This is a genomic window from Blastococcus mobilis (assembly GCF_900188025.1).
Taxonomy (GTDB): Bacteria; Actinomycetota; Actinomycetes; order Mycobacteriales; family Geodermatophilaceae; genus Blastococcus_B; species Blastococcus_B mobilis.
The window spans coordinates 56,221-105,369 of record NZ_FZNO01000021.1 but is presented as its reverse complement, the minus strand read 5'-3'; the positions used below and the strand labels follow the sequence as shown (position 1 = coordinate 105,369).

Sequence of the window (49,149 nt, the reverse complement as noted above, 5' to 3'; positions counted from 1 at the left end):
AAGGGCAGCGCGATGATGTAGACCTCGGGGTGGCCGAAGAACCAGAACAGGTGCTGCCACAGCATCGGCCCGCCGTTCTCATCCGAGTAGATGAGCGCACCGAGCTGGCGGTCGGCCAGCATGCCGAAGATGGCGGCGGTCAGGATCGGGAACGCCAGCAGGATCAGCACGCTGGTGACGAGCGCGTTCCAGGTGAAGATCGGCATCCGGAACAGCGTCATGCCCGGGGCCCGCAGGCAGACGATCGTGGTGATGAAGTTGACGCCACCGAGGATGGTGCCCAGGCCGCTGACGGCCAGGCCGGCGAACCAGAGGTTCGCGCCGGCACCCGGCGAGTGCACGCCGTTGGAGAGGGGTGCGTAGGCGTACCAGCCGAAGTCCGCGGCGCCGCCCGGGGTCAGGAAGCCCGACACCGCGATCAGGCTGCCGAAGAGGAACAGCCAGTAGGAGAACGCGTTCAGCCGCGGAAAGGCGACGTCAGGAGCGCCGATCTGCAGCGGCATGATGAGGTTCGCGAAGGCGAAGAACAGCGGCGTCGCGAACATCAGCAGCATGACCGTGCCGTGCATGGTGACCAGCTGGTTGTACTGCTCCGGCGACAGGAACTGCAGGTCCGGCCGGGCCAGCTCCCCACGCATGAGGAGGGCCATCAGCCCGCCCGCCACGAAGAAGGCGAACGAGGTGACCATGTACATCAGGCCGATGGTCTTGTGGTCGGTCGTCCGCAGCAGGTTGGACAGCCGCGAACCCTTCTCCGCCACGTGGACCGGACTCGGCCGACTCACGATGGGCGCCGGTGCAATCGTCACGGAGCGCAGCTTAGACGGTGCCCGCGCGGCACCTCCGACCGACGAGCGAGGCGCGCCGGTGACCCTCCGCGCATCCGCGCTCGCTCCGGCGAGACGCTCGCGGTCGTCACCTGACGGTGATCTCCGGCCGGTTTCCGATCATGCGGGCGGGGGCACCCCGTCCCCCGCGCCCGGAGATCCCGGCGCAGGTCCGTGTCCGCGGACCCCTGCCCGGAGGTCCATCCATGTCCGTCGGTGGCATCGTTCTCGCGCTCGTCATCGGCCTCGTCGCAGGCCTCATCGCCCGGGCGGTCATCCCGGGCAAGCAGGACCTCGGCCTCGTCGCCACGATCGTCCTGGGTCTGATCGGCTCCGTCGTCGGCAACCTGCTCGCCGGCCTGCTCCTCCGCGGAGAGCTGGAGTTCGACCTCGGCGGATGGTGGGCCTCCATCCTGGGCGCGATCCTCGTCCTGGGGGTCTACGTCGCCGTGGCGGGTCGCGGCCGCCGGTCGGTCACCCGTTGAGCCATCCGCACGGGTCCATCGCTCTCAGCTGGCCGGCCGGTAGGTGGTCACGTCGACCGAGACGGTGACCACGAGCGGATCGGGTAGCGCGGCGAGCTTCGCCCCGATCGCCGCAGGGGTCGTGTGCCTGGCGTGCGGACCCATGCCGACCAGGCTCGTCGCGGCCGGACGCGACAGGGTGAGCCGCCGGCGGTAGGTCGTGCTCCGCACGCGGGTGAGCTGAGGTTCCAGCGTGGCGGCCAGGCGGGCCGACTTGTCCGGGTCCACGCGCAACAGCTCCAGGGGTCCGACGAGCTCGGCCAGGTGGTCGGCGGCCGGTGTCACCACGAGCAGCCGGCCGTCCGGACGCAGGACGCGCGCGATCTCCGGGCCGTTGCGTGGGGCGAACACGACCAGCACCCGGTCGACGGCGTCGTCCCGCACCGGCAGTCGCGCCCAGCTGTCCGCGACGACCGCCACCGCTCGCGTGTGCGCACGGGCCGCCCGGCGGGCGGCGTAGGGCGACGAGTCGAGGACCACGCCCACCGCCTCCGGCGCCCGGTCCAGGACGCCGGCCAGGTGGTGCCCGGTTCCGCCGCCGAGGTCCAGCAGCGCCGCCGGGGGCCCGTCGGCCAGGACGGCGTCGGCAAGGGCGGCGGTGATCCCGGCGTAGTGGCCCGACCCGAGGAAGGCGACCCGGTCCGCGACCATCTCGGCCGAGTCGCCCGAGGGCGGACGGTGGGCCGGCGCCAGCAGGGTGACGTGGCCGTGGCGCGCCCGGTCGAACAGATGACCCACCTCGCAGCGCAGGCCCGTCCCGCCCGGCACCACGGCCAGGGCGCTGCGGCACACCGGGCAGGCGAGGAGTGCGACGGCCCGATCGTCGAGCGGGATGCGCCCGCTCACGACCGGGGTGGGACGACGTGGAAGGTGACGTCGCGCAACTGCCCGTCGTCGGCAACGGCCGTGACGTAGGTGCCGTGCGGCTGCCGGCGCCGGTCGGTGGGCGAGCCCGGGTTGAGCAACCGCAGCCCCGACGGCGCGGTGGTGTCCCACGGGATGTGGCTGTGCCCGAACACGAGGACGTCGGCGTCGGGGAACCGGGCCGCGCAGCGCAGCTCGCGGCCTTCCGCGTCCCCGGTCTCGTGGACGACGGCGAAGCGGATGCCCTCGATCTCCGCGCGGGCGATCTCGGGCAGCCGCTCGCGGAGCGTTCCGTGGTCGTTGTTGCCGTACACCGCCAGGAGCCGCCGGGAGCGGGCCTCGAACTGGTCGAGCAGGGCGGCGTCGACCCAGTCCCCGGCGTGGACGACGACGTCGGCCCCGGAAATCGCCGTCCACAGGGAATGAGGTAGGTCACGCGACCGCTTCGGAACGTGCGTGTCCGAGGTCAACACCAGCGAAACAGGCACGACGACATGATCGCAGGCCGATAGCTTCCCCTCGGCCGGCGACCCGGCCCATCCGCACGACCCTGAGGAACCCTCCGTGACCGCACCCCGTCCCACGACCTCGGCCGCCGTCGCGGCGCCCGGCGCCGACGAGCCGTACGAGAAGCGCTGGCTGGCGCTCGGGGTCATCGCCATGACCGTCCTGCTGGTGATCCTGGACGCGACGATCGTCAACATCGCGCTGCCCGCCGTCACCGCGGACCTGGGCATCAGCGCGGCGTCCCAGCAGTGGATCGTCACCGCCTACACCCTCACCTTCGGCGGCTTCCTCCTCCTGGGCGGTCGCATCGCCGACTTCTGGGGCCGCAAGCGCACGTACCTGGTCGGCGCTGCCGGCTTCGCCGTGGCCTCGGCGCTCGGCGGCGTCGCCCAGAACGAGGCCATGCTCTTCGCCGCCCGCGCGCTGCAGGGTGTGTTCGGCGCGCTGCTGGCCCCGGCCTCGCTGGCGCTGCTGACCGTGTTGTTCACCGACCCCAGGGAGCGGGCCAAGGCCTTCGGCGTCTACGGCGCCATCGCCGGTGGCGGCTCGGCCGTCGGCCTGCTGCTGGGCGGCGTGCTCACCGAGTACGCCGACTGGCGCTGGTGCTTCTGGGTGAACCTGCCGGTCGCGCTGCTCGCCATCGTGCTCGCCGTCCCCATCGTCCCGGAGAGCAAGGCGCCCGGTGACACCAGCTACGACATCCCCGGCGCGGTCCTGGTCACCCTCGGACTCGCCTCCATCGTCTACGGCTTCACCCGCGTCGCCGAGGCCTCGCAGACCAACGCGGCGGAGGCCGCCGCGGCCAACGCCGAAGCGGCGGCGCAGGGCGCACCCACCCTCGTGACGCCGGACAGCGGCTGGTCCGACGGCCCCGCGTGGCTGTTCATCGTCGTCGGGCTGGTGCTGGTGGCCCTCTTCGTCGTCCTGGAGCTGCGGACCGGCAACCCCCTGCTGCCCATGCGGATCGTCCTCGATCGCAACCGCGGCGGCGCCTACCTGACGTCGACGCTGGTGGGAGCCGGGCTCATCGGGGCGTTCTTCTTCCTGAGCCTGTACTTCCAGCAGGTACTGGGTTACGAGCCCGTCATGGCGGGCCTGGCGTCGCTGCCGACCACCCTGGGCGTCTTCATCTCGGCCGGCGCGGCCAGCGCGCTGGTACCGCGGATCGGGCCGAAGCCGCTCATGGTCCTCGGTGGGCTGCTGGCCGCCGCCGGCCTCTTCACGCTGTCCTTCGTCGGGCTCGACACCGGGTTCTGGGAGCTGCCGTTCCCGGGCCAGCTGCTGCTGGGGCTCGGCCTCGGGTTCACCTTCGTGCCCTTGTCGAACCTGGCGCTCGTCGGTGCCGGGCAGCACGACGCCGGTGCGGCCAGCGCGATGCTGAACGCCACGCAGCAGGTGGGCGCGTCGATCGGTACGGCCGTCCTGGCCTCGCTGTCGGTGGCCGCCATCAGCACCTACACCGCCGACGCGCTCTCCTCGGGCGCGAACCCGCAGGACCCCATCGTCGGCCTGACGGCGCAGGTCGAGGGCTACACGACGGCGTTCACCTGGGCTGCGGCGCTGCTGGTGCTCGGCGCCCTGGTCTCCGCGGTGCTCATCAAGGCCACCAAGGAGGACCTGCCCGACGAGCTGGTGGTGCACGCCGGATAGCGCTCCGCGCGATCGGTCAGGCCCGCCGCTGCTCGGCCATGGCTCTCAGGCGCGCGTTGTACGCCTCGAGCTCGGCGTCGCCGCTGCGATCGGCGGCCCGGTCGAGCGCCTTGGCGCGCCGCTCGTCGGAGCCGGCCCACGAGAAGAAGACGATGGCGAGCACGAGGACGGTGGGCAGCTCGCCGAAGGCCCACACGATGCCGCCGGCCTCCCCCTGGTCCCGGAGCGGGTCGATGCCCCACCCGGCCGGCGGCTGGGCGAAGGTGTCGACGACCAGCGTGCCGGCCATCATGACGGCGACACCGAAGAAGGCGTGGAACGGCACGGGCAGGAACAGCTCGAGCATCCGGCCCGGGTGGCTCAACGTCCGCGGCCACGGGTCCTGCGCCACGATCGGCCCGAAGAACAGCAGCCCGGTGACGACGAAGTGGGCCAGCATCAGCTGGTGCCCCGCGGGGTTGGCCATGAGGGCGTCGAAGAGCGGCGTGAAGTAGACGCCGTAGAGGCTCGCGATGAACAGCGGGATCGAGAACAGCGGGTGCGCGAGGAAGCGCGCCAACCGGCTGTGCAGGGCGTTCAGCAATAGCGCCCGGGGAGCGCCCGCGGCACCGCGGCCCCGGGGCAGGGTTCGCAGGGCGAGGGTCACCGGCGCCGCCAGCAGGAGGAGCAGCGGGGTGATGAGCGAGAGCACCATGTGCTGCGTCATGTGGACGCTGAACAGCACCATGCTGTACCCGTTGAGCCAGGTCCCGGTGACGGCGAAGAGCGAACCGGTCCCCGCGATCCAGGCCAGGGTCCGCCACCACGGCCACGCGACCCCGGACCGGCGCAGCCGCACGACGGCGGCGAGGTAGACCAGCAGGCCCACCACGCTGAGCACGGCGAGCACCGACCACGGCTCCAGGTGCGGGAGGAACATCCGCCCCCACGTCGGCGGCTCTCCGGGCACCCACATGCCCGAGTGGTGCCCGTGGTCCACCGAGTCCTCCTCGACTGCTGCCGCACCTGTCCGCTCCACTGTCCCACCCGCAGCGACCCGGCGGCGGCCCCCTCCCGGGGCCCCCTCGAGCTCGCGGAGCAGCAAGGACCTCCCTGCCCCCACCACTCGCAGGCTCGCGACGGGCCCTGCAGGGACGCCGTCTTCAGTCGTGGACCGGCGCCTCGTGCCCGGCGTGCGAAGCGGCCTCCAACTGGAACGTGCAGTGCTCCATGTCGAAGTGCTCACCCAGGCACTCGCAGAGCGAGTCGAGCACGCGACCGCCGTGCCCGGCGGCCAGCGCCTCCTCGGTGACGACCACGTGGGCCGAGAGGACCCGCACCCCGGAGGTGATGGTCCAGGCGTGCAGGTCGTGAACGCCGAGGACGCCGTCGACGCCGAGGATGTGCGCGCGCACCTCGGCGAGATCCACACCCCGGGGTGCCGCCTCCAGCAGGACGTCGAGCGCCTCGCGGAGCAGGTGCCAGGCACGGGGTACGACCAGGCAGCCGATCACGGCCGAGGCGATGATGTCCGCCGGCGTCCATCCGGTGACGAGGATGACCAGGGCCGCCACGATCACCGCGACCGAGCCGAGCGCGTCGGCGAGGACCTCCAGGTAGGCCCCGCGCACGTTCAGCGACTGCCGTCGCCCACGGTGCAGCACCGCCAGGGAGCCGAGGTTGACCACCAGCCCCACCGTGGCGACGGCCAGCATGAGGCCGGACCCGATCTCGGGCGGCTCCCCGATCCGGCGCACCGCCTCGACCAGGACGTAGCCGGCGACGACGAGGAGCAGCAGCCCGTTGGCGACGGCGGCGAGGATCTCCACCCGCTGCCAGCCGAAGGTGCGCCGGCCCCGTGCCGGGCGCTGGGCCAGCGTCACCGCAGCCAGGGCCAGGGCGATCCCGGCCGCGTCGGTGGCCATGTGGCCCGCGTCGGCCATCAGCGCGAGGGAGCCCGACAGCAGACCGCCGACGATCTCCGCAGCCATGACGGCGAGGGTCAGGCCGAGGACGACGACCAGGCGCCGGCGGTGACCGCCCGCCGCGGTCACCGGCGCATGCGTGTGCCCGTGCCCCATCGACCGCCTCCCTGCCTGCGCCTCCCCCGCGCAGTGTGCCCCAAACGCCGACGCCCCCGACCGGTTCGGTCCGGCGGGGGCGTCGAGCGTCACGGGGTCGAGGTCAGATCTCGACGCCCTTGTCCCGGAGCCACGGGAGCGGGTCGATCTTCTCGCCGTTGAGGCCGCCGACGTGCACCTCGAAGTGCAGGTGCGGGCCGGTGGACTGCCCCCGGTTGCCGAGGAGGGCGATCGTGTCGCCGGCACGGACGACCTGACCGGCCTCGACCAGGATGGAGTCCATGTGGCCGTAGACGGTGACGTCGCCGTTCTCGTGCTGGATGTAGACGGCGAGCCCGTAGCCGCTGGCCGGACCCGCTTCGAGCACGACACCGTCCATGACCGCGTACTCGGGGGTGTGCATCGGCGCGGCGAGGTCGATGCCGGCGTGCAGCGTGCCCCAGCGGGCACCGAAGCCACTGGTGAGGCGGGCACCCTCGACGGGGCGGACAGCCTTCGGGCGAGCGGCCTCCGCAGCAGCCGCGGCAGCCGCGGCGGCGGCCTCCGCGGCGACCCGGTCGGCCTCGGCCTGGATGTTCGCGGCCGCGGCCTGCTCGGCGTCGCGGGCATTGCGGCTGACCGCCAGATCGCCGAGGAGCTCGGCGGCGTGGGTGTCGGTGATCGCCTGCTTCGGCGTGGCCTGGATGCCGAGCTCCTGCGCCACGCTGACCGAGTGGCTCATCGTCTGGGTGGCCCGGGCGGCGGGCTCGCCGGTCGTGACGGCGCCGAGGCTCGTCGCGCCGATGAGGGCGGCCGCCAGGTACAGCGCCGGGCGGCGCCGGATCGACGGCGGACGGCGGCGGAAACCTCCGGGCAGCCGCCCCTCGGCGACGGCGGCGACGACGACCGGGGCCTCCACCGCGACATCGAGGGGGCCGGCCGCCGGCTCGGCCACCGGCGCGACGACGTCGGCGAGGGGCGGGGTGCGCTTGTACGGCGTCGGCCGGACGGTGGGGGCCTGAGCGGTCGGCGTGGCCGCGGCGGCCGTCGTCGTGTCGGCTGTCGTGTCGGCCATCGTCTTCACAGCCGAAGCAGCAGTCTTTGCCGGGGTCGTCTTGGCGACCGGCGCCTTCGCAACTGCCGCCTTCGTAGCGGGCGCGGACTTCTTGTCGGAAGCGCCCTTCACCACCGCCGACTCCACGGCCGCCGACTCCACGGCCGGAGCGTCTGCGGCCGAAGCCTTCGCGGCGGCCGGCTTGGCGGCGGCCGGCTTCGCGGCGACAGTCTTCGACGTCGCGGCCTTGCCTCGCACCGCCTTCGCTGCCGCCACCTTCGCGGTGGCGGCCTTGGCCGTTGTCGCCCTGACGGTGGCTGCCTTGCCCGAGGCAACCTTCGCGGTCGCGTTCGTAGCGGCCTTGGCGCGCGACGCAAGCGTGCCGGCGGCGCCGCCCGCAGCGGCTGCTGCCTTGGCACCGGCACTGCGTCGGGCCCCGGCCGCGGGGGCCGCGCCTTCGGTGGTGGTCGGGGTGGACCCGGAGCGCTGCGCCGTCCCCTGGCGCTGCGTCGGGACCGTGCTGGTCGCCTTCTTCTCAGCCGGTCGCCGCGACGTTCCGCGGGCCGTCCCAGGGGTCGAAGCGGACCCGGTGGCGGGTTCCGATCCCTCGACGAGGAGGCGGTCCTGGTGGAGCGAACTCATGCACCTGACTTCCGTTGGCGGGCATTCCACGTGCACTCCCGGGGAGAGGAGCGGGACCCATGTAAACACGTCGTGATGTTTCCGTGACCCAGTCGGTGGGGTACCTACCTGCAGTTATGTGTCCCGGGCCACAAAGATGCACGGATGTAGTTCCTCGGAACGTGAGCACTGACCTACGGAGAGTTACGGGCGCGCAGCGTTTCGTTGAAAGTCGCGCGATCCAGGTCACCACGGGGCAAAAGCCCCTTGAAACGGCCGATCGACGGCCCTATCGAGGGAGAAGCTGAGATGCGCGCAGTGACCTGGCACGGCCGAGCCGACGTGCAGGTGGAGACGGTCCCCGACCCGATCATCCAGGAGCCCACGGACGTCATCGTTGAGATCACCTCGAGCGGCATCTGCGGGTCCGATCTCCACCTCATCGAGGTCATGGCGCCGTTCATGACCGTGGGCGACGTCATGGGCCACGAGCCGATGGGGATCGTCCGGGAGGTCGGCGCGGAGGTGACGGCGGTCAAGCCGGGCGACCGCGTCGTCGTCCCCTTCAACATCTCGTGCGGCACCTGCTGGATGTGCTCCCAGGGCCTGCAGTCCCAGTGCGAGACGACGCAGAACCGGGAGCAGGGCTTCGGCGCCTCCCTGTTCGGCTACACCAAGCTCTACGGCCAGGTCCCCGGCGGGCAGGCGGAGTACCTCCGCGTGCCCTTCGGCAACACCCTGCCGATCAAGGTGCCCGAGGGTCCCGCCGACGACCGCTTCGTCTATCTCTCCGACGTCCTGCCGACCGCCTGGCAGGCCGTCCAGTACGCCGGCATCCCGCAGGGCGGCACGGTGCTCGTCCTGGGCCTCGGCCCCATCGGTGACATGGCGGCGCGCATCGCCCTGCACCGCGGGGCCGGCACGGTGTTCGGCGCCGACGTCGTGCCCGAGCGCCTCGAACGGGCCCGCGCGCGCGGAGTCACGGTGATCGACTCGACGGCACAGGCCGACGTCGTCCAGGCGGTCCGGGACGCCACCTCTGGGCGCGGTCCCGACGCGGTGATCGACGCGGTCGGCATGGAGGCCCACGGTTCACCGCTGGCGACGCTCGCCCAGAAGGCCACGGCGCTCGTGCCGGACGCGGTCATGGAGAAGGTCATGCAGGTGGCCGGCGTCGACCGGCTCGCCGCGCTCAACACCGCGATCGAGGCGGTCCGCCGCGGCGGCACGATCTCGCTCTCCGGGGTCTACGGGGGCGCCACCGATCCGCTGCCGCTGATGCGGATGTTCGACAAGCAGATCCAGCTGCGCATGGGGCAGGCCAACGTGTGGCGCTGGGTGCCCGACATCCTTCCGCTGCTCACCGACGACGACCCGCTCGGCGTCGACACCTTCGCGACCCACCACGTGCCGCTCGCCGAAGCGACGCAGGCCTACATGAACTTCCGGGAGAAGAAGCAAGGCCACGTCAAGGTGCTGCTCAAGCCGTGACCGGCTCGGGGCGCCGGACCGACTCCGGCGCCCCGGCCCCGCATCTGAGCGGAGCCACGCCTCGGTGCGGCATGGCTCGCGCCCGCCAGCGCAGCAGCCGGTCCGGTGAGGACGACGTAGTCGGGTAGGCGAGCGCCATGACGGTGATCAACGCGGACAGATCAGGACATTGCCCCCGCGCTGACCGTTCCGTCCACCGGATCGATCACGGAGCCATGCAACGGGCGGGTCCGCACGTGCTGGCATGAGCCGCGCTCAGGAGCCGGTCGAGCCGACCGGTCCCAGCACGCGGTCGAGGTAGGCGTTGCCGAGGACGCCGGTGGGGTCGAGCCGGTCGCGGACGGCGACGAACTCGTCGAACCGTGGATAGCGGGCGCGGAGGGCCCCGGCGGCGAGCCCGTGCAGCTTTCCCCAGTGCGGCCGGCCACCCACCTCGCCGGTGATCGCCTCCAGCGCGGCGAACCAGGACCCCGGCTCCGTTCCCGCGGGAACGTGCGCCGCGATGTAGGCGGTGTCCCGCGCGGACGCCGTGGACAGCGGGGCGTCGTCGGCGGCGGCCAGCCGGACCTCGACGGGGAACGCGGCACGCCAGTCGCCGGCCTCGTGCACCCGGCGCAGCTCCGCCAGGACGGCCGGGGCCTCGGCCCGCGGAACCGCGTACTCCATCTCGAGGAACCGGACCCGGCGCCGGCTGACGAACACCCGGTGCGCGTGGTCGGTCCAGGACCGGGTCCCGAGCGACTTCGCCGACATGCGGGCCAACGGCGGGATCAGGGCGGGGACCCGGCGACCGGTGGCCACGACGCCCGCGAAGGCGCCGTTGGCCAGGATCTCGTCGTCCCAGACCGCCCGCCAGCGCGGTAACGGGGCGAGCCCCTGGTCCAGCGGCACTCTCGTGTTGCACTTCAGAAGGGTCGCGTCGGTGTGCGGGAACCAGTAGAACTCGACGTGGTCGGTCGAGGTCATGAGCTCTTCGAAGCCCTCGATGGCAGCCGTCAGCGTCCCCGGACCCTCCACCGCGCGCAGGGCGAACGCGGGCACCGCCTGGAGGGTCACGGCGGTGACGACGCCCAGGGCCCCGAGACCGACGCGGGCGGCGGAGAAGACGTCGGGGTGGGTGTCGGCGTCGCAGCGGAGCACCTCTCCCGCCGCGGTCACCAGCTCCAGCGCGCGCACCTGGGTCGCCAGCCCGCCGAAGCGCGCTCCCGTGCCGTGCGTGCCGGTCGCCAGCGCGCCCGCGATGGCCTGCCGGTCGATGTCGCCGAGGTTGGTCAGCGACCAGCCGCTCCGCAGGAGCTCGGCGTTGATCCGGTGCAGGGTCGTGCCCGCCCCGACGGTCACCTGCCCGTCGGGAGTGACCTGCCCGATCGCGTCGAGCCGGCCGCAGGCGAGCTGCAGATCCTCCGGCCGGCCGATCGCCGAGAAGGAGTGCCCACTACCGATGGGACGCACGCGGCGACCGGCGGCCGCGGCGGTGACCAGGAGGTCGGCGACCTCGGCCGCGGAGGCAGGGTGGACGACCTCGACGGTGGCCCGTTGGTTGCCGGCCCAGTTCCGCCAGCGCGTCCGGGTGCCAGACGGTGCCGGAGCATGCGTCACAGAGCCCTCCCTCGTCGCTCGCCCGCACTCTGCAGGCCGAGCGGACCCAGGTCAACGGGCTGATCATCTTGACCCGGTCGAGGCCCGACCGCACGCTCGCCGCGATGAGCGACCTCTGCTCCGACCTACCGGCGGAGACGACCCGGCCAGCACCGACGTCGTCGTCGGCTACCCGACGGTCGACCGGACGGCGCTCCGCCGGCTCGCCGCGGACGAGCAGGCGGCGGCCCGGGTGACCCTCATGGTCGACTCGCCGGCGCAGCTCGACCTGATCGACGCCGTCGTCCCGGCGGTACATCGGCCACGGCTGCGGATCTGCCTCGACGTCGACGCCTCGCTGCGCGCGGCGGGCGGCCGGGTGCACGTCGGCGTGCGGCGCTCCCCCGTCCACTCCCCCACCGAAGCTGCGGCGCTGGCCCGGGAGGTGGCGCGACGGCCGGGGTTCCTGGTCGTGGGCGTCATGGTCTACGAGGCCCAGATCGCCGGAGTGCAGGACGCCCCGGCCCACCGGCCGGTCCGCGGCCTCGTCGTCCGCCGGATGCAGGGCATCGCGGGTCGCGAGCTGGCCGGACGACGGGCAGCGGTCGTCGCCGCCGTCTCGGAGGTGGCCGACCTCGAGTTCGTCAACGGAGGCGGGACCGGCAGCGTGGAGCGCACCGCCGCCGAGGCCGCGGTGACCGAGGTCGCCGCCGGGTCCGGGCTCTACAACCCGGCACTCTTCGACGGCTACCGCGCCTTCACCGGCCGGCCGGCCACCTTCTTCGCCGCCCCGGTGGTCCGCATCCCGGCACCCGACACCGTGGCCGTCGCCGGAGGCGGGTGGATCGCATCGGGGTCGCCCGGTGCCGACCGGCTGCCGCTGCCGACCTACCCGGCCGGCCTGCGCTGGCTGCCCGCGGAAGGCGTCGGCGAGGTGCAGACGCCGCTGCGGGGCCCGGCGGCCGAGCACCTGGGGATCGGTGACCGGGTGTGGTTCCGGCACGCCAAGGCCGGGGAGGTCTGCGAGCACGTGAACGAGCTGCACACCCTCGCCGACGACGAGCTGATCGGGAGGCTGCCGACCTACCGCGGTGAGGGCCGCACCTTCGGCTGACGCCTGGACCAGCATCATCGGGTGCTCGGCGGTCCTGCCGGACGACGCCATGGACGCCCCCACCCTGAACAGCGGCGGCTCCGACACTTCCAGGTCTGCATGGACGCGCCGCCAGCCGCCATCGAAGGCGGGCAGCTCTCGATCGAGCCCACCATGAGCTGCGACGACGAGCGCGTGCGCTACGCCATCCGCTAGTTCCGCGATCACGGCGCCGCCGGTCCGCCCGCAGAGGAGGGCCGGTGGCGCTGTCATTGCTGGTACCGCGTCAGGCAACCTTCGCTCTGAAGGCGGCCTCAGGGACAACGAAGCGTGGGCTAGGAATGCCAGCCGATGCCGTAACCGCAACCTCTATGCGCGAGTGGCACGTTCTTGATCAAGGTCTGTGTCGAAGACCTCACGGGCGATGATCCTCGAGTCGTGGTCGTCCAGCCAGCGGACCTCATACAGAAGGTCATTGCCGACCACGACCTGGCCGGCGTCCCAGAGGTCCAGCATCTCGTCGAGCCAGTCGTCCAGGAGCCAACCGAGGTGGTACGGGTGCTCAACAGCGGCGGCGGACACCCATACGTCCGCCGTGGTCTTCGGATCGCCCCACCGCCGCCACCAGAGGTGGCCGCCGATCTGCGCCCAGTAGACCGCCGGGAGGACGAGCACGTGCCCTGTGTCGGTTCCATCGGGGCTTCGCAACTCGCCTGCTCGAAAGGCGTAGCGGTCCAGCCGATGCGGAGGGTTCGGCTTGTCGGGCAGCCGTGGCACCGGACGACGCTACAGATGAAGAGCGGATCGCCGGGAAGCACGTGCCCCTTGCGCGTGTCCCATAGGGGGCCGCTCAGAGCGTGCGAAGGCGAGGGGGGAAGGAGAGATGCCAGGATGCGTCGGTGACAACACCGCCGCACCCCGGGACGCGGGAGTACCGCAGTCAGGTCGTCCGGATCTCTGACCTGACGGTCACGACTGATCTGCTCGAAGACCTCACCTTCGAGAACTGCGTAATCACTGGTCCCGCTGTACTGGGTCTCCTTGAAGACGTGACCATTGCGAACTCCACTTTCGATGCGCCAGATGGCGACGCGCTGTTCTGGCCGGTTCCCGCAAGCCGGCCGGCTGTGATGGGCATCGTTGCCGTGCGTCGAGTCGGCTTCTTTTCCTGCCGGTTCGAGCGCATAGGGCTAGCCGCGCCCGAGGAGGCGCTGCCGGATCTCCGCGCAGGCTTCGGCCTCTGATGCAGCAGACGTCGCTGAGCGACGACAGTCCAGTTGCCCGTGGAGGCATCAACCGGGATCCGACCAGTCTCCTGCAGCAGATCCAGGACAACATCGCAGACGGGGATGGGCCGGTCCTGTCCATCTTCATCGTTGAGCCGAACGCTGAACGCAGCGTCGAGCAGGCGTTGATCCAGGCGTGTCATGACGGTCCAGTCATGCACGGACAGGTCCAGGTCAGCTCCCTCGGCCGCCTTCGGAGCGCCGGGTTCCGGATCGTGCAGGAGGCCAATGAGGGTGAGTCCTACTGCCACCACCACGTCTACTTCGAAGAACCAGTGACATACTCGCGGGTCAGGGAGTGGATCGAGTGCTTCGATCCACCGATCCCTAACCCGGACCCGGACAGGAGGCGACGGCGATGAGCACGCGGGTCAGGGTGGATTTCAACTCGGTCACCAAGGATGGCCAGGTGAAGGCCACAGTACGACGTGCTGACGGCCCACTTGCTGAAGGTGATGCCGTCATCGCATACGACCCTGCGGAGCACTCGTCGCATCCGGCAGTCGTGGCGTCGATCAACCCAGACACGGAGCGCGTCCTGCTTGCGGTCGACTGGGAACATGCCGCCCGCGACAGGAGCAACAAGTTAAGCGCCAAGACTGCCGGCATCTGCCTCGGCTCATCGGCCAAGTACACCGTGCGGGGGTCCCGGGTCGAGCCAAGTCGCGCCGTCGCGCTGAAGGCCTGACCCGACAATGGACCGTCGAAGTTAGAAAAGGGCCACCCAGCGTCTTGCACAGAGTGGGCCGCTCAGGGCAAGGTCGGCAGTTGCGGTCCCAGTACCGCGACCCGCGACCGGCGAACATTCGCCCTTCACGGCCGTCGGTACACCCCGCTTGCCCGCCACCCTCATCGGCGTGGTGAGAGCGGGCTAACCGAGCGTCAGGGCCATCCCGACCGAGCCCGGTGCGGTCTCAGCGAAGCCATGACGCGCATAGAGCCGACGACCGGGTGGGTCTGCCAGCAGGTTGACGTAGGCACCGCCGGGTGCGGACACCCGGATGCGCTCGAGCAGCGCCGTCAGGATGGCGTCTCCGAGGCCACGACGTTGGTGGCCGGGATGTACCGCCATGTCGACGACGTGGAAGTACCAGCCTCCATCACCGAGCACGCGGCCCATGCCCACGACCTGATCGGTCACCTCGTGGACGACATGACACGCAGCCCAACTACCCGGCAGACCCGCCACCGCCTGTTCCTCGGTCTTCGGGGACAGCCCGGCATCGGCGCGAAGGCGCAGGTAGTCCTCGACCGGCGGGGGATCCATGACGAGCGCATAACCAACGGGCATGGCCCCACCTTGCAACATCCTGATGCGCCCTTCCTCGAGGCGGGTCAGGGCAGCTGTCGTCGCGGGGGTGCCACCCGAGCGTGGGCGCGTCGACCGCATCCTCTCCACCGGGCCGACGTTGCCGGTCGCGGTACTAGCGGGCGCGCTGCACCCGGGTCTCGTCGAACACCGGCTCCGCCGACTCGTAGACCCGGCCGTCGGCGCCGAACACCACGAACCGGTCGAAGGACCGGGCGAACCAGCGGTCATGGGTGACGGCGAGGACGGTGCCGTCGAACGCGGCGAGCGCCTCCTCCAGTGCTTCGGCGGAGAGGACGTCGAGGTTGTCGGTCGGCTCGTCCAGGAGCAGCAGCGTCGAGCCCGACATCTCCAGCAGCAGGATCTGGAACCGCGCCTGCTGGCCGCCCGACATGGTCCGGAACGGCTGCTCCCCGGCTCCGGCGAGCCCGTAGCGGCGCAGCGCCGCCATCGCGCGCCCCCGGTCGAGACCGGGACGGCCGGGCTCGCCGTGCCACAGCAGGTCCACCGGCGTCCGGTCCTGCCACTCCGGATGAGCGTGGGTCTGGGCGAAGAAGCCGGGGACGACGCGGGCGCCGAGCCGCCAGTCGCCGGTGTGCGCCACGGTCTGGCCGGCCAGCAGCCGCAGGAAGTGCGACTTGCCCGCGCCGTTGGCGCCCAGGACGCCGACCCGGTCGCCGTAGAAGATCTCCAGGTCGAACGGCTGCATCAGCCCGGTCAGCTCCAGCTGCTCGGCCGTGACCGCCCGCACGCCGGTACGCCCCCCGCGCAGTCGCATCGCGACCTTCTGCTCCGGCGGCCGCTCCGGGGGCGGCCCCGCCGCCTCGAACTTCGCCAGCCGGGTCTGCATCGCGTGGTAGCGGTTGGCCATGTCGGGTGAGTTGGCGGCCTGCTGCTGCAGCGTGCGGACCAGGTCGATCAGCCGCTGGTGCTCCTCGTCCCAGCGCCGCCGCAGCTCGGCCAGCCGTTCGTGCCGCGCCGTCCGGGCGTCGTGGTAACTGGCGAAGCCGCCTCCGTGCACCCACGCCGTCCCGCCTTCGACCGTGACCACCCGGTCGGCGACCCGGGCCAGCAGCTCACGGTCGTGGCTGACGAACAGCACGGTCTTGCGGGTCTCGAGCAGCCGCTCCTCCAGCCACCGCTTGCCGGGCACGTCGAGGTAGTTGTCCGGCTCGTCGAGCAGCAGCACCTCGTCGGGCCCGCGCAGCAGCGCCTCGAGGGCGAGCCGCTTCTGCTCGCCGCCCGACAGCGTGGACAGCTCGCGGTACTTGCAGCGCTCGTAGGGCACGCCGAGGGCCGCGACGGTGACGGTGTCCCAGGTGACCTCGGCGTCGTACCCACCGGCGTCCCCCCACTGGGCGAGCGCGTCGGCGTAGGCCATCTGCGAGCGCTCGTCGTCGGTCTCCATGAGCGCGAGCTCGGTGGCCTCGACGGCGTCCCAGGCCTCGCGCACGGCGGGCGGGGAGAGGTCGACCAGCATCCGTTGCACCGTGGTGTCGTCGCGGACGGAGCCGATGAACTGACGCATCACCCCGAGCCCGCCGGTGCGCGCGATCGACCCGGCCTCCGGCGTCAGGTCCCCGGCGATGATCCGCAGCAGCGTCGTCTTGCCTGCGCCGTTCTCCCCGACGAGGGCCGCACGGGCACCTTCGCCGACGCGGAAAGAGACGTCGTCCAGCAGCACCCGGCCGTCGGAGAGGGTGTGCCGTACAGCGCTCACATCGACGTAGCCCACCCGGTCATCCTCCCGGCACCGGCAACCACGTTTCCCGGCCGGTGCCGGCGAGGCCGCATCAGTGAGGCCGGCGTCGGTGAGGCCGTGTCAGTCCAGGGAGACCCGCAGCCGCTGGCGGGCCAGGCGCTCGACCAGTTCGGGCAGCGCACCGTCGGGCGAGCCCCGGAGTTCCTCACGGCAGGTACGGACGACGAGGACGATGGGGTCGGGTCCCAGGTCCGGGAACTCCCGCGACAACCGCGCGATGGCCGATCGCACGGACGGGTCTGAGACGGTGGATGGGACTGCCATCGCCATGGACGGTCCTTCCGTACGCCTGCCTTCTCAGCGGCAGTGGACGATTCCCCCCGAGGACCACCCGATGGGCGGTCGCTGTGTGCCGCAACACCGTGACCTACCGGTGATTCCGTGGCCAGGGACGAAGGTCCCCCATCCTGTTCGGGGTCGGCGTGGCGAGGGTTCAGGCGGCCGATCACGCGTCCTCGGGCCGGCCGCGTGGGGTCACGCCTCGATGCCCGCGGACATGCCGGCAGCCATCAGGCGAGAACGAGCGAGAGAAGGGTCGCGCCCACCGCGAAGACCATCACGAAGACGACGACCGAGGCGACCAGTCGTCGGCGCCGTTCAGCTCGGGAGCCGCCGGCACCGCCCATCCCCATCATGGGACGGACGCTACCGCCGGATCCGTCGGGTCAGTCCGTCCGGCGACCCCACAACAGGGTGTCCAGCGCCGTGCCCCCCGGCGTCTCCCGGCGCACCTGTTCCAGCCGGTCCACCACCAGCAGCCCCGCCACGGGGGCCAGCCGGTCGACGCTGTAGAGGATCGACGGGTCCTGTGGCCCGCCCACGCCCGAGGCGATGTTCTCCACGTCGTGACCGAGCACGAGCAGCCGGCCGCCGGGGCGGAGCCATCCGACCGCCCGGGTGAGGACCGCGGCGGTGTCGGCCTCGGGCAGGTGCAGGTAGGCGACGACGACCAGGTCCAGGCTCGCCGGGGGCGCCGCCCAGGTGGTGACGTCTGCGGGCACCCAGCTGACCCGGTCGCCACCAGGCTGCGCAGCACCGCGTCGGAGCCCGACGGCCGAGAAGTCGACCGCGGTCACCCGCCAGCCGCGCTCGGCCAGCCAGAGCGCGTGCCGCCCCTCTCCTGCTCCGAGGTCGACGGCGTCGCCGGGCGGCAGACCTGCCAGGAGCTCCGCCACCAGCGCGTTCGGTCCCGACGACCACTGCTGCTGGTCGGCGTACCGCTCATCCCAATCCTCTGCTCGCACGTGCTGGAGTCTGTCGCACCCACCTGCCACGGTGACGGGATGACGTCCCAGCAGGAGCTTGCGCTGATGCGCCTGGTGGCCCAGCGGCTGGCCGGCCCGCGCCCGGCGACGGCGACCGAGGTGGTCCGCCTGCTGACCGCCGTCCAGGCGCAGGACCTGCCGGGCGCCCTCCTGTCGGTCGCCCTCCGATCGGAGCCCGGCACGCGGACCGACGTGGAATCAGCGCTGAACACCGGCGACGTCGTCCGGTCGTGGCCCATGCGGGGCACGCTGCACCTCACCGCCGCCGAGGACCTTCCCTGGATGATCGACCTGCTGGGTCCCCGGGTCCTCGCCGGCTCCCCCGCCCGCCGCACCCGGCTCGGCATCACCGACGCCGACATCGAGAAGGCCCGCGAGCTCGCCGTCCAGGCGCTGGCCGGGGGGCGGCAACTGCGGCGGGCGGAGATCCTCGCCGCGCTCACCGACGGCGGCGTCGAGATCACCGGCCAGCGCGGCTACCACCTGCTCTGGTACCTGTCGCAGACCTGCACGCTCTGCCTCGGGCCGATCCAGGACGGCGAGCAGCGCTTCGTCCTCATGGACGAGTGGATCCGCTCGCCGCGGCGCCTGGGCACAGAGGAGGCGCTCGGCGAGCTGGCCGAACGGTTCTTCCGCGGCCACGGGCCGGCGACGGTCCAGGACCTCGCCCGGTGGGTCGATCTCCGCGTCACCGAGGCGCGCGCCGCCCTGGCCGCTGCGCGGGACGGCCTGGCCCGTCTGGAGGCCGACGGCGTCGAGTACTTCCTCGCCCGGGAGACTCCCGACCTGCTGGCCGAACACCGCGACGAGGCCCTCGGCGTCCGGCTGCTGCCCGGCTTCGACGAGTTCGTGCTCGGTTACGCCGACCGCACGTGCGCGGTTCCGCCCGAGTTCGCCGACCGGATCGTCCCCGGGGGCAACGGCATGTTCCGCCCCACCGTGGTCAGCGGCGGACGCGTCGTCGGGACGTGGGGCTACACCGGGCGGGGCTCGAAGCGGACGGTCACCGCGACACCGTTCACCGTCTTCCCGGCCGGGGTCGAGGCCGCGCTTCCCGCGCTCGCCGCCGCCCTCCCGTAGGCCGACGTCGGCTCGGGAGGCGAGCACCACACCCTTCGTGCCGACGACGGAGGCCCTGCGGGACGACGATGGAACCCGTGCCCGCGCTGACATCGCCCGCTCGCAGAGCCTGGCGCCATCTGCTCGGCCAGCCGCTGCCGACGCCCTCGGCGCTCTGGCAGGGCGGGGGGCGTCGCGGGGTCACCGCCGCGGCGTGTGCGGTACTGCCGTTGATCGTCGGGGTGTCCGCCGGAGAGCCCGGGCTCGGCGCTGCCGGAGCCTTGGGCGCCTTCACCGCCATCTACGGCCACGCCCTCCCCTACCGCCGCCGGGCCGTCGTCGTCGCCGGCGTCGCCCTGGCCATGACCGTCGCGGCGTGGCTCGGCGCGCTGACCGGACCGCATCCCGTCGTCCTGGCCCTGGTCTGCGGCGGCCTGGCCGCGGTGGCGACCGTTGCGACGGCTGTCTGGCGCATCGGTGCTCCCGGGCCGGCCGGGTTCGTCATCGTCTGCGGCGGGTCCAGTGCTCTGGGCACCGCGCCGGGCGAGCACGCGCTCGCGGCCGGCGCGGCCGCCGCCCTGGCCTGGGTCGGCTGCATGCTGCCCTGGCTCTGGGACCGCACCGGCCCCGAACGGCGGGCCGTGGAGCAGGCGGAACGAGCGGTCGGCGCCCTGGTGGCGGGCACCGCGGTCCAGCCGGTGGTGGTGGCCCGTGACGTCCGGCTCGCGGATACCGCCATGACCGACGCCGGCCGACGCGACGGGGACCTGCGCGACCGCCTTCGCCTGATCGAGCAGAGATTCTTCGAGGCCCTGCCGACCGACCCCGACGTCCTGCCACGTCCCGCGGTCGTGGACCCGACCGTCCCGCCGCCCACGCCGCGGTGGTGGCACCGCCCGTGGGTGGTCACCGCGGCACGCACCGGCATCGGGGTCGCCGCCGCCGGTCTCGCCGCGGCCGCGGTCGGGCTGCACAACACCTACTGGGCGGCCACCTCGGCTGCGGCCGTGCTGGCCGGCATCGATGCCCGGCAGGCCGGGTCGAGGGCGCTGCACCGGGCGTTCGGCACGGTGCTCGGCGTCCTCCTGGCCGGGGCGATCATCTGGGCCGACCCGCCGGTCGCCGTGTCGATCCTGCTGGTCGGGCTGATGCAGCTGACCGTCGAGCTCCTCATCGCGCACCGCTACTGGATGGCCGTCTCGCTCATCACTCCTCTGGTGCTCACGCTCGTCCACATGGCGCTGCCCCAGCGGTCGGTCGGCGAGCTGGTCGTGGAGCGGCTGAGCGAGACCGGCATCGGCATCGTGGTCGCGCTGGCGGTCGGCCTGGCGCTGTTCCGCCGCAGCGGGAGCCGGCGACTGCCCGCCGCGGTGCGGGCGACGGCGGCCGCGGCCCTCGCCCTGACGGCGGAACCCGGCCGTGCCGACGTCGAGCGGCACCTGCACGACGCTCTGGTCGCGCTCAGCGACATCGCGCTGGTCGCCCGCGCGGAGCTCTCCCCCGCCCCGGCCACGGCGGCCTGGCTGCACCAGGCGCGGCACGTGGCCGACCTGGGCTGGGCGCTGCTCGGCGCGCGCGCCCGCGGCGAGGACGACCTCACGGCGGCGCTCACCCGACGGATCCGCGAGGAACTGGCGCACCCCTCCGCGGGTTGACGTCGGTCAGCTCGCGCGTTCCACCAGGAAGACGGGGATCTCCCGCTCGGTCCTGGCCTGGTAGTCCGCATACGGGGGATAGGCGGCGACCGCCCGCTCCCACCACACGGCCTTCTCCTCACCGCTGATCTCGCGCGCGACGCCGTCCCACGGCTCGGGCCCGTCCTGCACCGTGACCTGGTCGGGGTGGGCGCGGAGGTTGGCCACCCAGGCCGGGTCGGTCGGTGCGCCTCCCTTGGAACCGACCATCGCGTAGACGCCCTGGTGCTCGACGCGCATCAGCGGCTGCTTGCGAACCTTGCCGCTCCTGGCGCCACGGGTCCAGAAGATCGCGATCGGCAGGCCGGTGTCCCCCAGCGTGTTGGCCTCGCGCCCACCCGTCGCCTCGTAGCGCTCGACCTGGTCGCGGACCCACTGCTGCGGACTCGGCTCGTACTCACCTTCCAGCGGCATGGGCCGAACCTAGGACGGCGCCCGCCCGTTCGCCCGGGGAGGCACGTAGTCGATGGCGTGCGGAACGAAGTAGCTCAGGTTGTCGGTGATCAGCCCGTCGCTCTCGCGGATCCCGAGACCGGCCGGCTCGCCGTCGACGACCCAGGCACCGAGCACGGGGTGGTGCGGACCGTCCACCCCCGGGAAGTCCGGCAGCGGGGCCAGCTCCTGCACCACGAAGCCCTCGGTCCCGTACCGGCCGGGTAGCTCGGTGGCGACCGCGCCGTCGCGGACGATCGCCACGTTGGCACCCTCCCGACCCCACAGCGGCTTGCGCACGTAGTCCCGCCAGGACGACGGCATCTCGTCGGCGAAGTAGGCCGGCAGGAGGTAGTCCCCGAGGACCGGGTCGCTGCCGAACAGCTGCCAGAGGATCGGCAGCAGCGCCTTGGTGCTCCACAGCATCTTGTAGGCCGGTTCGACCCACGTCGTCCCGCCGGGGCGCATCCCGTCGGCCAGGACGGCGGGCCCGAACTCGTCCTCGACCAGCCACTCCCAGGGGTAGAGCTTGAAGACGACGTCGAGATGGCGGCCCTGGGGGTCGTAGAACCGGCCGTCGCCGTCGTCGAGCACGATGTCCTCGACGACGAGCTCGATCGCCTCGTAACCGGCCTGGACGACGGTGTCCATCAGGTAGGCGACGGTCATCCGGTCCTCGCCGGACTTCTCCTCGGTGGTCCAGGCCAGGTGCACGCGCGGGCGGACGCCGGTGCGGCGCTCCCACTTCAGCAGGTTGCGCTGCCAGGCGGCCACCAGCTTGTCGTGCAGGGCGTTCCACTGGTCGCTGCCCTGACCGGTGAACAGGTGCCAGTTCCACTGGGTGACGGCGGACTCGACCAGTCCGGTGGGGGTGTCGGCGTTGAACTCGAGGAGTTTGGGCGGGCCCGCGCCGTCGTAACGCAGGTCGAACCGGCCGTAGATGCTCGGCGGCTCGGCCTCCCAGGTACGCCGGATCTGCGGGCGCGCGATCGGCGGGATGCGCATCCGGTCGAACAACTCGTTCTCGACGATGTGGTCACCGGCGGCCACGCACATCTCGAACAGCTGGGAGACGGCCCCCTCCAGGCGTTGGATCTCGGCCATGGAGAAGTCGTAGAACGGCCCCTCCCGCCAGTAGCTGCGCACCTCGCCACCGGGCAGGTGGGTCCGGTTGTAGACCAGACCCTGGGCCTCGATCTCGGCCTCCCACCCCGGCCGGACGATCCCGCTCTCGATCCTTCTCAATGCGCCACTCCGCGCTCGTTCCGCTCCCCGCTCGACGGCACGGTCGCCTCCGCGGGCGCTCCGCTCCTCGGTCCACGGCGCCGGTCGCCTCCGTTGTCGTGCCGCGGCACCGGTCAGCTTCCGGCGCCCGTGCCGGCCTTGTTGCCGACCCCGCTGCCGATCCCGCCGCTCACCCGCTGCCCGGCGCTCACCTTGCCGGTCGGCGGGAGGCCCGCGCGCTGGCGCGCCACGGTGTCCGCCGGGTTGATCCGGGTGCCGCCTCGCGGCAGCACGGTGCCGACCGGCAGACCCGGGCGGAACGCCCCGAGGTAGAGGAAGAACAGGCCCCCACCACCGACGCCGGCCCGGTCGTCGTCGCAGAGGTCCTCGTCGACGATCTCGCCGTTCTCGTCGGTGCAGTAGGCGACCTGCTCCTCTTCCTCCTCCTGACCGCCGGCAGCGCATCCGGCCATGAACCCGGTCGCGGCCGTGGTCAGCACGGTCGTCGTCAAGGCGGCACGGATGCGGTTGGAGACCGCCACGACCCACTCCCCTTCGTCGGTTGCGAACGACCCTAGGACGTGTCCGCCCGTGCTGTGTGCGATCCGCCCTGTCCGCTGGATCCTGCCGTCTGCGACAGTCCCTCCGCCGAACCGTCCGGGAGGTCGCCATGAACAGTCCCACGCCGCAGGTCGCCGGTCCTCAGGTGCTGGTCCGTGGCGAGGCCCTGCTGCGGGTCGAGCCGGAACCGGCCGACGACATCGGGCCGGGCGGGGGCGCTCTCCGAGTCGCGGCCCCCATCGCGTCGATGGCACGGTTCGAGAGCAGCGAGGTACACCTCGACCTCACGCCGCCCCGCCAGGAGGTCCACGGCGCGGTGGAGGTCCGCTTCGCGATGTCCGAACCCGACCAGGAGGTCATCCGAGGATGAGGTACCGCGAAGGCGGGAACGTCGACCTGTCGAGCATCCAGGACCGTCGCGGACGCGGTGGCCTCGGTGGTGGTCGCGGGGTCGCCGTCGGAGGCGGTGGGCTGGGGCTGGTGGGACTGGTCATCGTCGTCCTGTTCCAGGTCCTCGGAGGTGGGGACGGCGGGACCGGCGCGGCACTCGGCGGGCTCGGTGGCCTCGCCGCCGGCGAGACCGCCGACAACAGCCAGCTCGAGGCCAGCTGCTCCGACAGCGGCGCCGCCAACGACTCCGTGGACTGCGCCGTGGCCGCCGACGTCGACTCGATCCAGGACTACTGGACACGGACGCTCGGCGCCGACTACGTGCCGACGGACACCGTCTTCTTCTCCGGCTCGGTGCAGACCAGCTGCGGCGCGGCCTCCAGCGGATCGGGGCCCTTCTACTGCCCGGCCGATCAGCTCGTCTACATCGACCTGAGCTTCTTCGACCAGCTGCAGAGCCAGTTCGGCGCGCAGGGGGGACTGTTCGTCAACGCCTACGTGATCGCCCACGAGTACGGCCACCACGTCCAGAACCTGCTGGGGACCAACCGGCAGGTGAGCCCCGGGGAGAGCGGCCCGCGGAGCGGCACGGTCCGCCTCGAGCTGCAGGCGGACTGCTACGCCGGCGCCTGGGCCCACCATGCGGAGACGGTGCCGGACGAGTCCGGGGAGCCGCTGATCGCCGAGATCACCCAGGAGGACATCGACCGCGCGCTGGATGCGGCCGGCCGCATCGGGGACGACTTCATCCAGCAGAACCTCGGCACCGGCCGGGTGGACCAGGACGCGTTCACCCATGGCTCGTCCGAGCAGCGGCAGAAGTGGTTCATGACCGGCTACGAGACCGGCGATCCCCGGCAGTGCGACACCTTCACCACGGAGGACCTGGGCTGATGGGCCGGCCCACCACCGACGTCCCGCTCGCCGTCTCCCGGGACGGCCACGTCGCCGTGCTGACCATCGACCGGCCGGAGAAGCGCAACGCCATGACGGCGGCGATGTGGGCGGCGCTGCCCGGCGTCCTCGCCACCCTGGCCGACGATCCTGCCGTCCGCGTCCTCGTCGTCACCGGTGCCGGCCCCAGCTTCTGCGCCGGGGCCGACATCTCCGACCTCCTCGGCGGCCCCGACCCCGACGACCCCATGGCCGACGTCCGCCGTGACAACCTGGCCGCGCAGGCGGCCCTGCGGGACTTCCCGAAGCCCACCGTGGCGATGATCCGTGGGCACTGCATCGGCGGCGGCGTCGAGATCGCCGCCTCCTGCGACCTGCGGTTCGCCGATCCGACCGCCGTCTTCGGGGTCACGCCCGCCAAGGTGGGCATCGTCTACACACCGTCGTCCACCAAGGCGCTGATCGATCTCGTCGGGCCGTCGATGACGAAGTACCTGTTGTTCAGCGGCGAGCTGATCGACGCCCCGACCGCGCTGCGGGCGGGCCTCGTGGACCGGGTCGTGGACGCCGAGGAACTCCGGACCGAGGTCCGGCGGTTCGCCGACGTCCTGGCCAGCAGGTCGGCCCTGTCGCAGCGGGCCACCAAGGAGGTGGTCGCCGACCTCACCGCCGGGGGCGACGGAGAGGGCGTCGTGGCGCGCTGGTACCGGGAGACGATCACTGCGGGTGAGCTCGCCGAGGGGGTGGCGGCCTTCGCCGGACGCCGGCCCCCGCGCTTCGAGTGGGCAGGCTGATCAGGCAGTTCCGTTTCGATCACGGGGTGGGCCGGGTACCGGGGGTCTGCGGCGCTCCCCACGGGACAGGGATCGGCGCGGCGCCCCGCCGTGCCGCCAACTGTCTTCCGCCCGCCCGTGACGCATGGATGCGCCGGGTGGAAAGCCGCTGTTTACGCCCGCTTCGCCGACATCGGCAGGTGTGGCCGCACGGCTCCGGGGTAGCGCCTCATCCGACCACGATCCATGCCGAGGAGGACCGATGACTCACTCCATCGACGCCCCACTCCCGCCCCCCGCCACCGCGGGGTCGGGTTCCCAGTCGAGCACCGAGCGCGCCCAGGGCACCAAGGATGTCGCAATGGGCGAGGCCAAGAACGTCGGGCAGACCGCCACCCAGGCCGGGAGCCAGGTCGCGTCCGTCGCGACCGACCAGGCCAAGGAAGTTGCGTACGAGACGCAGCGCCAGGCCAGGGACCTGCTCGACCAGGGCCGCAGCCAGGTCAAGAACCAGGTCGTCTCCCAGCAGCAGAAGGCCGGACAGAGCCTGTCCTCGATCGCGCAGGAGCTGCGCGCACTGGCCGACGGCAGCAGCGAGGGGGCCCCCGGCCCGGCCCGTGACCTGCTCCAGCAGGCGTCGAGCTCGGTCGAGAACTTCGCGACCATGCTGCAGAACCGGGAGCCGGCCGAGCTCCTGGACGAGGTCCGCCGCTTCGCCCGCCGCAGGCCCGGCCTGTTCCTGCTGGGCGCCGCCGCTGCCGGCGTGCTCGCCGGCCGGCTGACCAGCGGCGTCAAGGCCGCCCACAGCGACACGCCGTCCACCGGTGGGCACTCCGGCCAGTCGAACTACGTGGACCAGGCCCCCACCTACTCCGACTACCCGGCGACGGGCACCTACACCGGTACGGAGACCTACGCCGGCACGGGCACGGGCACCGGCACCGGCACGACCACCGGTGGCACCCCGCTGCCGCCTCCGCCGTACGGCACGGTGCCGCCCGAGGGCAGCATGGTGCCGCCGGCGACCCCGGCCGGCTGGGACGACCCGGCGCGGCGTTCCGGTGGGGTGGGCTGATCGATGAGCACCCCGTACTCCGGGGCCTCCGCCGCCGGAGCCCCCCAGGGCTACGCGCCGCCGGACCCGACCCCGACGACCCAGCAGAACTACGCCGCCGACTACAGCGGCGAGATGGGCACGCCGACCACCGACGCCGGCCGTCCCGACGTCGAGGGCACCTCGGTCGGCCAGCTGATCGGTGAGGTCACCAAGGATCTCTCCACCCTGATGCGCCAGGAGCTCGAGCTGGCCAAGGTGGAGGTCAAGGCCGAGGCGAAGAAGGCCGGCCAGGGCGCCGGCATGTTCGGCGCCGCGGGCTTCGCCGGCTACATGGTCCTGATGTTCCTCTCCTTCGCCCTGTGGTGGGCGCTGGCCAACGTCATGGACATCGGCCTCGCCGCGCTCATCGTGGCGGTCCTCTGGGGCATCGTCGGCGCGGTGGCCTTCGTGATGGGCCGGAAGAAGTTCCAGCAGGTGAATCCCAAGCCGGAGCGCACCGTCGACACCCTCCAGCAGGTTCCCGGCGCCCTCAAGCCCAACTGACCACCCGACCACTGACTTATCTCGAAACGGCAGGAGCCGATAGACATGACCAGCAGTGACCCGGACGTCATCCGGCGGCAGATCGAGGACACCCGGCGCGAGCTCAGCTACGACGTCGACGCCCTCAACGAGAAGGTGAACCCGGCGCGCGTCGTGGACCGTCGCGTGACCGCTGCCAAGGGCCGTATGAGCAGCATCAGGGAGAAGGTCATGGGCAGTGCCCAGGACACGACCTCGCAGGCGCAGGGCATGGCCTCGAACGCGGCCGGCTCCGTGCAGGGTGCCGCGTCCAGCGCGGCGGACTCGGTGCAGAGCGCGGCGTCGTCCGCGGTCGGCGCCGTCCAGCAGGCCCCGGACACCATCGTCCGGCAGGCCCAGGGCAACCCGCTGGCCGCAGGCCTCATCGCCTTCGGTGTCGGCTGGCTCGTCTCGAGCCTTCTGCCGGCCTCGGAGAAGGAGAAGCAGCTGGCCCAGCAGGCCGAGAGCACGATCAGGGAGAACAAGGACGCCCTCCTGGAGCCGGCCAAGCAGGCGGCCCAGGAGATCGGCGACCAGCTCAAGCCGGCCGCGCAGCAGGCCGTGGACTCCGTGAAGTCCACCGCTCAGGACGCCGCCACCACGGTGACCGAAGAAGGCAGGTCCGCTGCCGCGGACGTGCAGGGCCAGGCCCAGCAGTCCAAGCAGACGGTGCAGAGCCAGGCATCCGGCTCGTGAACCGTGGGTCCGCCTGACCCGCCCAGTACGCCTGCGCCCCGCCGGGTTCTCCCGGCGGGGCGCAGTGCTGTCCGCCGCCGCCCATCCGCCGTACGCGCGGCTGCTCACCCCACGGGGTGAGGCAGGGCGCCGCAGCCTGCAGGCCCCTGCTCAGGAGGCCGTTGTCCGTCGTGACGACGCCACTCGACTCCCCCGGGGGGTCGCCTGACCGACAGGAGCTCCGCCCGTGGACGAGGCCGTGTCCGTTCTCGTCCCGCCGGCGACGGCGGTCTCGCCGTCCGTCCGGGTGCTCGTCGCCGACGACGAGGACGACATCCGCGCGCTGGTGTGCCTCGCGGTCACCAAGGCCGGCTGCACGGTCACCGGCTCGGTGGCCGACGGGAACACCGCGCTGGCGGCCGCACGCGCCGACGTGCCCGATCTGGCCGTGCTCGACGTGTCCATGCCCGGGACCACCGGCCTCGAGGTGTGCACCGCCCTCCGGGAGGACCCCGCCACCGCGGGCATCCGCATCCTGCTGCTGTCCGCCGGCGCGTCCCTGGACGACGTCGCCCGGGGTCTGTCCGCCGGCGCCGACGCCTACCTCGCCAAGCCGTTCGCGGTTGCCGGGCTGGTGCACCAGGTCCGTGCGCTCGCGGCCAGGCAACCCGCATGACGACCGCGGGGGTACGCGCCGGCGTTCTGCGGCCGGCTCGGCGCACCCGTCCCGCGGGGGTACGCGCCGCCGTCCCGTATCCGGCGTCGGTGCTGCAGAACGCGCTGCCGTCCGCAGCCATGTTCGCCGGGGCCGCGGTCCTCCTGGCCGGCGGCGCGCTCCCGGTCACCGACAGCGAACTGGTCCTCGCCGGGCTGACGACGGCGTTCCTGGCCACGGCGGTGGCCCGCCTGGTCGCCCGCCCGTCCTTCGCCGGTGACGGCGCAATGGTCGTGCCGCTGACCCAGCTCGCCGCCATCGGCCTCCTGTCCGCGGGCACCGGTAGCGCCGCCGTGCTCTTCCTCCTCCTCGGGCCGGTGCTGGCGCTCTGTGCCGCCCCCGGGCGTCGTGGCGTGGTCGTCGCCGCGCTCGGCACGGCCGCCGTCCTGGCGGTCCCGGACCTGCTGACCTCCGGAATGGCCGCCGGTGGCGTCCTCCCCGGCAGTCTGCTGCTGGGGCCGCTGGCGGTCGCCGTCGGCGGGCTGGCGGTCAACGAGACCACCCGCACGCTCGGCGCACGGACGACGGAGACCGACCAGCTGCGCGAGGAGCGGGCAGCACTGCTGACCCAGGTGCAGACCCGCGCCGACGAGCTCGATCTGGCCACCCGCATGCTCGCCGCCCGCGCGCAGACCATGACCAGCGTCATCGACGCGGTCACCGAGCAGTCGATCATCGGCACCGATCGGGACGGCGTCATCCGCGTCTGGAACCCCGGGGCCGAGAAGATGCTCGGGCTGCCGCGACCGGACGTCGTCCGCAAGCGCTCGATCGTCGAGTTCCACTTGCCCGAGGAGCTGGAGGCGGAGGCGCAGAGCCTCGACATCGCGACCGGCCCGGCGAGCGGTCTGGCCGCCCTCGTGCATGCCGCACAGGAGCACGGCAGCGACGTCCGCGACTGGACCTATCTCGCCGCTGACGGGCAGCAGCGGATCGTCTCCGTGGCCGTGACCCCGCGCACCGACGACCGTGGCGTCCACGCCGGCTGGAACTTCGTGGGCACCGACATGACCGAGGCACGGGCCACCGAGCGGATGAAGGACCAGTTCGTCAGCCTGATCAGCCACGAGCTGCGCACTCCGCTCACGTCGATCCTCGGCTACCTCGAACTGGTCCTGGAGGACGAGGACCAGCCCCTCACCGACGAGCAGCGCGCGTACCTGACCACGGTCGAGCGCAACGCCGACCGGCTGCTCCGCCTCGTCGGGGACCTGCTGTTCACCGCGCAGGTCGACGCCGGGCGCTTCAGCCTGGAGCCGCGGGACGTCGACCTGACCGACGTCCTGCGCTCGGCCGAGGAGAGCGTACGGGTCACCGCCGCGGCCGCCGGCGTCCAGGTCGTCCTCGACGTCCCCGAAGAGGGTCTCGTCGTCCCTGGCGACGCCGTCCGACTCGGTCAGGCGTGCGACAACCTGGTGTCCAACGCCGTGAAGTTCACGCCGTCCGGTGGCCGGGTGACCCTGTCGCTGCGCACCGCGTGGGCCACCGCCGACGGGACGGTGAGCGCCGACGAGCGTCCCGGCTCGGCCCCGGTGGCGCAACTGGCCGTCAGCGACACCGGCATGGGCATCCCGACCGGGGAGCAGGGCAAGCTCTTCACCCGCTTCTTCCGCTCGTCCACCGCTCAGCGCAACGCCGTCCCGGGTGTGGGACTCGGCCTGGCCATCACCAAGGCCATCACCACCGCCCACGGCGGCACGCTCGACCTCGTCAGCGCCGAGGGTGCGGGCACGACCTTCACGCTGACGCTGCCCCGCGCCGCCGCCTGATCCTGCCCGCACGATCCGCCCTGGGCCGGCCGGCAGGCCGGTCGGCACCCGCTGACGCCCAGCCCGACGACCCAAGACCCGGGAAACACCCCGCGACTGCGCCAGGTCCGCAGATTCCTTGCGGATTCCTTGCGGAACGCTGGCGGGTGCCCTGAGGTACGGCCTCCAGAGTTCTCCCTGTCGCCGGGCAACACCGGCCGACGCACCTGACACAGGGAGACTCGGACATGAGCACCACGGTCAAGAACAGCACCACCGCCCGCAAGGTCGTCGGCTCGCTCGGCGTCATCGGCGCCGCTGCCGCGGTCGCCGGCATGGGCACCTTCGGCACCTTCACCGACAGCAGCACCCCGGTCAAGACGACCATCAACTCGGCCACCCTCGACATCAACGCCGGCCCGGTCGGCGCGACGATCCCGGTGAGCACCGAGGGCTTCCTGCCCGGCGACTCGCTGACCCGGGCGGTCAACCTGGTCAACAGCGGCAGCTCGCCGCTGGGCTCGGTTGTCCTGGGCACCACCGACGCCACTCCCAGCATCCTGACCACCAACCTGACCAACGGCTTGCAGATGGCCGTCAAGTCCTGCGCGGTCGCCTGGACGCAGGCCGGCACCGCGAGCGCTCCCACCTACACCTGCTCCAGCGGCGAGAAGCTGCTCGCGTCCGGCCCGGTGGTCAACAACATCCCCCTGGCCAACCCGGCCTCGCTGACCCCGGGTGGGACGGACTACCTGACGTTCACCGTCTCGCTGCCGGTGGGGGCCGACGACTCCTTCCAGGGCAAGTCCGCCGCGCTGAGCCTGACCTTCACGGGCACCCAGCGCACCGGCACCGCCCGCTGATCACGGCCTGACGACCACTCGGAGCTCTCGCCATGACCGCCACCCTCCCCGTCCGCCCGGGGGCAGCCATCGCGCTGCCCCCGGCCGGAGACCCGCGCTTCGAGGTCGGCCACTGGGCCGACCTGGCCGGCCACGCCATGGGCCGTGTCGCCCCGTGGCTCGTCCGCGGCGTCATGGGCCTGGCCGTCCTGGCGTTCCTCTTCCTGGCCGTCGGCCCGCACCTGCTGGGCTACCGCACCATGACGATGCTGACCCCCAGCATGTCGCCGGAGATCGACCCGGGTGACGTCACCGTCGTCACGCCGATCGCGATGTCCGAGATCACCGAAGGCATGGTGATCGCGTACCACAAGCCCATCGAGGACCGCAGCCTCGTCACCCACCGGGTCGTCTCCGTGCAGACCGACGCCGACGGCGCCGTCCAGGTCCTGACCAAGGGCGACGCCAACACCGCGGTCGACCCCTGGGTCGCCACGCTCCACGGCGACACCGCCTACGAGCTGCGCGCCGTCGTCCCGGAGCTCGGCCACGTGATCCAGGCGCTGCGCGCCCCCGTGGTGGCCCAGCTGCTGCTCTACGGCGCCCCGGCGCTCCTCGCCGGATGGGTGCTGCTGAGCATCTGGCGGCCCACGCCGGAGCAGGAGGAGGCACGGGCATGACCACGACCCGCCGCATCCTCGCCCTGATCGGGCTCACCCTGACCGTCATCGTCGGGCCTGCGGTCCCGGCCTCGGCCACCTTCACCGACTCGGCCGCCGTCGCCGTCGGCATCTCCACCGGCACCGTCGCCGCTCCCGGCTGGGTGTCCGCAGAGGTCACCTACTGCCACCCGGTGCACTACGTCGACGCGACGGTGTCCTGGCCGGCCAGCGAGACCACGGCTGGGGTCATCGGCTACCGGGTCACGGCCCACTTCAACGACGGGACCTCCGCCGTCATCGCCGAGACCGACAGCGCCGGGCGCTCCTACTCCGCCCGCATGGACCGGGACTCCCTCCAGTTCCAGCCGCGCGTGACCGTCACGACGCTCACCAGCCATGGCTGGACCAAGGAGTCCGTCCCGTCCGCGGTGATGTCGTGCTGACCGCCCTGGTCGTCGACGACGAGGCCGACGCCCGCCGCCGGGTCGCCGGGCTCCTCCGTCTCGGCGGGTGGCACGTCCGCGAGGCGGCCGACGCCGCGGACGCGCTCCGGCAGGCCGCCTCCATCGACGTCGACCTCGTCGTGACCGACGTGTCGCTGCCCGGCGGGAACGGCCCGGCGATGCTCCGCCGGATGCGCCGCAACGGCTCCCGCGCCCGTTTCCTCGTGGTCACCTCCGACCCCAGCGACGAGGTCCGGGCCGACGCGGTCACCGCCGGCGCGATGGCCTGCCTCGCCAAGCCGGTCGGGGCACGCCTCCTTCTCGACTTCCTGCGCAGCCGGACCACGGGGCCGGCTGCTCAGGTCCCCCTCACCGAGGTCCGCGAATGGGCCGACCTGCACGACGCGGACGTCGACGCCGAACTGATGGACCGGCTCCACGAGATGTACGTCGACGCATTGCCCGGCCGCCTCAGGGCCATCGCCTCCGGCACCCGGTCCGGGAACGCGCCGGCCGTCGTCTCGGCCGCGCACACCCTCGCCGGAACCAGCGGCCAGCTCGGGCATCCCGAGGTCGCCTCGGTCTGCCGAGCCATCGCCGCCGACGCCCGCCGCGGCGTCATGGCACACGCCAGGGTCGTCGAACTCCAGGAGCTGGCGCGGGTCTGATCCTCCGCCGCCCGTCGCCGGATCACCACCCTGCTGCAGCTGGGCGGCTGGCGCGTCCACCAGGCCGTCGGCACCGACGCCGCCCTCCGGGTGGCCGCCGTCATCGACCCGACCTGGTGGTCACGGAGATGTCCATGCGCAACGGGCACGGCGCGACGCTCATGCGCCGGCTGCGGCAGAACGGCAGCCGCGCCCGCTTCCTCGTGACGACGTCGCCCCGGACCCAGCAGGTGCGCTCACTGGCCGCCTCCGCGGGAGCGGTGGCCTGCCTCGCCAAACCCGTCGACCCGCGACTGTTCGTGGACGTCATGCAGGGCATGGCACCGGCCGTGCGATCGACTCCGGACGTCGCACCGCCCGTCGCGCAGACGGGGACCGACGGGCTCGAGCGGGCCGCGGAGATGTACGTGAGTGCCCTGCCGCACCGGCTGGCGTCGATCGCGACGAGCGCGCAGGAGGGCGACGCCCTGGCCGTCGCGACGGCCGCCGAGATCCTGGCCGAGGCCAGTGACCGCATGGGTCACACCGAGATCGCCGCCGCCTCGCACGCCATCGCCGAGAACGCCGGGCGCGGGATCGTGGCGCACGCCCGGCTGATGCAGCTGGTGAGCGTCTGCGCACGTGTCGAGAGGGGCGGGCAGGCCCTCGCCGGTCAGGCGACGAGCCGGTAACCCACTCCACGCACGGTGCGGATCTCGGGCGAGTTCAGGCCGGCGGCCACGAGCTTGCGGCGCAGGTTGGACATGTGGGCCTCGACCAGCCGGAGGTTGCCCTCCCAGTCGGTCTGCCAGACCTCGCGCAGCAGCGTCTCCCGCTGCAGCACCCGGCCCGGCCGGGAGGCCAGGGCGGCGAGCAGGTCGAACTCGGTACGGGTCAGGTCGACGACGGCGCCGTCCACCCGCACCTCGCGGCTCCCCTCGTCGACCTCGAGCTCGGCGAGCCGGCGCACCGACTCCTCGGCAACAGCCGCAGGCCCGGCCGCCGCAGGGGCGGTCCGAGGGAAGCGCAGCATCGCCTGCACCCGCGCGACCAGCTCCCGCGGGGAGAACGGCTTGGCCATGTACCCGTCGGCGCCGACGGCCAGCCCGATGAGCAGGTCGACCTCCTCGGCGCGCGCGGTCAGCATCAGGACGTAGCACTGCGTCTCGGCCCGGATCTGCCGACAGATCTCGGTGCCGTCGGCGTCGGGGAGCCCGAGGTCGAGCACGATCAGGTCGGGGGCGTCACGGCGGACCTCGTCGAGGCACGCGGCCCCGGAGGCCGCCTCGCGGACGTCGAACCCGGCCCGGCGCAGCACCGTGGTGACGAGCTCGCGGATCTCGTCGGTGTCCTCCACGACGAGCACGGACTGTGCGGGCACGACGACTGCTCCTCACCGATGACAGGGGTGCGGAGGCAGGGTCCTCCGTTCACCTGACCGGGTGATCGGCAGCAGGGCCGGTGAGCTTGAGCCGAGGGCCGATGACCGGGCCCGGCTCCTCCGAAGGGAGGACACCGCACGCCCTCGGCGAGGACGCAGCGGCGTCGGTCACAGCGACCGATCTCGGCGGGCGACGACGACCCTCCGCTCATAGCCTGGCACCGGATGTCATCACTCACCTTCCCCTCGGCCCTGCGCGCGCGACGTCGGGAGGCCCGACCACCGAGGGGCCGTCGGAGGCTCGACCTCGATGTCGTCCGAGGTGTCGCCATCGTCCTGGCACTGGGCTGGCACTTCAGCCCCGAACCCAGCGGGAGCCTCGCGCTGGACGCCCTGCAGTGGCCGGGCCGGGTCTTCGGGTGGGCCGGCGTGGACCTGTTCTTCGTGCTCAGCGGCTTCCTTCTCGGACAGCTGGTCCTCCGGGAGCACGCCCGGACCGGCGGGTTCGACGGGCGCCGGTTCACCGCTCGCCGCGTCCTGAAGCTCTGGCCGGTCCTGTACGTCTTCCTCGCCGTGCACGCCGTCGTCGGTGCCGAGCCGTGGGCGTCCTACCTGTGGCAGAACGCCCTGCACGTGCAGAACTACGCCGGGACGTCGCTGGCGCACCTCTGGTCCCTCGCCGTGGAGGAGCACTTCTACCTGGCGCTGGCCGTGGCCTTCCCGATCCTCGCCCGCCGGCGCAGGCCCGTGCGTCTGCTCGTGGTCGTCCTCCTGGGCGTGCTCGTGGCGGCGCTGACCCTGCGGGTCGCCGGCGTGGTGACCGGGGTCAGCGAGGTCCGCCTGCAGTGGCGAACGCACTTCCGGGTCGACTCGCTCGCGGCCGGTGTACTGCTCGCCGTGGTGCGCGTCCATGCACCAGCGACGTTCGAGCGGCTCCTGCAGCGGCGATGGCCGTGGGCCGTGGTGACCGCGGCCGGGATCTGGTTCCTGGCCACCGTGGGCAAGCAGGGCGTACTGGGCAGCACGGTCGGCTACACGGTCGCCTACGTCACGGGCGCGGGCTTCCTGCTGCTCCTCCACGGAGCCGCATGGGTCCCCCGTGCCGGCTGGCTCAGCCGTCCGCTGGCGATGCTGGGCCGCTACTCCTACGGGATCTACATCTGGCACCTGCTCGCGGCACAGGTCGTCCTGGACCACCTGCCAGGACTCGGCTACGGCTCGACCACTCCCCTGGCACAGCTGGCGAAGTACGGGTCCGCGATCGTGGTCGGGGTGACCGCCACCGTGCTCGTGGAGCGCCCCGTGCTCGCGCTGAGGGACCGCCTCGTCCCGGCCACCGCGCGGGTCGACCCCGGATCACCCGCGGACGCCGGCGAGCCCGCCGCCGCGCCCTCGCGACCGGCGACGCAGTCGGTCGGCGTCGCGGCGTAGTCGGCCCGTCGTACACACCAGCGCCGCCCGCGCCTTCAGGGTGCCGTCCGGCTCCTGGTCAGCTCGACCGCGACCGACTCCATCGGTGCCGTCCTCCCCCGGTGCACGCCGACCGGTAGGAGGCCCCGGGCACCGGCGAGCCGGCGCACCGCCTCCTCGATCGAGGAGGCAGCCCCCGGAGCCATCACCGACCAGGCGACGACGGCGCGGCCGCCCGGCGCCAGCACGCGATCGACGACGTCCCACTCGGCTGCGGGCGGGGTCCAGAACGCCCGCACGTCGAACGAGACGACGAGGTCGAACTTCCGGGGGCCGAGGTCGGCCTCGATCAGGGTGGCGGTCGTGAGGCGGACCCGCCCGGCCTCGATGGCCTGCCGGTTCCGGCGGGCCGCTGTGGCGATCATCGTGGGTGACCGGTCGACGCCCACGACCAGCCCGCCGCTCAGCCTGGCGGCGAGCGGCGAGACGAGGACGCCGTGACCGCAGCCGACCTCCAGCACCCGGTCGGCGCCGGACGGGGCGACGACGTCCGCCATCCAGGCCAGCCCCTCGGACGCGCGCACCGCGCCTCCCGGTCCTTCTTCAGTTCAGCGCGCGGGTGCCCGCAGGGAGCACTCCTCCCCCGATCACCTCGGCCGTCGCGTGCTGGAGCGCGGTCAGTGCGACCCGCTGGGTGAAGGGCCCGGTCGACACCCGCGCGACCCCCAGGTCCTGCAGCTCCGCGGCCGGCAACGAGCGGCCGGGCGCACTGATCAGGCTGACCTTCCGCGGCCCGAGCGCCTCGACCAGGGCTTCGATCTCCGGGCGCGCCACCACGCCCGGCACGAACACCACGGGCGCCCCCGCGTCGAGGAACGCCCGCCCCCGGCGGATCGCCTCCGCCAGCACGTCGGCCCGGTCGGCGTCCTCCGGTGCGCGGACGAAGGCATCGGTGCGGGCGTTGAGCACGAAGTCGATGCCCGCATCGCGGCCGGCGGCGAGGACGGCCTCGACCGCGGCGACGGCGTCGTCCAGCGGCTTCATCCGGTCCTCGAGGTTGCCGCCCACGACGCCCACCCCGATCGCCAGGCGGGCGGTCTCCCCGGGGTTGCCGTAGCCCGCCTCCATGTCCATCGTCACCGGCAGGTCCACGGCGGCGACGATCCGGCCGACCATGTCCAGGTGCAGGTCCAGCGGGATCTTCTCGCCGTCCTCGTAGCCGAAGGTCGCCGCGATGGAGTGACTGGCGGTGGCCAGGGCACGGACACCGTCGGTCGCGGCGACCACCCGCGCGGAGACGACGTCCCAGACGTTGGCCAGGACGAGGATCTCCGGTGCGGTGTGCAGGTCGAGCAAGATGCGAGCTCGGGCAGCGAGGTCGGGCACGGGGCGAACCTAGAACACCCGCCGGCTTTCTGACCAGGACACTTGACGGCGGTCACTTAGGTCAGGCTAACCTGCATCCCAGTGCCCAGGGTCGAGCCTCTGGGAGGCAGGCCCTGTTCGCACGACCGGTGAGGCGAGTGCCATGTACGTGTGCCACTGCAACGTGGTGACCGACCGGGACGTCCTCGAGTCCATCGCCAACGGCGCCCGCTGCGTGGCCGACGTCGCCCGCGAGACCGGGGCGGGGCGCACCTGTGGCAACTGCATCAGCTCCCTCCGTGAGCTCGTGTGTCAGCATTGCCCGGTCGGAGCCGAACGCCGTACCGAAGAGCATGCGGCCGAACGAGAATTGGGAGTGGCTGGTGCAGCCCGTTAGCCCCCGTGTGGTCGAACTGCTCAATGACGCGCTGACCTTCGAACTCACCGTCACCAACACGTACTTCCTGAACGCCCGCATGCTCGACGGGTGGGGCCTGCCCAAGCTCGGCAAGGTCTTCTACGACCTGTCGATCGACGAGATGCGTGACGCGGACGACCTGATCCAGCGCGTCCTGCTCTTCGACGGCCACCCGAACCTGCAGCGCCTGGGCGCCATCCGGGTCGGCGAGACCGCCGAGGAGATGCTGGTGCTCGCGCTCGACGGCGAGAAGGCGGCGGTCGCCCAGTTCAACGCCTCGGCGAAGGAGTGCCACGACCTCGGCGACCACGGCACCGCCGCCGTCTTCGAGGAGATGGTGCGCGACGAGGAGAAGCACGCCGACTGGTTCGAGGCGCAGCTGGCCGCCATCGAGCGGGTCGGTGCGCCGCAGTACCTCGCCGCGCAGATCTCCACCGAGACGCCCTGACCGCCGCTCCCCCGAACGCACCGAGGGCCGCTTCCCGTACGGGAAGCGGCCCACGTCGTTCGGCCCCTCTGCCGGGTCCCGCGCCGAGCCTGCGAGGCGTGGAGGGCGGAGGGGTCCTCTTTCAGTCGACCAGCAGATCGCGGAGCTCCGCCAGCTGGAGCGTGGCCGCGCGCAGGCCGATGCCGGTGTAGAAGACGTCGTCCTCCACGGCGAAGGCCCGCCCCTCGGCGACGGCGGTCAGCCGCGGCCACAGCGGGCCGGCGACGACCGTGGCCTCACCGGAGTCGTCAGCCGCGCCGTAGGACGAGTACAGGACGATCTCCGCGTCGGCCTCGGTGACCTGCTCCGCACTCAGCTCGGCGAAGGTGGCGACCTCCGCGGTGGGCAGCTGCAGGTGATCCAGACCGATGTCGGACATGACCGTGCCGATGAACGACTCCGCCGTGTAGACGCGGATGGCGCCCTCGACGAACCGCATGGTGCTCACCGTCGTCCCGGCCGGGTCGCCGATGTCCTCGCCCAGCGCGGCGGCGTCGGCCCCGTACGTCTCGAGCAGCTCCTCGGCCTCGTCCGCCAAGCCCAGCGCCTCCGCGTCGAGCCGGAAGTTCTCCTTCCACACGGCGCCGACGCGCTCGGCGAAGACCGTGGGGGCGATCTGCGACAGCTCCTCGTAGATGTCCTCGTGCCGCGTCTTGTTCGAGAGGATGAGGTCCGGCTCGAGGGCGGCGATCGCCTCGAGGTTCGGCTCGGCGATCGTGCCGACGACCGCCACGTCGCCGGCGTCGTCGGCCAGGTAGCTCAGGGAGTCCTCCGAGACGGCGGTGGTGACGGCGCCGACCGGCGTGACGCCGAGAGAGAGCGCGGCGTCCAGCTCGCCGGTGTCCAGCACGACCACCCGCTCCGGCCGTTCCGGGATCTCCGTGCTGCCCATGGCGTGCTCGACCGTGCGCGGAAAGGCCGCGTCCTCGGTGGCCGTCGGCGCGGCGGCCGACTCGGTGTCGTCGGTGCCCCCGCACGCGGTGAGGGACAGCGCGAGGACGAGGGCCACGCCGGTCGTGGACAGGGCAGTGCGTCTCATCGTTCTCCTTCGGGAAGGGCGCGTCCCGCCGGTGGGCCGCGCCGCTGGATCCCTCCGCGACCGTGTGCCAGACTCCGCCGCAGAAGGCAGGTGAGGCTAACCTAAGCAAGATCGAGCGGGCGGTCGAGGAGGGCGCATGACGGTCGAGGTACTCGAGGTTCCCGTGTACCGCCCCTTCGCCGTCCGGGTGTCGCGGCTGCAGCGGCTGAGCCCGAGCTTCCTGCGGGTCACCTTCACCGGCGCCGACATGGCCGACCTCACGTCGAACGGCCGGGACCAGCGGATCAAGGTCATGCTGCCGCTGCCCGGCCGCGGGATCGACGACTGCCCGTCGGAGTCCGACTGGTACGGCGCCTGGCGGGCCCTGCCCGACGAGCGGCGGATGCCGATCCGTACGTACACCATCCGCGCGCTGCGGCCCGAACGCGGAGAGGTCGACGTCGACTTCGTGCTGCACGGGGCGACCGGCCCGGCCTCCGCCTGGGCCGAGACCGCCGTCGTCGGCGACGAGATCGTGCTCATCGCACCGAACGCCAGGTTCCCCGGCCCGACCGGCGGCTTCGAGTGGCAACCGCCGGCCGACGCCTCGTGCCTGCTGATCGCCGGCGACGAGACCGCGGTGCCCGCCGTCTGCGCCATCGTCGAGAGCCTTTCCGCGGACCGTCCCGCGCGGGTGCTCCTGGAGGTGCCGACGCCCGCGGACGCGCTCAACACGGCCGCGCCCGCGGGCGTCGAGATCACCTGGCTGCCGCGCCGGCCGGACGACGGCACACCACCCGCTCCGCGGGGCGCACTGCTGACCGCTGCCGTCATGGACGCACTCGAGGAGCTGGCCGACACCCTCTCCCCCAGGGCCGGGATCGAACTCGACGACGTCGACGTGGACGCCGGCATCCTCTGGGAGGTGCCACCGGAAGACGCCGCGCCGGGCCGATCCTCGGGCGTGTACGCCTGGCTCGCCGGCGAGGCAGGCGTGGTCAAGGGTCTGCGACGCCACCTGGTCCAGGAGCGCGGCATCGACCGCCGCTCGGTCGCCTTCATGGGCTACTGGCGGGACGGCCGGAACAGCGACTGACGCCTTCCGTTTGACACCGTGTCAGCGAACGGTGTCACATGCGGGGGTGACCGGTGCCGTGGACCTGCTGGCGACCGACGGGCTGAGCATCATCGGCACCGTCGGCTTCTTCGTGCCCGCCGCGATCCTGCTCGCGCTCGTCGTCGGCGCCGTCGTCCGCGACCGCAGACTCAGCGCGCGCGAGGAGGCCGCCGAGGCCGACCGGCGAGGGATGCGGCGCGAGGAGATCCCTACTCCTCCTCGAGCCGACTGAGCGCCGTCTCGAGGGCCGCTCCCACCGCGGCGGCCATCTCCGTGCGGAAGGCCGCGAGGACCGCCTGCGCCGCCGCCGGCTGCAGCCGGGCCACCGTGTCGCGCATGGTGTCCAGCTGGTCGCGCGGAGCGCCGGCGTCCACGAACGCCTGCCAGCCGGTCCGCACGAACATCTGCACGTAGGTCTGCGCGATCTCGCGGACGTGCTCGTTCACCCGGGTCTGGGCGTCGATCAGGGAGTCGGGCGGGATCCCCAGCCGAACCACCTGCAGCCCCGCGGCCAGCAGGGCCGGGTCCAGGACGCGCAGGACGCCGTCGCCGAGCCGTTCCACCAGGCCCAGCTCCGGCAGCCGGTCGACGAGCGACGAGTCCTCCGGCACGCCGGCGCGGGCGGCGATCTCGGCGCCGGTCATGGTCTCCGGCTCCGGTGGCAACCACGGGGCCAGGAGCGCGCGGTGCAGCGCAAGGGTGGTGCTGCTGGCGTTGGCGGGCGCGGAGGCCAGCGTCCGCTCGATCATCGCCAGCGAGTAGCCCTCGGCGAGCATCTCGCGGACGAGCAGCAGCCGGGCGACGTGCTCGCGTCCGTAGTAGCCGGTGCGGCCCACCATGCGGGGCGGGGGCAGCAGCCCGCGGGCGGAGTAGGCGCGCAGGTTGCGGACCGTGACCCCGACGCGCGCGGCCAGCTGGTCGACCGTCAGTTCACCGTCGACGTCCTCGCCGTCGCTCAGGGGCTTCTCGGGCGTGACCACGGACACCTCCTCTCATCGTGACCCCCACGGTAGCGCCGTCGTTTATGTATCAGTTGCTGATGTAACGGTGGTCGGTGTTCCATAGCCGACATGGCTCTCAGGGGTTTCCATGCTGCTCGCAGCTGATACACGTCCCGCGGGCGGCGCCGCGATCGGTGAGGTGGTCCTGGCGTCCGGGATCGGGCTGGGCCTGACCGCGGTGCTGCTCGGCCTGGTGTTCCTGCACCGGACACGGCGCTCGACCGTCCTGACCCGGATCGGCACGCGCCTCGGCAACGCCACCGGCGCCCCGGCATGGGTCGCCCTGCCCACCGTCCTGACGACGCTCTCCCTGATGGTGGCGTTGCTGGGGATGATGTGGGACATCAGCCTGCACATCGGCGTCGGCCGGGACGAGGGGCCACTGGCCAACCCGGCGCATTACCTGATCCTGTTCGGGCTCTTCGGGCTCTTCGCCGGTGGTGTCCTGGCCTGCGCGATGCCGCTGGACGAGCGGCCCGGACCGGCCGCCGTCCACTTCCTGCGCGGTTGGGACGTCCCGATCGGCGGCATCGTCGTGACCGCCGCCGGCTTCTACGCCCTGCTCGGGTTCCCCCTGGACGACGTCTGGCACCGGATGTTCGGCCAGGACGTGACGCTGTGGGGCCCCACCCACCTGATGCTCATCGGTGGCGCCGGGCTGTCCATCGTCGGGTTGCTCCTCCTCGAGCAGGAGGGCCACGGGAGCCTCTCGACCGACGACGGCGACCGCAGGGTCGGTCGCACCGCCCGCTTCGTGCGCCAGGCGTCGGCGACGGGCGGCCTGCTGCTCGGGATGTCGGTCTTCCAGGGCGAGTACGACTTCGACGTCCCCCAGTTCCGGCTGGTCCTCGAGCCGCTCATGATCGCCGGCGCCGCAGGCATCACCCTGGTCGCCGCCCGGCTGTTCATGGGCCGCGGCGGCGCGCTGGCCGCCGCGGCGTTCTTCCTCGTCATCCGGGGCGGGATCGCGCTGATCGTCGGGCCCGCGCTCGGGGAGATCCTGCCGGCCTTCCCGCTGTACCTCGGCTCGGCGATCGTCGTCGAACTCCTGGCCCTGTCGGTGCCGCTCGCCCGCCGTCCGCTGGTCTTCGGCGCCGTCGCCGGCGTCGCGATCGGCACGGTCGGCCACGCGACGGAGGCCGGCTGGACCCAGCTCACCCAGACCCTCTCGTGGGGCAGCGACATCCTCGTCGAGGGCACGCTCATGGCGATCGTGGGCGGCGTGGTCGGCGGCCTGCTGGGCGCCCTGCTCGCCTCCGGTCTGCGGCGCCGGCTCCCCCGCCCCGCCGTCGCCCGGACCGTCCTGGTCGGCTCGCTGGTGGTGCTGGCCGCCGCCGTCACCAACGGCCTGCTGGCCACCGTTCCCGACGACCTCGAGGCCACCTTCGGCATCGAGGACGTGCAGCAGGACCCCCGGACGGCCGACATCACGGTGCAGCTCGACCCGGCCGACTTCGTCGACGACCCCGCCTGGCTGCAGATCACCTCGTGGCAGGGCGGTGGCCTGGTCGTCACCCCGCTCGAGCAGACCGGCGAGGGCGCGTACCGGACGACGGAGCCGGTGCCGCTGCACGGCACCTGGAAGACGCTGCTGCGGATCCACGACGGCCGGACCCTCACCGCGATGCCGATCTACCTGCCCGCCGACGAGGCCCTGGGCGAGGACGAGGTCCCGGCCGAGGACGGCATGACCCGGGCGGCCATCCCGGAGATCGAGATCCTCCAGCGCGAGCTGAAGAACGCCGGTGGCGGTCTCTGGGCGGTGTCCAACCTCGTCGTCCTGTTCTGCACGCTCGCGCTCATCGCCACCATCTCGTGGGGCGTGGGCCGCTACTCCCGGCGGGCCGGCGTCCGCGAGCCCTGCCCGGACGCCCTTGCCGATCCGCCGGCCGACGACACCGCGCGCGTGACGAGCGCGCTCGGCCACCGCTGACCCGCCCGCCCCCGCCCCGGAGATCCGCCCGTGCCCCTTCGTCCCGCCGGACTCCCCGCTGCCCTCGTCGGCCTGACGCTCACCGCCGCCCTGACCGGCTGCGCGGGAACCGACTCCGCCGCCTCCCCGAGCACGGCATCGACGCCGAGTTCGGCGGCCGGCACGGCCCCGGCGTCCGCCGCCCCGGCGACCTCGGGACAGCGGATCGAGGTGACCGTGGCCGGTGGGCAGGTCAGCGGGGACACCGGCCGGGTCCCGGTCCCTGTCGGGCAGCAGGTGACGCTGGCCGTCACCTCCGACGTCGCCGACGAGGTGCACGTGCACGGCTACGACCTCACCGCCGAGCTGGTCCCCGGCGAACCGGCGGAGCTGGCCTTCACGGCGACCATCCCCGGGGTCTTCGAGGTGGAACTGCACGACGCCGGCACCGTGCTGCTCTCGCTCCAGGTCGGCTGAGCGTTCCCGGGTGGAAGCCCTCGCGCACGGGGTCGGATCCCGGACCGACCTGCCGATCCCCCTCGGCCTGGCGCTCTACGGCGCGGGCGCGGCGATCCTGCTCAGCTTCGCCGTGCTCCTGCTGTTCTGGCGGACGCCGAGGCTCGGGGGCGCCGACTCCGGGCGCCCGCTCCCCCAGGCCCTGCAGCGGGCCGTCGACAGCGGCGCCGTCCCGACCACCCTCCAGGCGGTGGCCCTGGCCGGCGCCGTCCTGGTGACCGGGGTGGCCGTCGCCGGTCCGGCGGAGCCGTCGCGGAACCTCGCACCGTGGGTGCTGTACGTGACCTTCTGGGTCGGCCTCGTACCGGCCAGCCTGCTGCTGGGCCCGGTCTGGCGGGCGGCGAACCCGCTGCGGCTGCTGCACCGCGGACTGCGCCGGCTGGTGCCGTCCGCGCCAGGGGCCGGGCGGCTGCCGGCGGTCGGGCTGTGGCCGGCCGCGGCGTTCCTCGTCGTCTTCCTCTGGCTGGAACTCGTCCACCCCGGCCGCGCGGAGCCGGCGACGGTCGCCGTCTTCCTGATCGGTTACGCGGCCGTGCAGCTGGCGCTGGCGCTCCGGTTCGGGGAGCAGTGGTTCGCCCACGGCGACGGCTTCGAGGTCTACTCCACGCTCATCGCCCGCCTGTCCCCCTGGGGACGGCGCGCCGACGGGCGTCTCGTACTGCGCAACCCGCTGGCCACCGCGACGGCGGCTCCTGCGGTGCCCGGGCTCGCAGCGGTCGTCGTCGTCCTGCTGGGGTCGACGGCCTTCGACGGGCTGTCGCGCACCGTCTTCTGGCAGACCGGGCCGGGCTCGGCGAACGACATCCTGTCCGGGACCCTCGGGCTGACGGTGATGATCGCGCTGGTGGCGGCCCTGTACGTGCTCGGCACCCGGCTGTCGGGGCGGCTGGCGAGCCAGGAGGCGGGGGTGCAGCCGCGGCGGTACGCGGCGACGGTCATCCCGATCGCACTCGGCTACACGGTGGCCCACTACTTCAGCCTGCTGATGCTCGACGGGCAGACGACCTGGATCCTCGCCAGCAACCCGTTCGGCGTGGCCGGGGTCGACCTGTTCGGCACCTACGACAACAGGGTCGACCTGGCGGCCGTCAGCTCCGACGTCATCGCGCTCGTCCAGGTCGGCGCGGTGGTGGCCGGCCACGTCGTGGGCGTGACGCTGGCCCACGAACGGGCACTGCTCTGCGCGCGGCGGGCGCGGGCGTCCGACCAGCTGCCCCTGGTGATCGTGATGGTCCTGTTCACCGTCGGCGGGCTCGGCCTCCTCTTCGGCTTCTGACCAGCAGCGCCCGGCCTGCGGATACTCCTTCACCCCGAGGGTGAGACGGCCGACATTCGGCTTCAGCCGCCGGTCCGTCCAGCCGATGGGGAGAGAGCCGTGACCGGCGACAACGGGGTCCGCTGCCCCGCCTGAGCGGAAGGACCGCTCCCATGATCGCTGTCACCTGCCGCAACGGCGAGCACTTCTCCATCGATCCGGTGCACATCGAGCGGGTGGAGACCGATCCCGACACCGTCATCCATCTGGTCGATCGCACCAAGTACGTCGTCGACCAGGGCTTCGACGAGCTGCTGCGCACGATCCAGGACCACCGGGCGAGCGTGCTGGTCCTGCAGAAGCGGCTGGCGGGTGGCACCGCCGAGATCGCCGACCACGCCTCCACCGTCCGGAACTCGTCCCTCCGTCTCGAACGCCGGCAGTACAGCCGGGACGACGGCCCGGACTACTCCCCCGTCGTCCCCCCGGCGGGAGCCGACGGCGACTGATCGTCCTCGCTCGTCCGCCCGGGGGACGTCGCCCGGACGGAGCTCAGTCGTCGTCCTTCTTGTCGTTCCCGCGGCCGTTCCCCTTCTTCTCGTCCTTCTCCTCGTCCCCCTCGCCCTTCGGATTCTCCGCGGGCGGGGGTGGCGGCGCGACGGCGTGGGCGACCGTGACGAGCGCGCCGGGCGCCAGCTCCCCCTCGGGGGCCACGGCCGTCACCTGACCCGCCGCGACGTCCGCCGTCTCCACCGGCGCCAGCTGCACCTGCAGGCCGTGCGCCAGGAGCTCGGCGTGGACCTCCTCGACGGGCCGTCCGAGGAGCTCCGCCGCGACGAGGGCCACGGTCGCCGGCGTCGTCGGAGCCGGCGGAGCCGTCGTCGCCTCGGAAACCGCCGGCTCAGCGGGAGTCGTCCCCGCACCGGTCTGCGCCCGAGCGACGACGACGGCGATCACCACGAGGGCGGCCAGCGCCCCGAGGAGCATCGGGACGGGGACGCGCCGCCGTCGCCGGGTGACGCCCTCCGCGGCAGGCGCTCCCGGGGTGGCGGCCGGCGCGAGCGGTAGCGGAAGAACGGCCGTCCCGTTCCGCCCGGCCGGCCGAGGGGCGGGGCTCACGTCGGTGACGCCGTCCAGCGCCGCGTGCAGCGCGGCACCGTCGGGGAACCGGGCGGCCGGATCCTTGAGCATCGCCCGTTCCACCACGGCGCGGAGCCCGGCCGGCACGTCGGGCGGCAGGGGCGCGGGCTCCTCACGGATCTGCTTGAGCGCGATCTGCACGGAGTTCTCGCCGTCGAAGGCCCGCCGGCCGGTCAGGCACTCGTAGGCCACGACCCCGAGTGCGTAGACGTCACTGGCCGGCGTGGCCTTGCTGCCGGCGGCCTGCTCGGGTGCGAGGTAGTGCGCCGTGCCGACGACCTGCCCGGTCCCCGTCAGCGGCACGCTGGACGCCGACCAGGCGATGCCGAAATCGGTGATCTTGACGACGCCGTCGGTTCCCACCAGCACGTTGCCCGGCTTGACGTCCCGGTGGACCACCCCGGCGGCGTGCGCGGCGGCCAGCGCGCCGGACATCTGCCGCAGGATGCCGAGAGTGCGCGCGGCGTCGAGCCGCCCCTCCCGTTCCAGCAGCGTCGACAGCGTCTCGCCCTCCACCAGTTCCATCACGAGGTAGGCGCGCTGCTCGCCGTCCTCCTCGAGCTCGCCGTAGTCGAAGACCGAGGCGATGTTGGGGTGGTGCAGCGCCGCGGTGTGCTGGGCCTCGGCCCGGAACCGGGCGCGGAAGGTGCTGTCCCCGGTGAGCTCGCTGCGCAGCACCTTCACCGCGACGGGCCGTTCCAGCAGCGTGTCGCGGGCCCGCCACACCCGGCCCATCCCGCCGCTCGCGATCGGCATGAGCAGCTCGTACCGGTTGCCGAGCAGACGACCTCGCGTGTGCACTCAGGCTCCCCACTGTCCCGACGCCCCGACGAGGGCCCGACCTCACCAGGTTGCCAGGCGGGCCCGGAGCAACCGCCCGTGACGCCCACCGGCCCCGTTCGGGTGACGAGCCGACTCAGGTCAGGACGGTGGCAGCCGGGCTGCGGCCCCCGGGGCCGCGATCCGTCTCGAGGGCGCGGAGCAGCTCTGCGACGACGTCTGCAGGCGCGCCCGCGCCGGAGATGCTCGCCCCCGGCTCGTCGGGCTGCAGGGGTTCCAGCGTCGCGAGCTGGCTCTCCAGGAGGGACGAGGGCATGTAGTGGCCGGTCCGCTGCTCGACCCGCTTCCGGAGCAGCTCGGCATCGGCGGTCACGTGGGCGAACCACACCGACGGGTGCCCGTCGCGGAGCAGATCGCGGTAGCTGCGCTTGAGCGCCGAGCAGGTCACGACGACCGGCGTCCCCGCCCGCTCGTGCTCACCGATCCAGGCGGCGAGGATCCGCAGCCACGGCCAGCGGTCGTCGTCGTCCAGGGGCCGGCCGCTGCGCATCTTCTCGACGTTGGCGGGCGGGTGGAAGTCGTCGCCCTCGGCGAACTCCCACCCCAGCCGCTCGACCAGGCCCGCGGCGACCGTCGACTTGCCGGAGCCCGACACCCCCATGACGACGATCGAGGTGGTCGGGGGCGAATCGTGAGCGGCCATGCCCGGGGCCATAACCCGGTGGCGCGTGGATCACGCTCGTCGGGACCGGGCCCCTGCCCTCGCGGTGCGGTGGTCTCTGCGGTGCCTGTTCTCCGTCGGGCCCTCGCTCAGACGGCGGCGCCCGCCGCTGTCACCAGCGCGATGGTCTGGTCGACGACGGCCTTGCGGTCGGCTTCGAACTCTGGACTGGTGAGCACGGCGAGGTCCTCGGGGTACTGGAGGGCCGAGATGTGCAGGTGCCCACCAGGGACGTCCCACGCCTGGAGACCGATCCGCAGCCGGTTCGAGCGGTACATGCTCTCGTTGGAGAGGTAGTTCCCGCCCGGGCCGGACGCCGCGGTGGAGCCCTCCGAGGGGTCGTCCTGGCAACGCACCGCCGAAGGAGCGGGGAAGGTGCCCGCAGGCCACTCACAGATCCCGTCGTTGAGCGTGACCGGCCAGGGGCCCGTCCCGGCCGCGATCATCGCCTCGTAGGGCAACGTCGTCTCGATCCACTGCGGTGAGTCGAACGGCTGCGGCCAGTGCGACGGTCGGGAGATCGGGCCGAAGAGCATGTTGCGGTTGTTGTCGGGGAAGCCGCCGCGGGCGTTGGCGGCCCACTGCTCGATGTCCATCCTGCCGCGCCCCGTCTGGCTGATGGTCATGATCAGGTCGGCGCGGTTCTCCCCGGTGCGGAGCACCTGACCGAACGCGTCCTCGACGATGCCCTCGTCGAAGTCGGTCCAGTTGACGGGGAGCACGACGGCCTGCACGACGACCGGGCCCGCGTCGGTCTCGAGCGTCTGGCCGTCGAGCTGCAGCGCGGTGGCCCCGGAGGGGTTGGAGTTCCGCAGGCTCACGTCGAGGCTGTAGGTGTCGAAGCCGCTGATCATCACGCGCTTGGCGCCGCCGGGTTCCTCGGGCCAGTCGATGCTGGTGACGCCGCGTGAGGCGTAGTCGAGGATGTGGACGAGGGCGTTGCGCTGGACGACGCTGACCTCGACCGGCGCCTCCCACTGGCGCACCGCGCGCGTCATGTGCAGCCGCGCCCAGTAGAGCGGCCGGTCGTCGTACCGGTCGATCGTGCCGATCTGCTGCTCGCCCTGGGCGCGGGCCACGGCGAGCTCCCACAGCGCCGCGCCATGGCGGGCGACGAGCTCCTCGGCCTGGACAAGGCTCTGCGCGGCACACAAGTCCGCGCCGAACTGCGCCACCGCCTGCTCGAAACCTGCCGCGCGGAGGAACTGCGCAGCGGCCGACTCGCCCCCCGGGACCAGCGGCTGGCCGATGCGCTGTTCCTCCACCGTGAGCACCGCGTTCTCTGCGACGCAGGCGGGATCGTTCGCCGCCTCGGCGGCCCTGGCGGGCGCCGGCGACACCGACCACAGCGTGAACGACGACAACGCGACGGCGGTGCTGACGCCGGCGTGTGCGGCGCGCCGGCCGAGCGACCTGTGCTGTGCCATTCGATCCTCCGTGGGGATCAGCGATCGAGGCGGCGCCTGTGCGCCGGACCCAGGCCCCCGCACCTTCCCACCGGATCAGGGGTGCCGCAGGCCGAATCAGCCACCGGCAACCCCCGAGACCGCGTGTCGATACCCCGTCCCGTTGAGGGGCGGGCACGCACCGTAGTAATCCCGCTCGACCGGGTTCCGTCGCGGCTGGCACCGTGCCGGCGCCCGCGCACCCACCCGGGGCGTCGTCCCGAAGTGGCGACCGGAACGACTCAGGCCGCCCTCCCCGTGGGGAGAACGGCCTGTCCGATCGGGTGGAGCTGAGGGGACTCGAACCCCTGACCCCCACACTGCCAGTGTGGTGCGCTACCAGCTGCGCCACAGCCCCTTACCGGCCCGGTCTGGTGCGTCCGAGCCGGGAGCAACTGTACAGCCCCAGGTCGCCCGCCCCGCGCAGGGGTGGCGACGCCGCCAGGACGCGGCGCCGCCTCCGCCAGACCCCGTTCAGCCCTGCGCCATCTGTGCGACGCGGATGTGGTTGCCGAAGGGGTCGCGCAGTCCGAAGTCGATGCCGTAGCCGCGGTCCACCGGTTCCTCGGTCACCTCCACGCCCTTGGCCCGGAGCTCGACGTGGGTCTTCCAGGCGTCGTCGCACTGGAAGAAGAGGTGCCCGCCGGTGGTTTCCCTTGGTGACGAGCTCGCGGACCTGCGCGGCCGTCTCCTCGCTCATCGACGGCGGCCCCGGCTTCTCGAGCAGGACGGCCCGGTCGGGCTGCCCGGCAGCACGACCGTGAGCCACCGCATGGGCCCGAACTCCATGTCGGACTGGACCTCGAAGCCCAACTTGCCGACGTAGAAGTCCAGGGCCTCGTCCTGGTCGAGCACGTAGATGCTGGTGATGGTGAGTGCGTTCAACATGTGACGAACGCTAGAAGGGCTCACTCCCCCGCTGCTTCTCCGAAACTG

58 protein-coding genes, 1 tRNA gene and 1 pseudogene (1 of these 60 only partly in view) are annotated in these 49,149 nt (G+C 72.6%); 32 read left to right on the top strand and 28 right to left on the bottom strand.

Annotation, left to right across the window (positions count from 1 at the left end; translation table 11 throughout):
- On the bottom strand, window positions 1–809 hold an 809-nt coding region (locus tag CHB94_RS17900), incomplete at its 3' end, for a cytochrome c oxidase subunit I (RefSeq protein ID WP_176445621.1).
- 224 nt (window positions 810–1,033) lie between these two features.
- Between CHB94_RS17900 and CHB94_RS17895 the strand changes: the two genes are divergently transcribed.
- Window positions 1,034–1,312, top strand: a complete 279-nt coding sequence (locus CHB94_RS17895) for a GlsB/YeaQ/YmgE family stress response membrane protein (protein ID WP_089337899.1) — start codon at window positions 1,034–1,036, stop codon at window positions 1,310–1,312.
- 24 nt (window positions 1,313–1,336) lie between these two features.
- Here CHB94_RS17895 and CHB94_RS17890 read toward each other — a convergent pair whose 3' ends face one another.
- Together CHB94_RS17890 and CHB94_RS17885 are read right to left on the bottom strand one after the other, a co-directional pair.
- Entirely contained in the window at window positions 1,337–2,197 is an 861-nt protein-coding gene (locus tag CHB94_RS17890) for a putative RNA methyltransferase (RefSeq protein ID WP_089337898.1), read from the bottom strand.
- A complete protein-coding gene (locus CHB94_RS17885; RefSeq protein WP_089337924.1) occupies window positions 2,194–2,703 on the bottom strand; it encodes a metallophosphoesterase family protein in 510 nt (169 codons plus the stop codon). Before CHB94_RS17885 ends, CHB94_RS17890 begins: the two co-directional genes overlap by 4 nt.
- Before the next feature lie 76 nt (window positions 2,704–2,779).
- Between CHB94_RS17885 and CHB94_RS17880 the strand changes: the two genes are divergently transcribed.
- A complete protein-coding gene (locus CHB94_RS17880; protein WP_254920738.1) occupies window positions 2,780–4,372 on the top strand; it encodes an MFS transporter in 1,593 nt (530 codons plus the stop codon).
- 16 nt (window positions 4,373–4,388) lie between these two features.
- Here the strand turns inward: CHB94_RS17880 and CHB94_RS17875 are convergent, their stop codons facing one another.
- The 3 genes from CHB94_RS17875 to CHB94_RS17865 form a co-directional block, all read right to left on the bottom strand.
- A complete protein-coding gene (locus CHB94_RS17875) occupies window positions 4,389–5,351 on the bottom strand; it encodes a cytochrome c oxidase assembly protein (RefSeq protein WP_254920737.1) in 963 nt (320 codons plus the stop codon).
- A 163-nt stretch (window positions 5,352–5,514) separates the two neighbouring features.
- On the bottom strand, window positions 5,515–6,432 hold the full coding sequence (locus CHB94_RS17870; RefSeq protein WP_089337897.1) for a cation diffusion facilitator family transporter: 918 nt from the start codon (window positions 6,430–6,432) through the stop codon (window positions 5,515–5,517).
- 103 nt (window positions 6,433–6,535) lie between these two features.
- Complete coding sequence (locus tag CHB94_RS17865; RefSeq protein ID WP_089337896.1) at window positions 6,536–7,486, bottom strand: M23 family metallopeptidase; 951 nt, start codon at window positions 7,484–7,486, stop codon at window positions 6,536–6,538.
- Between CHB94_RS17865 and CHB94_RS17860 the strand changes: the two genes are divergently transcribed.
- Window positions 7,476–8,183, top strand: a complete 708-nt coding sequence (locus tag CHB94_RS17860; RefSeq protein ID WP_089337895.1) for a hypothetical protein — start codon at window positions 7,476–7,478, stop codon at window positions 8,181–8,183. The genes CHB94_RS17865 and CHB94_RS17860 overlap by 11 nt on opposite strands.
- A 212-nt stretch (window positions 8,184–8,395) precedes the next feature.
- Complete coding sequence (locus CHB94_RS17855) at window positions 8,396–9,577, top strand: zinc-dependent alcohol dehydrogenase (RefSeq protein ID WP_089337894.1); 1,182 nt, start codon at window positions 8,396–8,398, stop codon at window positions 9,575–9,577.
- A gap of 255 nt (window positions 9,578–9,832) precedes the next feature.
- Here CHB94_RS17855 and CHB94_RS17850 read toward each other — a convergent pair whose 3' ends face one another.
- Window positions 9,833–11,176, bottom strand: coding sequence for a D-arabinono-1,4-lactone oxidase (locus tag CHB94_RS17850; protein WP_089337893.1), 1,344 nt, complete (start codon window positions 11,174–11,176; stop codon window positions 9,833–9,835).
- Window positions 11,177–11,417: 241 nt separating this feature from the next.
- Between CHB94_RS17850 and CHB94_RS17845 the strand changes: the two genes are divergently transcribed.
- The gene (locus CHB94_RS17845; RefSeq protein WP_217899366.1) at window positions 11,418–12,269 is read left to right on the top strand and encodes a type III PLP-dependent enzyme domain-containing protein; all 852 of its coding nucleotides are present in this window, start codon (window positions 11,418–11,420) and stop codon (window positions 12,267–12,269) included.
- Between the two features lie 348 nt (window positions 12,270–12,617).
- On the opposite strand, the gene CHB94_RS17840 is transcribed toward CHB94_RS17845, so the two are convergent.
- Window positions 12,618–12,923: a hypothetical protein gene (locus CHB94_RS17840; protein ID WP_089337892.1), complete on the bottom strand. Its 306-nt coding sequence runs from the start codon at window positions 12,921–12,923 to the stop codon at window positions 12,618–12,620.
- 224 nt (window positions 12,924–13,147) lie between these two features.
- Between CHB94_RS17840 and CHB94_RS17835 the strand changes: the two genes are divergently transcribed.
- Genes CHB94_RS17835 through CHB94_RS17825 form a run of 3 tightly spaced genes read left to right on the top strand, consistent with a single transcriptional unit; the run spans window position 13,148 to window position 14,222 of the window.
- Entirely contained in the window at window positions 13,148–13,492 is a 345-nt protein-coding gene (locus CHB94_RS17835) for a hypothetical protein (RefSeq protein WP_089337891.1), read from the top strand.
- The gene (locus CHB94_RS17830; RefSeq protein WP_089337890.1) at window positions 13,492–13,896 is read left to right on the top strand and encodes a hypothetical protein; all 405 of its coding nucleotides are present in this window, start codon (window positions 13,492–13,494) and stop codon (window positions 13,894–13,896) included. The genes CHB94_RS17835 and CHB94_RS17830 overlap by 1 nt, the downstream gene beginning before the upstream one ends.
- Window positions 13,893–14,222 (top strand): hypothetical protein, encoded by a 330-nt coding sequence (locus tag CHB94_RS17825; protein WP_089337889.1) that lies wholly within the window; start codon window positions 13,893–13,895, stop codon window positions 14,220–14,222. Before CHB94_RS17830 ends, CHB94_RS17825 begins: the two co-directional genes overlap by 4 nt.
- A gap of 183 nt (window positions 14,223–14,405) precedes the next feature.
- Here the strand turns inward: CHB94_RS17825 and CHB94_RS17820 are convergent, their stop codons facing one another.
- The 5 genes from CHB94_RS17820 to CHB94_RS17805 form a co-directional block, all read right to left on the bottom strand.
- A complete protein-coding gene (locus tag CHB94_RS17820) occupies window positions 14,406–14,825 on the bottom strand; it encodes a GNAT family N-acetyltransferase (RefSeq protein ID WP_089337888.1) in 420 nt (139 codons plus the stop codon).
- A gap of 133 nt (window positions 14,826–14,958) precedes the next feature.
- Window positions 14,959–16,578 (bottom strand): ABC-F family ATP-binding cassette domain-containing protein, encoded by a 1,620-nt coding sequence (locus tag CHB94_RS17815; RefSeq protein WP_089337887.1) that lies wholly within the window; start codon window positions 16,576–16,578, stop codon window positions 14,959–14,961.
- An 87-nt stretch (window positions 16,579–16,665) separates the two neighbouring features.
- Window positions 16,666–16,836, bottom strand: a complete 171-nt coding sequence (locus tag CHB94_RS25310; RefSeq protein ID WP_176445620.1) for a three-helix bundle dimerization domain-containing protein — start codon at window positions 16,834–16,836, stop codon at window positions 16,666–16,668.
- Window positions 16,837–17,114: 278 nt separating this feature from the next.
- A complete protein-coding gene (locus tag CHB94_RS26295) occupies window positions 17,115–17,240 on the bottom strand; it encodes a hypothetical protein (RefSeq protein ID WP_254920736.1) in 126 nt (41 codons plus the stop codon).
- Window positions 17,241–17,270: 30 nt separating this feature from the next.
- Window positions 17,271–17,849 carry a class I SAM-dependent methyltransferase gene (locus CHB94_RS17805; RefSeq protein ID WP_089337885.1) on the bottom strand — a complete coding sequence of 193 codons (579 nt, stop codon included), beginning with the start codon at window positions 17,847–17,849 and terminating at the stop codon, window positions 17,271–17,273.
- A 39-nt stretch (window positions 17,850–17,888) separates the two neighbouring features.
- Here CHB94_RS17805 and CHB94_RS17800 point away from each other — a divergent pair, with 39 nt between their 5' ends.
- Both CHB94_RS17800 and CHB94_RS17795 read left to right on the top strand, forming a co-directional pair.
- Window positions 17,889–18,950: a winged helix DNA-binding domain-containing protein gene (locus CHB94_RS17800; RefSeq protein WP_089337884.1), complete on the top strand. Its 1,062-nt coding sequence runs from the start codon at window positions 17,889–17,891 to the stop codon at window positions 18,948–18,950.
- Window positions 18,951–19,027: 77 nt separating this feature from the next.
- Window positions 19,028–20,584, top strand: a complete 1,557-nt coding sequence (locus CHB94_RS17795) for an FUSC family protein (protein WP_141137542.1) — start codon at window positions 19,028–19,030, stop codon at window positions 20,582–20,584.
- 6 nt (window positions 20,585–20,590) lie between these two features.
- Here CHB94_RS17795 and CHB94_RS17790 read toward each other — a convergent pair whose 3' ends face one another.
- The 3 genes from CHB94_RS17790 to CHB94_RS25305 all read right to left on the bottom strand — a co-directional run bounded on the left by CHB94_RS17790 (window position 20,591) and on the right by CHB94_RS25305 (window position 22,821).
- Entirely contained in the window at window positions 20,591–21,037 is a 447-nt protein-coding gene (locus tag CHB94_RS17790) for a nitroreductase family deazaflavin-dependent oxidoreductase (protein ID WP_089337882.1), read from the bottom strand.
- 9 nt (window positions 21,038–21,046) lie between these two features.
- Window positions 21,047–22,300 carry a glutathionylspermidine synthase family protein gene (locus CHB94_RS17785; RefSeq protein WP_176445619.1) on the bottom strand — a complete coding sequence of 418 codons (1,254 nt, stop codon included), beginning with the start codon at window positions 22,298–22,300 and terminating at the stop codon, window positions 21,047–21,049.
- A 113-nt stretch (window positions 22,301–22,413) separates the two neighbouring features.
- Window positions 22,414–22,821 carry a hypothetical protein gene (locus CHB94_RS25305; RefSeq protein ID WP_089337881.1) on the bottom strand — a complete coding sequence of 136 codons (408 nt, stop codon included), beginning with the start codon at window positions 22,819–22,821 and terminating at the stop codon, window positions 22,414–22,416.
- Between the two features lie 128 nt (window positions 22,822–22,949).
- Between CHB94_RS25305 and CHB94_RS17775 the strand changes: the two genes are divergently transcribed.
- The 13 genes from CHB94_RS17775 (at window position 22,950) to CHB94_RS17715 (ending at window position 32,939) form a co-directional block, all read left to right on the top strand.
- Window positions 22,950–23,210, top strand: a complete 261-nt coding sequence (locus CHB94_RS17775) for a hypothetical protein (protein ID WP_089337880.1) — start codon at window positions 22,950–22,952, stop codon at window positions 23,208–23,210.
- Window positions 23,207–24,124 carry a KPN_02809 family neutral zinc metallopeptidase gene (ypfJ, locus tag CHB94_RS17770; protein ID WP_089337879.1) on the top strand — a complete coding sequence of 306 codons (918 nt, stop codon included), beginning with the start codon at window positions 23,207–23,209 and terminating at the stop codon, window positions 24,122–24,124. Before CHB94_RS17775 ends, ypfJ begins: the two co-directional genes overlap by 4 nt.
- Window positions 24,124–24,918: an enoyl-CoA hydratase/isomerase family protein gene (locus tag CHB94_RS17765; RefSeq protein ID WP_089337878.1), complete on the top strand. Its 795-nt coding sequence runs from the start codon at window positions 24,124–24,126 to the stop codon at window positions 24,916–24,918. Before ypfJ ends, CHB94_RS17765 begins: the two co-directional genes overlap by 1 nt.
- A gap of 241 nt (window positions 24,919–25,159) precedes the next feature.
- Window positions 25,160–25,972 carry a hypothetical protein gene (locus CHB94_RS17760; protein WP_089337877.1) on the top strand — a complete coding sequence of 271 codons (813 nt, stop codon included), beginning with the start codon at window positions 25,160–25,162 and terminating at the stop codon, window positions 25,970–25,972.
- 3 nt (window positions 25,973–25,975) lie between these two features.
- The gene (locus CHB94_RS17755; protein ID WP_089337876.1) at window positions 25,976–26,497 is read left to right on the top strand and encodes a phage holin family protein; all 522 of its coding nucleotides are present in this window, start codon (window positions 25,976–25,978) and stop codon (window positions 26,495–26,497) included.
- A 45-nt stretch (window positions 26,498–26,542) separates the two neighbouring features.
- Window positions 26,543–27,211, top strand: a complete 669-nt coding sequence (locus tag CHB94_RS17750; RefSeq protein WP_089337875.1) for a DUF3618 domain-containing protein — start codon at window positions 26,543–26,545, stop codon at window positions 27,209–27,211.
- 226 nt (window positions 27,212–27,437) lie between these two features.
- Window positions 27,438–27,866 carry a response regulator transcription factor gene (locus CHB94_RS17745; protein WP_217899364.1) on the top strand — a complete coding sequence of 143 codons (429 nt, stop codon included), beginning with the start codon at window positions 27,438–27,440 and terminating at the stop codon, window positions 27,864–27,866.
- On the top strand, window positions 27,863–29,674 hold the full coding sequence (locus CHB94_RS17740; protein WP_089337874.1) for a sensor histidine kinase: 1,812 nt from the start codon (window positions 27,863–27,865) through the stop codon (window positions 29,672–29,674). The genes CHB94_RS17745 and CHB94_RS17740 overlap by 4 nt, the downstream gene beginning before the upstream one ends.
- A 227-nt stretch (window positions 29,675–29,901) precedes the next feature.
- Entirely contained in the window at window positions 29,902–30,516 is a 615-nt protein-coding gene (locus CHB94_RS17735) for a TasA family protein (protein WP_089337873.1), read from the top strand.
- Window positions 30,517–30,548: 32 nt separating this feature from the next.
- On the top strand, window positions 30,549–31,175 hold the full coding sequence (locus CHB94_RS17730; RefSeq protein ID WP_217899363.1) for a signal peptidase I: 627 nt from the start codon (window positions 30,549–30,551) through the stop codon (window positions 31,173–31,175).
- Window positions 31,172–31,600, top strand: a complete 429-nt coding sequence (locus tag CHB94_RS17725) for a hypothetical protein (RefSeq protein WP_089337872.1) — start codon at window positions 31,172–31,174, stop codon at window positions 31,598–31,600. The genes CHB94_RS17730 and CHB94_RS17725 overlap by 4 nt, the downstream gene beginning before the upstream one ends.
- Window positions 31,594–32,268: a response regulator gene (locus CHB94_RS17720; protein ID WP_089337871.1), complete on the top strand. Its 675-nt coding sequence runs from the start codon at window positions 31,594–31,596 to the stop codon at window positions 32,266–32,268. Before CHB94_RS17725 ends, CHB94_RS17720 begins: the two co-directional genes overlap by 7 nt.
- Window positions 32,184–32,939, top strand: a complete 756-nt coding sequence (locus CHB94_RS17715; protein ID WP_254920739.1) for a response regulator — start codon at window positions 32,184–32,186, stop codon at window positions 32,937–32,939. The genes CHB94_RS17720 and CHB94_RS17715 overlap by 85 nt, the downstream gene beginning before the upstream one ends.
- Here CHB94_RS17715 and CHB94_RS17710 read toward each other — a convergent pair.
- Window positions 32,921–33,628 (bottom strand): response regulator, encoded by a 708-nt coding sequence (locus tag CHB94_RS17710; RefSeq protein WP_089337869.1) that lies wholly within the window; start codon window positions 33,626–33,628, stop codon window positions 32,921–32,923. The genes CHB94_RS17715 and CHB94_RS17710 overlap by 19 nt on opposite strands.
- A 225-nt stretch (window positions 33,629–33,853) precedes the next feature.
- On the opposite strand from CHB94_RS17710, the gene CHB94_RS17705 reads away from it, so the two are divergent.
- Entirely contained in the window at window positions 33,854–35,059 is a 1,206-nt protein-coding gene (locus tag CHB94_RS17705; RefSeq protein WP_089337868.1) for an acyltransferase family protein, read from the top strand.
- A gap of 35 nt (window positions 35,060–35,094) precedes the next feature.
- Here CHB94_RS17705 and CHB94_RS17700 read toward each other — a convergent pair whose 3' ends face one another.
- On the bottom strand, window positions 35,095–35,622 hold the full coding sequence (locus tag CHB94_RS17700; protein ID WP_217899362.1) for a class I SAM-dependent methyltransferase: 528 nt from the start codon (window positions 35,620–35,622) through the stop codon (window positions 35,095–35,097).
- Window positions 35,623–35,641: 19 nt separating this feature from the next.
- On the bottom strand, window positions 35,642–36,424 hold the full coding sequence (locus CHB94_RS17695; protein ID WP_089337867.1) for an isocitrate lyase/PEP mutase family protein: 783 nt from the start codon (window positions 36,422–36,424) through the stop codon (window positions 35,642–35,644).
- Between the two features lie 142 nt (window positions 36,425–36,566).
- On the opposite strand from CHB94_RS17695, the gene CHB94_RS26790 reads away from it, so the two are divergent.
- Window positions 36,567–36,800, top strand: coding sequence for a (2Fe-2S)-binding protein (locus tag CHB94_RS26790; protein ID WP_089337866.1), 234 nt, complete (start codon window positions 36,567–36,569; stop codon window positions 36,798–36,800).
- Window positions 36,787–37,269, top strand: a complete 483-nt coding sequence (gene bfr / locus CHB94_RS17685) for a bacterioferritin (RefSeq protein ID WP_089337865.1) — start codon at window positions 36,787–36,789, stop codon at window positions 37,267–37,269. Before CHB94_RS26790 ends, bfr begins: the two co-directional genes overlap by 14 nt.
- 121 nt (window positions 37,270–37,390) lie before the next feature.
- On the opposite strand, the gene CHB94_RS17680 is transcribed toward bfr, so the two are convergent.
- Entirely contained in the window at window positions 37,391–38,347 is a 957-nt protein-coding gene (locus tag CHB94_RS17680; RefSeq protein WP_089337864.1) for an ABC transporter substrate-binding protein, read from the bottom strand.
- Between the two features lie 136 nt (window positions 38,348–38,483).
- On the opposite strand from CHB94_RS17680, the gene CHB94_RS17675 reads away from it, so the two are divergent.
- Both CHB94_RS17675 and CHB94_RS17670 read left to right on the top strand, forming a co-directional pair.
- Window positions 38,484–39,422, top strand: coding sequence for a siderophore-interacting protein (locus tag CHB94_RS17675; protein ID WP_089337863.1), 939 nt, complete (start codon window positions 38,484–38,486; stop codon window positions 39,420–39,422).
- 46 nt (window positions 39,423–39,468) lie between these two features.
- On the top strand, window positions 39,469–39,675 hold the full coding sequence (locus CHB94_RS17670) for a hypothetical protein (RefSeq protein ID WP_089337862.1): 207 nt from the start codon (window positions 39,469–39,471) through the stop codon (window positions 39,673–39,675).
- On the opposite strand, the gene CHB94_RS17665 is transcribed toward CHB94_RS17670, so the two are convergent.
- Window positions 39,653–40,423 carry a MerR family transcriptional regulator gene (locus tag CHB94_RS17665; protein ID WP_176445617.1) on the bottom strand — a complete coding sequence of 257 codons (771 nt, stop codon included), beginning with the start codon at window positions 40,421–40,423 and terminating at the stop codon, window positions 39,653–39,655. The two genes, CHB94_RS17670 and CHB94_RS17665, sit on opposite strands and share 23 nt — an antisense overlap.
- 109 nt (window positions 40,424–40,532) lie before the next feature.
- On the opposite strand from CHB94_RS17665, the gene CHB94_RS17660 reads away from it, so the two are divergent.
- From CHB94_RS17660 to CHB94_RS17645, 4 genes are all read left to right on the top strand, one after another.
- Window positions 40,533–42,377: a hypothetical protein gene (locus tag CHB94_RS17660; RefSeq protein WP_089337860.1), complete on the top strand. Its 1,845-nt coding sequence runs from the start codon at window positions 40,533–40,535 to the stop codon at window positions 42,375–42,377.
- A gap of 30 nt (window positions 42,378–42,407) precedes the next feature.
- Window positions 42,408–42,833, top strand: coding sequence for a cupredoxin domain-containing protein (locus CHB94_RS17655; protein ID WP_254920735.1), 426 nt, complete (start codon window positions 42,408–42,410; stop codon window positions 42,831–42,833).
- A 10-nt stretch (window positions 42,834–42,843) separates the two neighbouring features.
- Window positions 42,844–44,148: a hypothetical protein gene (locus CHB94_RS17650; protein WP_089337859.1), complete on the top strand. Its 1,305-nt coding sequence runs from the start codon at window positions 42,844–42,846 to the stop codon at window positions 44,146–44,148.
- Between the two features lie 152 nt (window positions 44,149–44,300).
- On the top strand, window positions 44,301–44,636 hold the full coding sequence (locus CHB94_RS17645; protein WP_089337858.1) for a flagellar FlbD family protein: 336 nt from the start codon (window positions 44,301–44,303) through the stop codon (window positions 44,634–44,636).
- Between the two features lie 43 nt (window positions 44,637–44,679).
- Here CHB94_RS17645 and CHB94_RS17640 read toward each other — a convergent pair whose 3' ends face one another.
- The 7 genes and pseudogenes from CHB94_RS17640 to CHB94_RS17615 all read right to left on the bottom strand — a co-directional run.
- Window positions 44,680–46,068, bottom strand: coding sequence for a protein kinase domain-containing protein (locus tag CHB94_RS17640; protein ID WP_254920734.1), 1,389 nt, complete (start codon window positions 46,066–46,068; stop codon window positions 44,680–44,682).
- 115 nt (window positions 46,069–46,183) lie between these two features.
- On the bottom strand, window positions 46,184–46,750 hold the full coding sequence (locus CHB94_RS17635; RefSeq protein WP_089337914.1) for a gluconokinase: 567 nt from the start codon (window positions 46,748–46,750) through the stop codon (window positions 46,184–46,186).
- A gap of 107 nt (window positions 46,751–46,857) precedes the next feature.
- Entirely contained in the window at window positions 46,858–48,195 is a 1,338-nt protein-coding gene (locus tag CHB94_RS17630) for a PA0049 family protein (RefSeq protein WP_089337857.1), read from the bottom strand.
- Window positions 48,196–48,498: 303 nt separating this feature from the next.
- Window positions 48,499–48,571 (bottom strand) — tRNA-Ala (locus CHB94_RS17625).
- Window positions 48,572–48,687: 116 nt separating this feature from the next.
- A pseudogene (locus CHB94_RS25785) lies at window positions 48,688–48,849 on the bottom strand (VOC family protein); the annotation flags it as partial.
- 60 nt (window positions 48,850–48,909) lie between these two features.
- Window positions 48,910–49,101: a VOC family protein gene (locus CHB94_RS25780; protein ID WP_217899361.1), complete on the bottom strand. Its 192-nt coding sequence runs from the start codon at window positions 49,099–49,101 to the stop codon at window positions 48,910–48,912.
- 20 nt (window positions 49,102–49,121) lie between these two features.
- A protein-coding gene (locus tag CHB94_RS17615) for a helix-turn-helix domain-containing protein (RefSeq protein WP_176445616.1) crosses the window boundary here: on the bottom strand, window positions 49,122–49,149 show its 3' end. 404 nt of this gene lie beyond the right edge of the window; only the last 28 of its 432 coding nucleotides appear in the window; its start codon lies off the right edge, out of view; its stop codon occupies window positions 49,122–49,124.

Coding starts and splice junctions, on each gene's coding strand:
- CHB94_RS17800 (WP_089337884.1), top strand. CDS start 17,889: ATGACGTCCCAGCAGGAGCTTGCGCTGATGCGCCTGGTGGCCCAGCGG.
- CHB94_RS17645 (WP_089337858.1), top strand. CDS start 44,301: ATGATCGCTGTCACCTGCCGCAACGGCGAGCACTTCTCCATCGATCCG.
- CHB94_RS17730 (WP_217899363.1), top strand. CDS start 30,549: ATGACCGCCACCCTCCCCGTCCGCCCGGGGGCAGCCATCGCGCTGCCC.
- CHB94_RS17775 (WP_089337880.1), top strand. CDS start 22,950: ATGAACAGTCCCACGCCGCAGGTCGCCGGTCCTCAGGTGCTGGTCCGT.
- CHB94_RS17855 (WP_089337894.1), top strand. CDS start 8,396: ATGCGCGCAGTGACCTGGCACGGCCGAGCCGACGTGCAGGTGGAGACG.
- CHB94_RS17830 (WP_089337890.1), top strand. CDS start 13,492: ATGCAGCAGACGTCGCTGAGCGACGACAGTCCAGTTGCCCGTGGAGGC.
- CHB94_RS17765 (WP_089337878.1), top strand. CDS start 24,124: ATGGGCCGGCCCACCACCGACGTCCCGCTCGCCGTCTCCCGGGACGGC.
- CHB94_RS17895 (WP_089337899.1), top strand. CDS start 1,034: ATGTCCGTCGGTGGCATCGTTCTCGCGCTCGTCATCGGCCTCGTCGCA.
- CHB94_RS25780 (WP_217899361.1), bottom strand. CDS start 49,101: ATGTTGAACGCACTCACCATCACCAGCATCTACGTGCTCGACCAGGAC.
- CHB94_RS17790 (WP_089337882.1), bottom strand. CDS start 21,037: ATGCCGCTGGAAGGTGAGTACGAGCCGAGTCCGCAGCAGTGGGTCCGC.
- CHB94_RS17660 (WP_089337860.1), top strand. CDS start 40,533: ATGCTGCTCGCAGCTGATACACGTCCCGCGGGCGGCGCCGCGATCGGT.
- CHB94_RS17820 (WP_089337888.1), bottom strand. CDS start 14,825: ATGCCCGTTGGTTATGCGCTCGTCATGGATCCCCCGCCGGTCGAGGAC.
- CHB94_RS26790 (WP_089337866.1), top strand. CDS start 36,567: ATGTACGTGTGCCACTGCAACGTGGTGACCGACCGGGACGTCCTCGAG.
- CHB94_RS17630 (WP_089337857.1), bottom strand. CDS start 48,195: ATGGCACAGCACAGGTCGCTCGGCCGGCGCGCCGCACACGCCGGCGTC.
- CHB94_RS17725 (WP_089337872.1), top strand. CDS start 31,172: ATGACCACGACCCGCCGCATCCTCGCCCTGATCGGGCTCACCCTGACC.
- CHB94_RS17825 (WP_089337889.1), top strand. CDS start 13,893: ATGAGCACGCGGGTCAGGGTGGATTTCAACTCGGTCACCAAGGATGGC.
- ypfJ (WP_089337879.1), top strand. CDS start 23,207: ATGAGGTACCGCGAAGGCGGGAACGTCGACCTGTCGAGCATCCAGGAC.
- CHB94_RS17870 (WP_089337897.1), bottom strand. CDS start 6,432: ATGGGGCACGGGCACACGCATGCGCCGGTGACCGCGGCGGGCGGTCAC.
- CHB94_RS17635 (WP_089337914.1), bottom strand. CDS start 46,750: ATGGCCGCTCACGATTCGCCCCCGACCACCTCGATCGTCGTCATGGGG.
- CHB94_RS26295 (WP_254920736.1), bottom strand. CDS start 17,240: ATGATGGGGATGGGCGGTGCCGGCGGCTCCCGAGCTGAACGGCGCCGA.
- CHB94_RS17845 (WP_217899366.1), top strand. CDS start 11,418: ATGGTCGACTCGCCGGCGCAGCTCGACCTGATCGACGCCGTCGTCCCG.
- CHB94_RS17755 (WP_089337876.1), top strand. CDS start 25,976: ATGAGCACCCCGTACTCCGGGGCCTCCGCCGCCGGAGCCCCCCAGGGC.
- CHB94_RS17735 (WP_089337873.1), top strand. CDS start 29,902: ATGAGCACCACGGTCAAGAACAGCACCACCGCCCGCAAGGTCGTCGGC.
- CHB94_RS17675 (WP_089337863.1), top strand. CDS start 38,484: ATGACGGTCGAGGTACTCGAGGTTCCCGTGTACCGCCCCTTCGCCGTC.
- CHB94_RS17750 (WP_089337875.1), top strand. CDS start 26,543: ATGACCAGCAGTGACCCGGACGTCATCCGGCGGCAGATCGAGGACACC.
- CHB94_RS17760 (WP_089337877.1), top strand. CDS start 25,160: ATGACTCACTCCATCGACGCCCCACTCCCGCCCCCCGCCACCGCGGGG.
- CHB94_RS17865 (WP_089337896.1), bottom strand. CDS start 7,486: ATGGCCGACACGACAGCCGACACGACGACGGCCGCCGCGGCCACGCCG.
- CHB94_RS17680 (WP_089337864.1), bottom strand. CDS start 38,347: ATGAGACGCACTGCCCTGTCCACGACCGGCGTGGCCCTCGTCCTCGCG.
- CHB94_RS17705 (WP_089337868.1), top strand. CDS start 33,854: ATGTCATCACTCACCTTCCCCTCGGCCCTGCGCGCGCGACGTCGGGAG.
- CHB94_RS17740 (WP_089337874.1), top strand. CDS start 27,863: ATGACGACCGCGGGGGTACGCGCCGGCGTTCTGCGGCCGGCTCGGCGC.